The sequence below is a fragment of the Kaistella haifensis DSM 19056 genome, from assembly GCF_000735695.2.
GTDB classification, from domain to species: Bacteria; Bacteroidota; Bacteroidia; order Flavobacteriales; family Weeksellaceae; genus Kaistella; species Kaistella haifensis.
On record NZ_JASZ02000011.1, the window covers coordinates 1 to 57671 of the forward strand.

Sequence of the window (57671 nt, forward strand, 5' to 3'; positions counted from 1 at the left end):
ATTATAAAGATGTTTCAGAAGCAAACAGCCCACCATAAAACGAATCGGATGGCTCGGATTGCCCACTTTAGAGTACAACGGCGAAAATTCGTTCTCGAAATAATTCCAATCTATTTTATCTGAAAGCAAAACGAGTTCGTGTTTATCATCAATAAAATCAACCAACATCGGGCGGAATAATTCTGGCAGTTTTTCTGGATTTTTTCCTAACATATTTGCAAGGTTTTAAAGCTCTAATATACAAATTCTTGCAATAAAAAACAAGCTATTTTAAACCCAAAATACTAATAATCAGTAAATTATAAGTGGTTTAAGGAGAGACTATATAGAAAAGGGTTGTTGGTTTTCCAGCAGCCCTTTTTTTTAAAATATTGTTGATAATATTTAAATTTTCAAAGTAATATATTGGGATTATCTTCCATATTTATAATCAAGATAAAATTGAGTTAAAATTTATTTATTTGATATTCAGCATTAAAATATCATTTTGAGAAAATACTTTGTAGATAATTTTGGTATGTCAAAAATATTATATTTCTTTGCCTTGTTCTAATGCTTTCAGCAGCTGAAGAATAAATTTTTTTTCATCATTTGTATTTATCCACCGGAGTCATCTGGTGGATTTTTTCTTTTCTGAATTTCAGCTCAGCTAGAGCCGGTAAATGATCCGATGGATTCAGGAGATTTTCACGTCTGTTATTAATGTTGAGAATGGTTTCATTAATGATTTAAATGAGCATTAAACTTTAAAAAATGCTTTATCCTTCGATTATATTTCTCTGGCGCGGAAAAATAGAGCAATTCAATAAGTTTCCGTACTTTTGCCCCTCGAAAATACTCATTTCTAATTGCTTAAAATATATGTTGTCAGTTCAAGGCTTAGGTCTTCATCACTCAGGGAATTATCTTTTTCAAAACGTCAATTTCACCATTAAAAAAGATGATAAAATTGGTCTCGTTGGTAAAAACGGAGCTGGAAAATCTACTTTGCTGAAAATGCTTACCGGAGAAATCAATTTCTACGAAGGAAACATCGTTCCTGAAGGAAATATCACCATCGGATTTCTAAAACAAGACTTAGATTTCGTGAAAGGACGTACCGTTTGGGATGAAACTTTGCAGGCTTTTGAGCAAATTAATGCCATGAAAAACGAACTCGATGAGGTGAATCATCAATTGGTGACCAGAACCGATTACGAGAGCGATTTTTACGAAAATTTGATCCACAGAATGACCGAACTGAATGATCTTTTGATGCATCATGACGCTTATAATTTGGAAGGTGATGTAGAAAAAGTATTGCTCGGCCTTGGTTTTAAAGCTGATGATTTCAATAAAATTACCGACGAGTTTTCAGGAGGTTGGCGTATGAGAATTGAATTGGCTAAACTACTTCTTCAGAAAAACGATTTGATGCTTCTGGATGAGCCAACCAACCACCTCGATATGGAATCCATCATTTGGTTGGAAGAATTTCTGAAGGATTACCCCGGCGCAATCGTTTTGGTGAGTCACGATAAGCAATTTATGACCTCGGTTTGTAACCGAACTTTCGACATTAATAATAAAAAAGTCGACGATTATAAAGCCAATTATACCAAATATTTGGAACTGAGCAAAGAACGTAAAGAAAAATTAACACAAGCTAAGAAAAACCAAGATGCCGAAATCAAACAGATGGAGGATAACATCAATCGGTTCCGGGCAAGCGCTACGAAAGCTTCTTTTGCGCAGTCTTTAATTAAAAAACTCGATAAAATTGAGCGAATAGAAATCGACAATGAAGATGTTTCGAAGTTCAATATTCGTTTTGTGCAGTCTATTGTTCCGGGGAAAGTAATTTTCGAGGCCAAAAATCTTGGAAAATCTTATGGAAATAAGCAGGTTTTCGATAAAGTTGATTTCTTTGTAGAACGTGGAGATAGAATCGCGTTGTTGGGACAAAACGGACAGGGAAAAACCACATTGGCAAAAATCCTTGCCGGCGAAATTAAAGATTATTCCGGCCAGTGGGAATTAGGACATAACGTGAATATTGGCTATTTTGCCCAAAACCAGGAAGAAGTTCTAACGCCGAACAAAACAGTTTTGGAAGAAGCTGAAGATGCGGCAACTGAAGAGACGCGCCCGCGAGTAAGAGATTTGCTCGGAAGTTTCCTTTTCCAAGGCGAGGATGTTCAGAAAAAAACCAAAGTGCTTTCCGGAGGGGAAAGAAACCGTTTGGCTTTGTGTAAACTCTTGCTGCGTCCGTTCAACACCTTGATTATGGATGAGCCGACGAACCACCTAGATATTCAATCCAAGGAAATCATTAAACTGGCTTTGCAGAAATTCGAAGGAACGCTGATTGTGATTTCCCACGACAGGGAATTTTTACAAGGTTTAACCGATAAAATATTCGAATTCCGCGATGGAAGAATGAAGGAATTCCTCGGCGATGTGAATGAATATTTGGAATTCAGACAAAAGGAAAGCATCCGCGAGGTTTCCGCTGAAAAATCGAAATTGCAGGAAATGCGAAATGAGCCAGTTGTAGAAAAAATCGTAGAAAAACCGGTTGAAAAGAAACCTGTCATCGTTTCCAAAGATCAAAAAAATATACAGAATAAAATTAAGAAAATCGAAGAGAAAATCTCGGAACTGGAAGTGAAAATCGAAGAAATGGAAGCTGGTTTTGCCAAAGAAAATCCTTCTGAAGAAACTTTAGAAATATACAAAGCAAAAAAAGAAGAACTAGATTTGGCATTGCAGGAATGGGAATTCCTCGGAACTCAGCTGGATTAAGAATATTTAAAATTCAAAATATAAAGTCACCGAAAAAACTCGGTGATTTTTTTTGTTTCAAGAAGATGATAAAACTTCGGTTCGGCAACTTCCTCTTCCGGCTAAAAATCGCTATATTTGGGACTTAATCAAATTGCTATGACACACAAACCGGTAGAAGGTTTTTCTAAGCTATCAAAACAAGGAAAAATTGATTGGATTGTCAACGAATATTTAGAAGGAGACCAATCTTACGAACACGTACTCAAACAATACTGGAACGAAAATCCGGAACTACAGAAACTCCATGATGAGTTTTCCGAGAACACCATTTCCAATTTCTATATGCCTTACGGAATTGCTCCGAATTTCCTTATCGATGGAAAATTGCTCGCGTTGCCAATGGCGGTAGAAGAAAGTTCGGTGGTAGCAGCAGCATCGAAATCTGCGAAATTCTGGATCGACAAAGGCGGTTTTAAAACGACCATTATCAACACTAAAAAACTGGGTCACACCCATTTTATTTTAGAGGTGGAACCTCATAAAGTGCTTCATTTTTTTAACTTTAAATTAAAGAAAAAGCTTTTTGAAGCTACCGAGGAAATTACCAAAAACATGCGCAATCGCGGCGGCGGAATTCTCAATATCCGATTGATCGACAAAACGGCCGATATGGAAAATTATTTCCAACTGAAGGCTAGTTTCGATACGGTGGATTCCATGGGTGCCAATTTCATCAATTCTTGTTTGGAGCAGTTCGGAAAGACTTTAAAAGAGGAAGTTTCGAAAGAAGAAACCTTTACACAGGAAGAAAAAGATTCTTTGCAAATTGTGATGAATATTTTGTCAAACTTCACTCCAGATTGTATTGTGAGAGCTGAAGTTTCTTGTAAAATTGAAGACTTGAACGATGACAGCGGAATTACCAATGAAGAATTTGCAACTAAATTCAAACGCGCCGTAACCATTGCTGAAATTGAACCATTCCGCGCAACGACCCATAACAAAGGAATTATGAACGGGGTTGATGCAGTGGTGATCGCGACCGGAAACGATTTCCGGGCGACCGAAGCTTGTGCGCATGCGTACGCAGCAAAGGACGGAAAATACAGCAGTTTGACGCATTGTACCATCGATAACGGGATTTTTAGGTTTTGGATTGATCTACCGATTTCAGTTGGTGTTGTAGGTGGTTTGACGAATCTTCATCCGCTGGTTAAATTTTCTTTGGCGCTTTTAGGAAAGCCTTCCGCTCAGGAGCTCATGAGTATTTTGGCGGTATCCGGATTGGCTCAGAATTTTGCTGCACTTCGATCTTTGGTGACTACAGGAATCCAAAAAGGACATATGAAAATGCATCTTCTGAATATCCTGAATCAATTGGGCGCAACGGAGGAAGAGAAAAATCATTTTGTGACCTATTTTAAAGACAAAACCGTGTCGCATCACGAAGTAATCAATGAATTTAATCATTTAAGAAATAAATAATACAGAGATGTTTCAACTATTTTTAGGGCTTTTGCTATTAATTTTCGGTATATTTCTGAAACTTACTAAAGAGCAAGGATTTGCCAAATCAAAGCGGTTTTGGTGGATGTTTGTTTTAATTGGTATCTTGTGCATGGTGGCACAAATCTTTATCATGAATCAAAAAGGAGAATTATAATATGAAGACATTTACATTAGTTGTCGGCGCGGTTTACGGACTGCTTTCCGTGATTTTAGGAGCGTTTGGAGCGCATGCTTTCAAGAAAATTTTATCGGTAGAAAGACTCGAAAGTTTCGAAACCGGCGTGAGATATCAAATGTATTCCGCGTTGTTTTTACTCATTGTGGGGTATATTTTAAAATTTGAAACGCCTGCGGAAAAGTGGATTTCTATTTTAATGATCGTTGGAACCTTCTTGTTTTCGGTCAGCATTTATTTCTTAAGTTTCAGCGAAGTTTGGAATGCCAATTTGAAATTTCTCGGTCCAATAACGCCACTTGGCGGACTTTTGATGATTATTTCTTGGGCAATGTTGATTTTTTATTTTTTAAAACATAAAATTTAAAATCACTTCCGAAAATGTTCTTTTTCATCGCGGGAAATACCAAAAAATTAGTAGGACAGGAAACTCGGAAAATCAATAAAAACGGGTTGATGGTGAATGCTGAGATTAAAATTTTCAAAAGCTACATTACCTTGTTTTTTATTCCGCTGATTCCGATTGGCAAATCGTACAGCATTTATATTCCGCATTCCGATGAGTATTATGAGAGCAATTATTTCTCGAAAATGCCGGATGAGTATTTGGAAATCTGCAAAGAAGCAGCAAGAAATTATTAAAAAATGATGGGTTCTGGCATCAGTCTTCCAACTTTTTCTTAAATTTGTCAATCTTTTAAAAAAATAAAAATCTAATTAAAATATTATGAATCTTCACGAGTATCAATCCAAAGAGATTTTAGCAAAATACGGCGTAAATATCCAGCGCGGTTTTGTAGCAAACAATGTGGATGAAGCAGTAGATGCGGCAAAAAAATTAAAAGAATTAACCGGTGCAGAGGGTTGGGTAGTAAAAGCTCAGGTTCACGCAGGTGGACGTGGTAAAGGTGGAGGTGTAAAGTTTTCCCCAAACTTGGAGAAATTGAAGGAAAATGCACAAAACATCATTGGAATGCAGTTGGTAACGCCACAAACTTCCGCTGAGGGTAAAAAAGTAAACTTCGTTTTGGTTGCAGAAGATGTGTACTATCCGGGACCATCTGAAACCAAAGAATTTTATGTTTCTATTCTTTTGGACAGAGCTTTAGGGAAAAATACTGTGGTATATTCTACCGAAGGAGGCATGGATATTGAGCACGTTGCTGAAGTAACTCCGCATTTAATTCATAAAGAAGTAATCGATCCGGCTTTCGGATTGCAAGGTTTCCAAGCGAGAAAAATCGCTTTCAATCTTGGCTTATCAGGAAATGCTTTCAAAGAATTCACCAAATTCATCACCAATCTTTACAATGCTTACGTAGGAATTGATGCTTCACTTTTCGAAATCAACCCGGTTTTGAAAACCTCTGATGATAAAATTATCGCTGTAGATGCAAAAGTTTCTTTAGATGACAACGCACTGTTCCGTCACAAAGATCTAGCAGAATTAAGAGATACCCGCGAAGAAGATCCTACCGATGTAGAAGCTGGTGAAGCTGGTCTTAACTTCGTAAAACTGGATGGTGACGTAGCTTGTATGGTAAATGGAGCTGGTTTGGCAATGGCAACCATGGATATCATTAAATTATCCGGCGGTAACCCTGCAAACTTCCTTGACGTAGGTGGAACTGCTGATGCGGAAAGAGTTCAGAAAGCTTTCGGAATCATTCTTAAAGATCCAAACGTAAAAGCAATTCTGATCAACATTTTCGGTGGTATCGTACGTTGCGACAGAGTAGCGCAAGGTGTGGTAGATGCTTACAAAGCAATGGGAAGTCTTCCTGTTCCTTTGATCGTTCGTCTTCAGGGAACCAACGCTGTTGAAGCTAAGCAATTGATCGATAATTCAGGTCTTCCAGTGCATTCAGCAATTACTTTGGAAGAAGCTGCCAACAAAGTAAAAGAAGTTTTAGGAAACTAAAATTTTCAAATAAATAAGAAATCCGCTCAATTAATTTTGAACGGATTTTTTTGTTTTTAGGAGCCGGGAACCTGCTTTCCGCTATATCTTTTTTGCCATTGCGAACTAGGTGAACAAACCTGTCGGAAAATTCGGAAACGCAATGTCAAAAAAGGATGCCGCTTCAATCAGGGCTAGGGATTTGCGTAAAAAATTTCAGTCGTAATGAAACCTACATTTTGCGATTAGAATTTCATTTTCCCCATATTTATAAATTAAGCGATGTTCATCATCAATCCTGCGTGACCAAAATCCTGAATATTTATGCTTCAGTGGTTCTGGTTTGCCAATTCCTTCAAATGGGCTTCTTGAAATATCTTTTAATAAATCATTGATGCGTTTTAGTTTCTTTTTATCTGTTTTCTGCCAATAGAGATAATCTTCCCACGATTCATCAACAAAGGTATATCTCATATCATTCTTCTATTAAATTCTTAGAAAATGATTTTCCATTTTTCAGTTTTTCAATAGCAGAATCTAAACGCTGTTCGTTGGTTCTCGAAGACAATTCGTAATTGGTAGCCATAAGGGAATTATATTCTTCTAGAGACATTACAACAATTCCTGAATCTTTCCCACGATTAATAATTAGGGTTTCAAAATTTTTGGCCACCTTATCCAGATATGATTTTATGTCTTTCCTGAAATCTGAAACATTCGTAATAAGCATAATTTGTATTTTATTTTGTACAAATATACGTACAAATATCAAAATGAAACTATTTTTGTTGCGAATTCCCTTCTGTTTTTATTCAGCAGCAGTCCCGCTGTCAATCTGCGTCTGTGTTGCCAGCTGAATTCCGTTGTCATCAAGTTTTTTCTTGATTCTTAAAAGCGCCTCGCTCCGTACATGAGAAATTTTTTCGCCAGCTTTCATTTGGAATCTCGCTTCCAGATAAAAAATCCCGAAACTTTGTTTCAGAAAAATTACTTCTGCAGAATCTGTATTATCGGCAAAATCGAAAGTTTGGATTTCATCCAAGATCACCTTTTTGGCTTTTTCTAAATCCTCAGTATTAGGAATTTCTAAATCAATGAATACTTTTCTTTGCGACGACGCTGAAAAATTCATGAATGGCGCACTGAAAATAAGCTGATTTGGGATATATACCTTCTTACCTTCATCAGTGATAACTTTAGTGGTCAGAAAACCAATGTCTTCAACTGTTCCGGAAATTCCCTTGATGGAAACATAATCACCCACAGCAAATGCTTTATCGAAACTGATCAGCATCCCCGAAAACATTGATGAAACCAAATCTTTCAGCGCAACCCCGGCGATGACCCCCGCAACTCCCAAACTTCCTAGGAATTTCATTACAAAACCACCCAAGCCCATAATTTCAAAAGCGATAAATGCGCCCATTAAAATAATGAGGAATTTGAAAACCCCGATCAGCGTGACGATTGAGTTGTTTTTGCTTTTCGGGAAAAGCCGGTGAAAAATCTTTACTGAAACTTTACTCAGATAAGAGCTCATCATCAGAATCAGAACAAAGACAATAATTCCTACAGCGATATTGGGTGTGGTTTCAGCGAATTTGGTGTACCAGCGTTCCAGAACGCGGTAAACGATATCAACGTATTTAATTTTAGTTACATCTACTTCCATAATTCAAATATATCTATTTTAAAAGGTTTTGACCAAACAAATTTCAGTCCAGATAATTGATAACGGAAAAACTTGAAAATTCATTATCTTTGTCCTCCACAAGAAGAACGGCCTGTTGATTCCGGGAAACCGGGGTAGGAAAGTCCGGACACCATAGAGCAGCAAAGCGGGTAACACCCGTCGGTCGCAAGATCAGGACCAGTGCAACAGAAAGTATGTATATTAATTTATAGTGAAACCAGGTAAACTCTTTGCGGTGCAATGTTAAGTATATCGGATTTTTTCAGCAATGAAAATAGGAGTTGCTCGCTCCAAAAACCGAGGGGTAAACAGCTAAAGCTTTGCAGTAATGTAAAGCGCAGATAAATAATAGGCATTTTCGCTATGGCGAATTTACAGAATCCGGCTTACAGTTTTTCTTGTGGTTTTTATTTAAAGCAATCAGTACTTAATCATGAATTATCATAAATAGATTACTCAAATACTCAAATGCTCAAACACTCAAAAACTCATTCGCTTTCCAACTGTTTTCTCGCACTTTCCAATGCTTTCTGGTCTTCTGCTGAAAGTTTAGGGAATTTCAAATCCATGCCTTCCAGCGCATCGATAATAATCTGAATTGCTGCAACTCTAGCAAACCATTTATCATCACCGGGAATTACAAACCACGGAGAATGATCTTTCGAAGTTTCGTTGATGGACTTTTCGTAAGCGTTCATGTATTCGTCCCACAGTGCGCGCTCGGACAAATCTCCCATGGAAAACTTCCAGTTTTTCTCCTGCTCATCGATGCGGTTCAGAAATCTTTTTTTCTGTTCTTTTTTAGAAATATTCAGGAAGATTTTAATAATGGTGGTTCCGTTATTGGCCAGATGTTTTTCGAAATTACGGATGCTTTCGTAGCGGTTTTCCCAGAATTCATCATCGAATTCTTCTACCGAATCCCAAACTTTTTCGTTGAGGTTGTATTCCGGATGTACTTTGCAAACCAAAACACTTTCGTAATGACTTCTGTTGAAAATTCCGATTTTTCCTTTCTCCGGAAGTGCGATATAATGTCGCCACAAAAAATCATGAGAATATTCCTTAGAACTTGGCGATTTAAAACTGTGTACTTCGCAGCCTTGCGGATTTACTCCTCCGAAAACGTGTTCAATTAAGGAGTCTTTTCCGGCTGCATCCATCGCTTGAAGTACGACTAATAAAGATTTTCCGGAATCTGCATACAATCTTTCCTGCAGCTCTCTGAGCTTTATTTTTTCGTCCAGAAGCATTTTTTTGCCTGCTTCCTTATCTAAATCGCCTTTGTATTTGGTTTCTAAATCTTTAATTGAAATTTTCCCTTTAATAATAAAGTTATCGCTGAAATCTAAATCCATATTTGTTATTTTCATTAAAAATAAAAAAATCACTCCAATTATGAAGTGATTTTAGAATATTTATTTTTCTGCAATTACATTGCTGCAGGTTTTTTTACTGCTTTTTTAGGAAGAGTTTTAGCAGGAGCAACAGTGTCTTTCATGTTAGTTCTTGCAGGAGTTTCGCTGTTTTCTACAGTTCCTTTAATGTTGATTACTGATCTGCTGTTTTCAGGATCATTAGAATATACTTCAATTATTCTGGTGAAAGGGCCAACAATTTTAGTATCATAACCCACTTTGATTTGTGCAGTTTTTCCAGGCATAATAGGATCTTGGCTCCACTCCGGAGTAGTACATCCGCAAGATGCTTGAACTTTAGAAATAATCAAAGGTTTGTCGCCGATGTTTTTTACCACAAACATTCTGTGTCCATCGGAACCGTGTTTCACTGTACCGTAATCGAAGGTTGTTTTATCGAAAGAAATCGTTTGTGCAGAGGCCAATGCGAAAGATGCAGTTAGAAATAAACCTGCTAATACTTTTTTCATATTTTTTAAATATTATTTTAGCTTTTTGATAAAATTATCAGGACAAAGTTAAAAATTATTTCTGTTGGCAAATAATTTTTTTTATTTACCTATTTTTGCAACGATTTAGATAAGTTAAGATTTATGCAGATTTCAGAAAAATACAATCCCAAGGATACAGAAAATAAATGGTACAGCTATTGGCTCGAAAATAATTATTTCCATTCCGAGCCCAACGAAAAACCACCGTATACCATTGTGATTCCTCCACCAAACGTTACGGGGATTCTCCACATGGGGCATATGCTGAACAATACCATTCAGGATGTTTTGGTAAGAAGAGCGAGAATGCAAGGATTTAATGCTTGTTGGGTTCCTGGTACCGATCACGCTTCTATCGCGACCGAAGCTAAAGTAGTAGCTAAACTGAAATCTGAAGGCATCAACAAATCCGATATTACCCGAGAAGAGTTTCTGAAACACGCATGGGACTGGACAGATAAATACGGCGGAACCATTTTGGAACAATTGAAAAAACTCGGTTGCTCATGTGATTGGGATAGAACCCGCTTCACGATGGAGCCGAAACTGTCTCAGCAAGTGATCAAATCATTTGTAGATCTTTACAACAAAGGCTTAATCTACAGAGGTTACCGCATGGTGAATTGGGATCCGGAAGCGAAAACCAATATTTCCGATGAAGAGGTTATCTTTAAAGAACAAAACGGAAAATTATATTATCTTAAATATAAAATCGAAGGAAGCGAAGAGTTTCTTTCGGTAGCAACAACACGCCCTGAAACCATTTTCGGCGATACTGCTATTTGTGTTAATCCTAATGACGAAAGATACGCACATTTAAAAGGGAAAAAAGTCATCATCCCGATTGTAAATCGTGTAATTCCTATTATTGAAGATGATTATGTAGATATCGAATTCGGAACCGGTGCGCTCAAAATTACTCCGGCTCATGATACCAATGATTACGAGATCGGGCAAAGACATGGACTTCCGATGATTGATTCTTTGGACGATGATGCCAACTTAAACGAACACGGACAACACTATGCCGGGAAAAACAGATTCGAAGTTCGAAAACTTATTGCTAAAGAATTAGAGGAAAAAAATCTTTTGTTAAAAGCGGAAGATTATGTGAATAAAGTAGGAACTTCCGAAAGAACCGGCGCTGTAATCGAACCCAAAGTTTCGGTGCAATGGTTCTTGAAGATGAGTGAATTAGGCAAGCCTGCTTTGGATGTGGTGATGAATGACGAAATCAAATTTCACCCTGAAAAATTCAAAAACACCTATAAACATTGGATGGAAAACATCCGCGATTGGAATATTTCCCGACAATTATGGTGGGGACAACAAATTCCTGCCTACTTCTATGGAGATGGTGAAAACGATTTTGTAGTTGCCGAAACCATTGAAGAAGCTTTAGTTTTAGCAAAACAAAAATCCAACAACCTAGAGCTTACTGTTGAGAATTTGAAGCAGGATGAAGACGCGCTCGATACTTGGTTTTCATCATGGTTATGGCCGATTTCGGTGTTCGACGGAATGTTGGATCCTGAAAATAAAGACATCAATTATTATTACCCAACCTCTGATTTGGTGACCGGTCCGGATATTATTTTCTTTTGGGTGGCGAGAATGATTATGGCTGGTCTGGAATATCGCAAAGAAGTTCCTTTCAAAAACGTTTATTTTACAGGGATTGTACGCGATAAACAACGAAGAAAAATGTCGAAATCGCTCGGAAACTCTCCTGATCCGATTGAATTGATTGAAAAATATGGTGCCGACGGTGTTCGTGTAGGAATTTTGTTGAGTTCAGCTGCCGGAAACGATTTGCTTTTCGATGAAGAATTGATGTTGCAAGGAAGAAATTTCGCTACCAAAATCTGGAACGCTTACCGACTTGTTCAAGGTTGGAATAAGGATGAAAACATCAAAGCCAATGACGCAGATCGACAAGCGATTGATTGGTTTGGTCACCAAATGGATAAAACCATTGCCGAAGTTGCCGATCAGTTCGAGAAATTCCGAATTTCAGATGCGTTGCATTTATTGTACAAGCTGATTTGGGACGATTTCTGTTCATGGTACCTCGAAGCCATCAAACCTGGTTATGGAGAGCCGGTTTCTAAGGAAGTTTATGATCAAACAATCCTTTATTTTGAGGAATTGATGAAGTTGATTCACCCGTTCATGCCGTTTTTATCGGAAGAATTGTGGCAGAATATCGCCGAAAGAACTCCTGAAAACGCTTTGGTGATCGCACAACAAAGAAAACCGGAAACATTCAATCAGGATTTAATTAAAAATTTCGATTCAGCGAAAGAACTGATTTCCGGAATTAGAAATTACCGCCAAAGCAAAGGAATTTCACCAAGAGAAAGTGTGGAAGTTTTCACCAATGCAACCGCATTCGAGAATGAAAATTTAATTAAAAAATTAGCCAATGTTGCCGAAGTAAATTTAGGACAAAAAACCGATAAGCCAAGTTTCACATTTTTAGTTGGATCCATTGAAATTTCAATTCCGCTAAGCGAAAATCTCGATTTGGCAGAAGAAAAAGCGAAAACCGAAGAGGAAATTAACTACCTGAAAGGTTTCTTGGTTTCTGTGGAAAAGAAACTTTCCAACGAAAAATTCGTGGCCAACGCAAAACCTGAAGTTGTAGAAGCTGAAAGAAAAAAACAAAAAGATGCGCAAGATAAAATCGCACTTTTGGAAGCCAAACTAAGCACGCTGTAATAACCCATCATATCTGCTAATACGATGAAGCATATCGAAAATATCTCCAAACTTTTCAGCAAAAATTTTGTTGAAAATCCTTTAATCGAAACTTTCGATGTTGGGAAAATTCATCTTCCTACTGGTCATTTGGTTGCATGCGATCCATTGATTACTAATGATATGAAGGCTTTCAAAATCGTATTTCCGCAAGGTGAATTCCCGGTTTTGGTACACAAGGAAAGAGAGAGCAACTGCATTGCGTATGTGGAAATTATCTTCAGTGATACCCCCATTTCTGAGTGGAAAATGGCAACCACAGAAGGTCAAAACATCGAAGAATTAAAAGGAGAAGAAATTTTCGGCTATCCTGTAGAAAGTGGAATGGGATGTTTCATGGACAGCGAAACCCAAGAATCACTGAATCGCTTGGAGAATCGGCTTTTTCACAGAAAAGGAAGTGAGTTTATGGGAATTTATGAAGAGTTTTTCCACGAACATTTTTTCGACGAAAACGGAGCGATCGATCAGTTTGCTTTTCTAAAACCGGATGACGAGAAGCCGGGAAATATTTTTGCTTTCGAAACAGGTTATGGTGAAGGATTTTATGCAAGTTATATTGGTTTTGGTACCGACAATCAGCCGGTGAAGATTATTACAGAATTTATCGAAATTGGGAGTTAATTTAAGTTAAATAATTTCCGGATTTGTAATTAAAAGAATAAATTTGTTCAGCAGTCAAAAGGCGCGATCTATCGCGTCTTTGCTATTTAATGCATTTAAATAATTTACAATTTTATGAAGATCACGTCAGAACAACCCAGAATTATTGTTGTAGGCAGTTCCTCCATCGATTTGGTACTCAATACCGAACATCTTCCTAAGCCAAACGAAACGGTGATGGCTCAAAAATCGGAAAGTTTTTTTGGAGGTAAAGGAGCCAATCAAGCTGTTGCTACAGCAAGACTCGGTGCAAGCGTGTATTTTATAGGATGCGTAGGAATGGATCCTTTTGGCCAACAGATTTTAAGAAACCTCGTCGATGAAGGCGTTAATGTAGGTTATGTAGCCGAAACCGAGCATGCACAAACCGGGACGGCGTATGTGACGACTTCTGAAGGAATTAATTCTATTGTGGTGGTGCCGGCTTCCAATTCACTTCTGAAACCTAAAAATATTTCCGAAGCCGAAAAGTTTTTCACCACAGCAGATTTGGTTTTGGTACAGCTTGAAATACCAATGGAAACCGTGGAATTTACTATTCAATTTGCTAAGAAGCATGATAGTAAAGTAGGAATTTATGCATCTCCGGCCAAGAAATTATCTCAGGAAGTTATCGAAAATGCAGATTTTATTGTTGCAAAAAGCAATGAATTATCCATTGTTTTCGGAGAAGATCAACGGGAAAAAATCTTGAGAAAATATCCTAACAAGCTTTTTGTGCGGGATGATAGCAATTCAACGACCTATTTTAATGGTTCCGAGATGAAGTATTACCGAAATGATCACGATTCGATGCTTCACAAAATGGGAATGGGCGATGCGTTCACTTCCGGGTTTGCAGTAGCGCTTTGTCACCAGAATTCCATCGACCATTGCGTGCGATTCGGGAATGAAGTTTCCTTGAAAGTGGCTAAAAACAGAGGTTCGCAAAGTGGTTTGCCTTATCTGAAAGATATGCTCGGTCAATAAAATCCTATGTTTACCATGATGAAAATTCTTTTTTATCAACGATAATTTAAATACTTTTAAAAAATTAGAATCACTTTCTTATAAGTGATTTTTTTTGAGCAATGAAAGAATTATTTCTAAAAAATCCGGACGGTTATAACCTTTCAGTAAAGATTTTCGAGCCCGAAAACGCAATTGGGAAATTGCTGATCATCAATTCTGCCACCGGGGTGAAACAACAGGTTTATTTTTCGTTCGCGAAATACATGAGCCAGAATGGGTTTACGGTAATCACTTATGACTACAGCGGAATCGGAGAATCCAAACCCATGAAAATGAAGAATTTTGAAAGTTCGATGCGGACTTGGGGAACTCGCGATTTCAAAACGCTGACGGAATTCATCAAAAAGGAATATCCTCACGAAGAGAAATTTTGCCTCGGTCATTCCGTTGGCGCACTGATTTTGGGAATGAATGCGGATTCTGCGATTTTCAGAAAATTTGTTTTTGTGGCTACTCAGGATGCGTATTTGGGGAATTTAAAACTCAATATTGCCGTTACCGCATTTTTCGGATTCGGAATTGCCTTGCCGATTATCACAACTTTGCTCGGATATTTCCCAGCACATTGGTTTGGTTTGGGCGAAACTTTGCCGAAAGGAGTCGCATATGATTGGCGAACTTTAATTCTCCATCCAAAATCTACTTCGAGGTTGTACGAGAAAAATGAAGTTGATTTTTCTAAAAATTTAACGCAGAAAACATTAATTCTTCATGCGGAAGATGATCCCTGGGTTACCCAAAAAGGCATGGAAAATTTGCTGAAAAATGTATATCCTAATTTGCTGAAAACCTTTAAAGAAATAAAAATTTCCGAATCTGATCAAAAAGAAATCGGTCACATTAATTTCTTCAGAAGCTTCAATAAGAAATTATGGAAAATCGTTCTCGATGACTTACAGGAAAAGGTTTGAAACATAACAATTTTTGTGAAAAAGTGATGCGCGAAAAAAAATCATTACTTTTACGGTAAAGAAAAAAATTAATGAAAATCTATACCAAAACCGGCGACAAAGGCGAAACCGCACTTTATGGAGGAATCCGAGTTTCAAAAGCTTCCGCGAGGGTTGAATCCTACGGAAATATCGATGAACTGAACTCTTTCATCGGGTTTGCGAAAAGTGAAATCAGTGACGAAAAAGTATTGGCACAACTGAAAAAAATACAGTTTGATTTATTTACCGTAGGTTCAGAATCGGCGACCCCGACCGACAAACTTATGTTGGCCAACGGAAAATCCAGACTTTCACTGATGATCTCCGAAACCGAAATTGAAGAACTCGAAAACTGGATGGACGAATTTGAAAAAGAACTGGAGCCACTTCAGTATTTCATCCTTCCAGGTGGCGGCAAATCGGCTACAGCGCTACATCTTTGCAGAACAGTTTGCCGAAGAGCCGAGCGCAGTTTGGTTTTTCTGAATGAAACCGAAGAAGTTCGTCCGGAACTCATCAAATACCTCAACCGTTTGTCGGATTATTTGTTCGTTTTGGCTCGATATATTTCAAAAATCAATGGCGAAACCGAAGAATATTGGAATCCCAACGAAAGATAATTCTCGATGGAAAAAGCACTTCTATTTATCAATGGAGTTCCGCCAGAAAAACTCCCCGTAACGGAAAAATATTCCTTAATTGCCTGTAGTGATGGTGCTTTTAATTATTTAAAAGAAAAGAATTTCCCACTTGAAAAATTAGATTTTATTTCGGGAGATTTCGATTCGCATAACGGAAGTGATGACGATATTTATGAACAGAAATTTATTTTTACACCGGATCAGGATAAAACCGATTTCGAGAAGTCGTTAGAGATTATTGGCCAGAAAGGGTTCAGCAGAATTGATGTGTACGGAGGAAGTGGTGGAGAGATGGATCATTTTTTGGGGAATTTAACCGTGGCTTTGCGTTTTAAAAACCAAATGGAAATTACTTTTTACGATGAATTTTCGAGCTATTTTTTTGCACCGAATCATTTAGTTTTAGAAAATGTGAAAGGAAAAATGATTTCTTTATTTCCTTTTCCTTTGGCGGAATCAGTTTCCACACAAGGTCTGAACTGGTCTTTAAATAAAGAAGATTTAGCGATCACCGGAAGAATTGGAACCCGAAATTTCGCTTCGGAAGATCAAGTAATCATTAATTTCGAAAAGGGAGAGTTAGTGGTTTTTGTTGGCAATTAGAGATACTTAATAGTTTGTACAAAGTTTTTAGCTTCCGGTGTTTTTTATCGGAATATTTTTTTTGTGATAAAATTAAAATAGAAAACCAACTTTTTTCACCAAATTTGCAATCTCAACCCGTAAATACGAATCTTTTAAAATGAAAATTAAATATTCAGAATTGATAGACCAAACCTTGTATTTCCCGACTGAAGAATTCAATGTTTCGGAAAATACCCTGCAGTTTCACGATATTCCTTTGATGGAGGTCGTCGAAAAGTTTGGAACTCCTTTGAAATTTAATTATCTCCCGAAAATTTCTACCAATATTCAAAGAGCAAAAGCGTGGTTTAAGGAAGCGATCGAGAAAAACGATTATAAAAAAGGCTATCGCTATTGCTATTGTACCAAATCTAGCCACTTCGCATTTGTTTTGGAAGAAGCATTGAAAAATGATATTTCACTCGAAACTTCGTCTGCGTATGACATGGATATTGTGAAATCACTTTTTGATAAAGGAAAATTTGACAAGAATGTGGAGGTGATTTGCAACGGCTTCAAAACCGATGATTATTTGGCTAAAATTTCCGATTTAATCAATAGCGGTTTCGAAAACATCACACCAATTCTGGATAATTATCGTGAACTCGATAAACTGACCGAAAGTATTGATACTACCTTCAATATCGGAATACGAATCGCTTCCGAGGAAGAACCGAAATTCGAATTTTATACTTCCAGATTGGGAATTGGTTATAAAGATATTATCCCTTATTACTCACAAAAAATAGCTGAACACCCGAATGCGAGACTCAAAATGCTACATTTTTTCATCAATACCGGAATTAAAGACACCGCGTATTACTGGAATGAATTGTACAAATGTCTTCGTGTTTATGCGCGTTTGAAGAAGATTGCTCCGGAAGTTGATTCACTAAACATCGGCGGCGGTTTTCCAATCAAAACATCTTTGAATTTCGACTACGATTACCAGTATATGGTGAACGAAATTGTTTCGCAAATCAAGAAATTCTGTGAGGAAGAAGGCGTAGAAGAACCTAATATCTATACCGAATTCGGTAGTTTCACCGTTGGGGAAAGTGGTGGACATTTATATAAAATTATTTCCCAAAAACGCCAGAACGACAGAGAAAAATGGAACATGATTGATTCTTCTTTCATGACGACTTTGCCGGATACTTGGGCGATTTCCAGACACTTCATCATGCTTCCTTTGAACCGTTGGGAAGATACTTACGAGAGGGTGTTTTTAGGAGGATTGACCTGTGATTCCGACGATTATTACAATTCCGAGCAGCATACCAATGCGATTTATTTGCCGGTTTTCAGCGATACAAAACCGCTTTATATCGGGTTTTTCCATACCGGAGCGTATCAGGAAACTATTGGCGGTTACGGCGGTGTTCACCACTGTCTTATGCCGCAGCCAAAGCATATTCTCATTGATAAAGATGAGGACGGAAATTTCACTTACGAAGTTTTCCGGGAAGAACAACAACCGGAAGATGTATTGAAACTTTTAGGATATTAAAAATTTAAGGAGCAACACAGGTTTGCTCCTTTTTTATGTTCGGTCCCGCTTTCCGTTGCAATCTTTTTTGCGGCGGCGGAGCCGCCGCAAAAAAGGATTTTCACTACAATCGGGGCTAGAAGATCCAGTGGAAATTCTTACCACCGACGAAAATGCCGGATGGCGCGAGCGAAGCGAGCGCCACCTTTAAACTTAAAAATATTTCCCGATGTTTTCAAATTCAATATCCGAAAAGTCCGAAACCAACAAACTTGCCTTTTCATAAACCTGGTTGCTCGAATGAGCGCTTTGATACGCCACACAGAAAATTCCGGCAGCCGATGCCGCTTCAATTCCGTTGGTGGAATCTTCAATCACCATGCAATATTCTTTGGGTTCAGCAGCGAGTTCGGAAGCCAGAAGAAAAATCTCCGGATGAGGTTTGGATTCCTGAAGATCAGCGCCGCTTATCTTTCCGATAAAATATTTTTCAAGATCGAATTTTTCGAACACCCAGTTGATCGTATTCATGTGAGCGGAAGATGCCAAAACGAGTTTGATGCCGTTTTCATAATAATGTACAATCAAATCTTTTACGCCGGGAATTAAATCGAAATCCGGATCGGTATCGAAATAATATTTAAAATAATTTCTCTTGATGGCAGCAAGGTCTTCGTGAGTTTCTTCCAAATTGAATTTTTCAACCAGCGTGGTACAAACTTTTTTCGTGGAGGCACCTGTGAAACTGGTATAAAGTTCTTCGGAAACGTCGATCCCGAAATCATCGAACATTTTATAATAGGCTTTTCGGTGCAGCGGTTCCGTGTCCACAATTACACCGTCCATATCGAATAAAACAGCTTTTAGTGGCATATCATTAATAATTTACTATAATTGATGGATTGATACTCAATAGATTTTGTTTAAATTCTTCCCAATTTTTTGGAGAAATTACAATGCTTTTATTTCCATAAAAAATTTCTACTCTCCCAAAAAGAGAAGGCGCCGGTGAAGCTATTGCATTCCATGTTTTTTCAATTTTTTTAATCTGGCGGATATCAATATTTGTGCTTCCGAAAAAACCATTATTTATTTTCAAAATATGATTATCAATGGAATAACGGCTTCCAAAAATACAAATGGTAACAAAAATAAAATAGAGAGCCATTATAATTAATGCCACCGGCTTAGGTTCGGAATAGTATTGATACACCATGAAAAAGAATGCTCCATATACCACCAAAAGGATTTCTAAGCCATATTTTACGGGAATCATCTTCATCTTTTTATTTTTTGGTGGCATAAAGTTAAGAATTTCGAGGGTAATAACGAATGGAAATTTTGGTTTTAGTCATTCCTGAAAATAACTATCTTTGAACATCCAAAATTTTAAATTAAAAATCTATCATTTCTATGAAAACATACGCCGGAATTCCCGAAGAAAATGCCAAGCTCGAAAACTCAAAAGTAATGCTCGTTACCGTTCCTTACGACGGAACTTCAACCTGGGGAAAAGGAGCCGACAAAGGTCCGGAACTTTTTCTTGACGCTTCAGAAAATATGGAATTGTACGACATTGAAACAGGAACAGAACCTTATTTGGAAGGTGTTTATTTAGCCGGAGAAATATCTGAAAATTCTTCGCCTGAAGCCATGACAGAAGCAGTTTACCAAAAAACCAAAGAATTGCTGAACCAGGAAGGGAAACTTTTCACGCTTTTTGGTGGCGAACATTCGGTTTCGATTGGTTCTATCCGTGCGGTAGGCGAAAAATATGAAAATTTAACCGTTTTGCAATTGGATGCGCATACGGATCTTCGTCCAGATTTCCATGGTTCCACTTCCAATCATGCTTGTGCAGTTTTTGAAGCGAGTCAGAAACATAATTTGGTACAAGTCGGAATTCGTTCTGGAGATATAGAGGAAATGCAATATGTACAAGATGGAAATTGTTTTTGGGCACATGAAATCGCAGTTAATCCAACTTGGATCGATGATGTTTTAGAAAGAGTTTCAGGAAATGTGTACATTACCATCGATTTGGATGCTTTCGATCCATCGATTGCTCCTTCCACAGGAACTCCGGAACCGGGCGGTTTGCAATGGTATCCAACGTTGGAGTTGCTTAAAAAAGTTTTCGAAAAATGCAATGTAGTTGCGTTTGATATCGTTGAGTTAATGGATTCTCCAATGCCGAAACCAACTGCTTTCCTTGCCGCAAAATTATATTATAAAATGTTGGCGTATTATCATCTTTCAAAGTAGTAAAAAGAGCTAGGAATTCAGTTAATCTAAAAATTGCAAGTCTTAATGCGTTCTATTTGTAACATGAAAAGTAACAAAAGATTCTGAAAATTCATTTCGAGTCGTTGTCACAACAAATAAAAATCTCCTTCAATAATTTTTTGAAGGAGATTTTTTATGTTAGTAAAGAGAATTTATTTAATGACATCAGCTTCTATAGAACTATCGCCGAAGATTTTGATGAATGCTTTTGTATAATCTTCTTTTGTTGCAAGGTTCGGATTTGCCAAAAATTTCTGAGGATTCACCGTAAAAAGCGGAAACCACGTGCTGGAAATTTGAATTTGAATTCGATGTCCTTTTTTGAAGGTATGCAAAACATCTTGTAGCTGGAAATTAACAGCGGTTTTTTCGTTCGCCATCAGTGGTTCTGGTTTTTCTTTCGAATTTCTGAATCTTGCGGGCATAATTTCGCTTCTTACCATTTGGTGGTAGTTGCCGTAGATGACCCCATCTTTCTTTTCTTTCGGAACAAAATCTTCCGGATAAACGTCAATTAGTTTTACCGCAAAATCTGCATCAGTAGAAGTGGAAGCAATATTAAGTTTTGCCATGATTTCACCACCGAAAGTAAGATCTTCCGTCAGTGGTTCTGTTGTGAAAGTCAAAACATCCGGTCTTCCCACCGCAAAACGCTGGTCTTCGCTCATGTAATTTCTGGGAGTAAATCCATTGAAATCTCTCAAATTGTCCGAACTCAAAACAGGATTATTGGGATCACTGTAATATTCTGTCGCTGTTGATGATGGCGAATTTTTTAAAGTTCCGTCAGCAAGATAAAAATTGACTTTCTTAGCTTCTTTTGGTGGATAAAATGCGAATTCTTTCCATTCTTTTTTGCCGGTGTCGTACATCATCGCTTCCGGCAATCCCGCGTCTGTTTTGGAATTTTCTTTTAAATAATGATGAAAGAATTTTGTTTCTAAATTTTTTTGATAATAAGTTGCAATGCTATCGCCGAAGTAAATTTCGTTGTGAAAATGTTTTCCTGTTTCTCTCGACCAAGCGCCATGAGAAAATGGTCCCATCACGATGGTGTTTTTGGCTTTCGGACTGGTTTTTTCAATTGTTTTGTAAATATTTAATGGTCCGAATAAATCTTCAGCGTCGTACCAACCGCCAACGGTCATTACCGCATGGTTTACGTTTTTTAAGTGAGGAAGAAGACTTCTTTTTTGCCAGTATTCATCATAGTTTGGATGGTTCATAATCTCCGTCATGAAGAAATTATTCTTGTAATATTTTTCGTAGCCGTCCTTTAAAGTTCCGAGTTCACGGTAGAATTTCAGCCCGTCTTCCGAACTAGGTTTTATGAAAGAATCCATATACCAACCTTCTTTTTCAGCTTTGGTTTTTTGTACGCCGAAAACAGGAAAGGTGCGGAAATAGCCGAGCATAAATTTACCGTTGTGAAGAAAATCATCATTCCAAAAATCGGAAATCGGTGCTTGAGGCGAAGATGCTACCAATGCGGGGTGATCAGCCAAAATCCCTGCAGCGGTATAAAATCCGGGATAGGAAGTTCCGTATTGTCCTACTTTGCCATTATTGTTGGTGATGTTTTTTAGTAACCATTCAATCGTGTCGTAGGTGTCAGTGCTTTCATCGATATCCTTCTTGGTTTTTCTTTCAACCTGCGGCGTCATGTTGGTAAAAGTTCCATCGCTCATGTATCTTCCACGGACATCCTGATAAACGAATATATATTTTTCGTTCATCAAATATTTGTTCGGGCCTAAAGAACTTTTGTATTCAGTTTCGCCGTAGGGAGCAACGCTGTAGCACGTTCGCTGCATGAGGAAAGGATATTTTTTAGCTTTAGAAATGTCTTTCGGAAGATAGATGGAGGTAAAGAGTTTCACACCATCACGCATTGGAATATACACTTCTTTTTTGATGAAATTTTCTTTCACAAAATCGTTGTTCGGCGCTTTCTGAGCAATCGTGAATACCCAAAAAAACAGGAGGATGAAAGGAAGGTTTTTTTTCATTAATTTTAAATTTAAACGAATATATACAAAAAATCAAGAAATTTGGGTTTTAAAAATTGAAGGAATGGATTTATTTGGAAATCTTGCCGATGCGAACGAAAACTTACTGCCGAAAGATGGTACGGTGAATTATTATGGAAAAATTTTGGAGAAGGAAGAAGCTGATGCATTTTATCTTCAACTTTTGGAGAATATTGAATGGAAAAATGACGAAGCGGTAATTTTTGGGAAGAAAATTCTAACCAAAAGAAAAGTAGCTTGGTACGGCGACGATAATTACGAATACACCTATTCCAATTCCACCAAAAAAGCCATTCCGTGGACTCCCGAATTGCTAAAATTGAAAGCTTTAGCGGAAGAAAAAACCGGTGAGAAATTCAATTCCTGCTTGCTGAATCTTTATCATAGCGGAGACGAAGGCATGGCGTATCACAGTGATGGCGAAAAAGATTTGAAAAGAAACGGAGCGATTGCTTCGCTGAGTTTCGGGGCGGAAAGGAAATTTTCTTTCAAACATAAATTCACCAAAGAAAAGGTAGATCTCTTGCTCGAGCATGGAAGTTTGCTGGTGATGAAAGACCAAACCCAAAGTTTTTGGCTGCACAGACTACCACCAACCAAAAAAGTTTTTACGCCAAGAATTAATCTAACTTTCCGGACGATTGTAAAAGAGGAAAACATTGAAAATCAGTAATTATAAAGCTTTTTTAATGGTTAAACACTTCTGCTTTTCATTACAAAAGTGAAAAAATTAAGAAAAATTTATCATAATTTAATGTTTCGGCATCCTTTTTATTGTTTAAATTTGGTAGTATAATATTTTATAACATTAAATAAATTCAACTATGAAAAAAACATTAGCAATGGCAGCTTTGGCGCTTGCCGTGTCATTCGGTTCGATTTCTTGTAAAAAGAAAGTTACCGACGCTGAACTACAAACCCAAGCTACTACGGTAGTGTCTTCTAACCCAACTGCTTCTGTGGAAGTGAAAGACGGAACAGCTCACTTGAGCGGAACTTTCAAAGATCAAGCTTCTAAAGACGCGATGATTGCTTCCTTGAAGGCAATTCCGGGAGTGAAAGATGTTATGGATATGTCCACCATCGAAGCGCCGGTTGTGGTAGAAACTGTTTCTGCAGTGGATCCTGCTGTTCAGCAAAAAGTGACTGATGCGGTGAAGGATTTCCCTTCCGTAAAAGTAGAAGTGGTAAACGGAGAGCTTACCCTTACCGGAAATGTTTCTCCGGAGCAAGCAAGAAAGATCAAAATGTCGGTAGACGCTTTGAAAGTTGGAAAAGTAAATTACAATTACACTGTTAAATAATTAATTATGAGTGCATTACAAGATAAATACGCAGGAGTAATCTCCGCAGCTCAATCGGCAGGAGTTTCTAATCTTCAGGTAACTGAGCAAGATGGAATCCTTTATGTTTCAGGAAACGCAGGTTCTACAGCAGCGAAAGATGCAGTTTGGAACGCTCTTGGAGCAATCGATTCTACTTATTCAGCTTCCGATATCAATGTGGATGTTCAAGTAGTTGGTTTGGCTGCAGGTGCGGCATTAACCGTAGCTACTGAAGATTCTAATCTTAACATCAGACAGGAACCTTCTACTGATGCTGCAGTCGTAGGAAAAGCAGCAAAAGGAGAATCCGTGACTTTGGTAGAACAAACTTCTGACGATTGGTGGAAAATTAAAACTGCTGACGGAGAAGAAGGTTATGCCTATGCAAGATATTTGCGAGCTTAATTCAACATCCTTTCAAATAATAACCTCCGAAATATTCGGGGGTTTTTTTATGCTTTTAAGTGAAACATTCGACTGAATAAATATTTCCGTGAAAATTCTAATCGCCTTTTGTGGTTTTTCATTTTTTTTAATAAGAATTAATCGTGGTTTTAGTGAGATTTAAGATTATGAAAATCAGTGTGATAATCCATAATTTGTTGTTCTTTACCAATAAATCTGCCGAAATTATAGCCAGATTTACCTCTTCATGCACAAAAAACAAAAAAACATATATTTGTAAATCTTTGAAAAAATTAATTGGAAACCGTATTGTTTCACACGGTTTCATTTATAAATACAATATAAAAACTATGAAAGGTCAAAACAAACTCTTCTTTGCCATCATTATTGCGCTTATTTTAGGGGTCATTATGGGCGGCATTGTTCACACCCAATATCCTGAAGATGTGGAAGGATTTTCCAAAAATATCAAACTACTGGGAACGATATTTATCCGGTTGGTTCAGATGATTATCGCCCCGTTGGTTTTCACTACTTTGGTGGTTGGAATTGCGAAAATGAGTGATATAAAAATGATCGGAAGGGTAGGAACCAAGGCGATGCTGTGGTTTATTACCGCGTCACTGGTTTCGCTTTTTATCGGATTGGTTTTGGTGAACTGGTTAGAACCGGGGCACGTTACCAAACTTCCGATACAAGATGTTTCTTCAGCAGATGAACTCCTAAAATCAAGCAAAGGTTTCTCGATGGACGATTTTGTAAAACACGTTATTCCAAAGAGTTTGTTTGAAGCATTTGCCACCAACGAAGTGTTACAAATTGTAGTATTTTCGATAATGTTTGGAGTCGCTTTAGCCAATATGGATGAAGAGTATGTGAAACCCATCATCAAAGCATTCGACATTTGCGCGCACGCAATTCTGAAAATGGTAGGTTACATCATGTGGTTTGCACCGTTCGGCGTTTTAGGAGCTATTGCGGCTGTGGTGGCGACTAATGGTTTCGAAATTTTTAGAGTTTATGCCATTTACCTCCGCGATTTCTTTTTTGCATTGGCAGTTTTATGGTTGATTTTACTTTTAGTAGGTTATTTTATCTTAGGAAATCGACTTTTTGAATTGTTAAGGAGAATCAAAGAACCTTTATTGATTGCGTTTTCCACTACAAGTTCGGAGGCTGTATTCCCGAAACTGGTTGAAGAGCTCGAAAGATTCGGCTGCAACAATAGAATTGTTTCTTTCATTTTGCCTTTAGGATATTCCTTCAATCTCGACGGAAGTATGATGTACATGACCTTCGCTTCTATCTTTATCGCTCAGATTTATGGTATTGAAATGACTGTAGGGCAACAAATCACCATGCTTCTGGTATTGATGCTTACTTCCAAAGGAATTGCGGGAGTTCCAAGAGCCAGTTTGGTGATTATCGTGGCCACTTGTACCATGTTTGGCATTCCGCCGGAAGGTATTGCACTAATTTTACCGATTGACCATTTCTGTGATATGGGAAGAAGTATGACCAATGTCCTTGGAAATGCCTTGGCTACCTCATCTGTTTCCAAATGGGAAGGACAGCTCGAAGATCATGGTGGCAATTTATAAAAAAAATGGTCTAAGCTGCTGAATGCTGTTGAAGTTTAAATGATATGAAAAATAAGATAAGTACTGCAATTACATTAGGGTTTGCGCTTTTTGCCATGTTTTTTGGTGCAGGAAATTTAATTCTCCCACCTTTTATCGGACTGAAAACCGGAGATCAATGGTTCACCGCAATTGCCGGATTTTTTACCACAGGCATTGTTTCTCCATTTTTAGGAGTACTCACAGTGGTTCTTTTCGGAACATCATTTACCGATCTTGGTCGAAAGGTAAATCCTGCGGTGGTTACTGTTTTGGCATTGCTGATCATGCTTTGCATTGGTCCGTTGGTGGCGATTCCGAGAACGGGAGCTACAACTTATGAAATCGGCATCAAACCCCTTTTTCCGGAGTTTAACAATATTCTTTTTTCTTTAATTTTCTTCGGAATCGTGTTGGCTTTATCGATAACCCAATCCAAAATCGTTGATATCATTGGGAATTTTCTCACGCCTTTTCTTATTCTCAGTTTGGGGATTTTGGTGACAGTCGGTTTGTTGAATCCTACGGCAGCTACAGAAAATACAGGAGTTACCGCCCAAGAATCTTTTATTTTTGCGTTTCATGAAGGGTATCAGACTTTAGATGTTCTGGCGTCGGTTATTTTTGCCGGAATTATTATTTCTGCAGCGATTGACAAAGGATATACCAACGCGAGAGACCGTTTTAAAATTACCATTGCGGCCGGACTTATTTCGATGGCAGCTTTGCTTTTTATTTATGGTGGTTTAATTTATCTAGGGGCGCATTCCGGTTACGGATTCTCCGAAAAGGTTTCGCGTACACAATTGCTTCTGAATATTTCACAAAATTTAATGGGCAAAAACGGAACCTTGGTAATCTCTGTTGCGGTAGCGATGGCATGTTTGACGACCGCAATTGCGCTTACCTCCGCGATGGGAAGTTTTCTTCAGGAATTAACGAAAGGAAAATTGGGCTACAAAGCCGGAGTGATCCTTACCTGCTTGGTTTCTGGCTATTTTTCGGTTAAAAGCGTTGATGAAATTATCGAATATGCGGTGGTAATCCTTGGCTTCGTATATCCAATTACTTTCGCGCTGATTCTTACCGTTTTATTGTTCGGGAAAATCATCTTTTCCAGAACGCCTTATGTCGCTGCGGTTGCTACGGCAGGATTCGTTGCTTTGCTTTCTGTTCTTGAGAATTTTGGTGTTTTAGTAGAACCAATTCAAGCTTTAAAAAGTTGGTTACCTCTTTCGGAACATCAGTTAGAATGGCTTTTACCATCATTTGCGGCTTTCTTTATCGCTGCAGCGTTCAACAGTGGACGAAAATCCCATCAGGAAGCGAAAGTTGTTGATTAATGAATTGAATTATATCAATAAAAAATTCCTGCTTTTTTGATGGGCTGGAATTTTTTTTTATGCTTTTAGGTGATCTTACGCGCTGAAACTTTTGGGATTTTCAATTAAAAATCCATGAACGATAGCTGCCGCCGCACCTCCTAAAACCGGAGCGACCAAAAATAACCAAAGCTGAGAAAGGACTTCGCCACCAGCAAAAACTGCCGGTCCGATGCTTCTTGTCGGATTCACTAAAACGAGCGTTCAATTTAATCGTAACAACATGAATGAGGACAAAGGACAAACCAATCGCCAATCCTGCAAAACCGCCATTGATATTTTTGGTGAAACTTACATTCATGTTTAAATTTTTAGGTGATTGTTATTAAAAGAATTCTCAATGTTTTATATTTTAATTGAATTTAAATGTAAAATTGTCAATATTTTCATCATAAAAGTGGATTTTTGTTTAAAAATTAACAAAATGATTTTTATCAATTAAGATTTTTAAATAATAAAGGAATGATAGAAAAATCTAATAGAAGAGAAAGGGTGCATCAATCGTCAACCAACAATTATCATTACTTTTACTTATTCTAAATAATTAAAATATCGTAAATTTGTAATCTAATTTATTACATACAATAATGTTGACGAAAGATAAAGTTCAGGCATTTCTGAAAGAAATAGAAGTAGATGATTTGGTGCACAATTTCCAGGTGATGGGAAACGATGTGTATATTGATATGACCGCGCATTCTCCGGCAATGCACGAGAAAAAGAAACTCGAAGCAGCAATGAAGCAGGCATTCGCCTCTGAATTTGGAGAAGATGTAGTGCTGAAACTGAAAATTGCTTCTCCGGAACCTTCCGAAGTACAGCAAAATTTAATCAAAGGAAAACAAATTCCGGGAATCCAGAATATTATCGCAGTAGCTTCCGGTAAGGGTGGCGTTGGTAAATCTACCGTAGCAGCGAATCTTGCGGTAACATTGTCCAAAATGGGCTTTAAAGTTGGAATTTTGGATGCCGATATCTACGGACCATCTGTTCCAACCATGTTTGATACTGAAGGAGCAAAACCAATTTCGGTGGAAGTGGACGGAAGAAACCTGATGAAACCGATTGAAAATTACGGCGTGAAAATGCTTTCTATCGGATATTTCTCAGGAGCCAATCAAGCGGTGGTGTGGAGAGGACCAATGGCCAGCAAAGCATTAAACCAAATGATCCGTGATGCGGATTGGGGCGAACTTGATTTTCTTTTAATTGATTTACCACCGGGAACTGGCGATATTCATTTGTCCATCATTCAGGAAGTTCCTGTAACCGGCGCGGTGATTGTAAGTACTCCGCAGCATATTGCGCTTGCCGATGTAAGAAAAGGAATCGCAATGTTCCAAATGGAAAGCATCAACATTCCTGTTTTAGGATTGATTGAAAATATGGCGTATTTCACTCCGGAAGAATTGCCGGATAACAAATATTACATCTTCGGAAACCAAGGCGCACAATACCTTGCAGATGATTTAGGAATTCCGGTATTGGGCGAAATTCCATTAATCCAAAGCATCAGAGAAGCGGGAGATGTGGGAAGACCGGCATCATTGCAGGAGGGTTCTAAGATTGCTGAAATCTATACCAAAACCGCCCAAAACATGATTGAAAGTCTGGTGGAAAGAAACAAAAACCTTCCGCCAACTGAAGCTGTTAAAATCACAACCATGGCAGGTTGTTCACCTAAAAAATAAAAATAAAGAAGGATCATGCTCAACATGGAAATCACACAGGAACAAATCGTAACAAAAGTACTCGATGCTCTGGAAAGCATCCGACCGTTTCTCAATAAAGATGGTGGCGATATCGAATTGGTTGATATCAAAGACCACAAGGTTTATGTGAAACTGCAGGGAAACTGCAACGGATGTCCGATGAGTTTTTCAACCATGAAATTAGGCGTTGAAAACACCATCAAGCAATTTGCCCCCGAAATTACAGAGGTGATCAGTGTGGAATAATATCTAAATTCCTTCATGCTATAATAAATTAACGGGCAAAAGCCCGTTTTTTTAGTTCAATGTTTTTCCACCGAAGGGGTAAAGTGAGCAATTTCTCACGCCCATCCATCCTGATATGCATAAAATAAATGCTTCTTTCAGAAAGGGTTTAAAATTAAATTAATATTTTAGCAGATTAAACTGTAAAACGTATGATTGCCATTATCGACGGCGGATCCACGAAATGTGACTGGGTCATTCTGGAAAATTCCGGAAATTTGAAACTCAGAACTACCACTTTGGGGTTCAATCCAAACATCATCAATCCTGATTTCATCATGCAGGAAATCGATAATAATCAGGAACTCTTCTCTCTCAAAAGCCACATCGAAAAGGTGTTTTTTTATGGATCCGGCTGCGGAACTCCCGATAATAGCAAAAAAGTGGCTGATGAATTTCTCAAAACTTTTCCTGCCGGCGATATTTCGGTAAAAGAAGATATGACCGCAGCGGCGTACGCCGCCTACAACGGAACTCCGGCCATCATCTGTATCCTCGGAACCGGATCCAATTCCTGCTATTTCGACGGAAATAAAATCCGGACCGATTTGCCGTCTTTGGGATTCCTTATCGGTGACGAAGGCAGTGGAAGCGCCTTGGGAAAACAGCTGCTACGAAGATTCTTTATGAAAAAATTACCTAAAGATCTCGAAGCGGATTTCATTGAAACCTATCATTTAACCATCGAAGAGGCCATCCGGAGCATGTACCACAACCCAAGAGCGAATGCGTATTTGGGCGAGTTCAATAAATTTGTAGCAGAAAGAAAGAAGCATCCGTATTTTCAGAACATGGTGTTCGACGAGATGAAGAATTTCCTTGATTATCAGGTATTGCCTTATCCGGAAGCGGGCGAAGTAGAAATCAATTTCATTGGCTATATCGCTTATATTTATGAAGATATTTTAAGAGCCGCCGCCGCAGAACTCAACCTTAAAATAGGTAAAGTAGTACAGAAACCCATCGAAAGTTTGGTAGAATACCATAAGAAATACCTCCTCAATTTAGAATAAATCGTGCTCGAAGTGGCCCGATCAACCAAACACTTGCACTTTGCAAAAAACCGTAATTATTATGTCAAGCAAAAACAACCGAGACGAAAAAAACTTCAACCAGGCAGCACTCGACTACCACAAAAGCGAGCCGAAGGGAAAAATTGAAGTCATCCCTTCCAAACCCCATTCTTCACAGAGAGATTTGTCTCTGGCGTATTCCCCGGGAGTGGCGATACCGTGTCTTGAAATCGAAAAAAACCCGAAAACTGTTTACGATTATACCGGAAAAGGAAACTTGGTAGCGGTAATTTCCAATGGTACTGCGGTACTGGGATTAGGTGACATCGGTGCGGAAGCATCGAAACCCGTGATGGAAGGTAAAGGGCTTTTATTTAAAATATTTGCGGATATCAACGTATTCGATATAGAAATCGACGAAAAAGATCCCGATAAATTTATTCAGATTGTGAAAGGAATTGCGCCGACATTCGGGGGCATTAACCTAGAAGATATCAAAGCGCCTGAAGCTTTTTACATCGAGCAAAAACTCAAAGAAGAACTCAATATTCCTTTGATGCACGATGATCAGCACGGAACTGCTATTATTTCTGCAGCAGCTTTAATCAATGCTTTGGAAATTGCCAACAAGAAAATTGATGAGGTGAAAATCGTGGTGAATGGCGCCGGTGCGGCCGCGATTGCCTGTACCAAACTTTATGTAGAACTGGGATTGAAGAAAGAAAACATCCTCATGTGCGATTCCAAAGGTGTCATCAACCACAAAAGAGAGAATTTAACCCCGGAAAAACTCGATTTCATTGCGCAAACCGATACTGAAACTTTGGAAGATGCCTTAAAAGGTGCAGACGTGTTCATCGGATTGTCCAAAGGAAATGTGATGACTCCGGAAATGCTGCTTTCAATGGCCGAGAATCCTATTGTGTTTGGATTGGCAAATCCTGATCCGGAAATCGAATACAACCTCGCCATGGAAACCCGAAAAGACACCATCATGGCGACCGGACGAAGCGACTATCCTAACCAGGTGAACAATGTTTTGGGATTCCCATACATTTTCCGTGGTGCGCTTGATGTGCAGGCAACGGGAATTAACGAAGCCATGAAACTCGCTGCTGTTCATGCAATTGCAAACCTTGCCAAAGAACCTGTTCCGGAAGCGGTGATTTTAGCTTATAATTTAAAGAATTTAAGTTTTGGAAGAGAATATTTTATCCCTAAACCTTTCGATAACCGATTGATAACCAAGGTTTCTATGGCGGTAGCAAAAGCTGCAATGGAAAGTGGAATTGCCGGAAAACCTATTGAGAATTTCGAAGATTACGAAAATGCATTGCTCGACAGGATGGGCCGCGACGAAAAACTCATCCGAATGATGCAGAACCGCGCTAGATCGAACCCGAAAAGAGTTACCCTCGGAAATGCCGAAGAATACAATGTTTTGAAAGCTGCGCAAATTCTTTATGAGGAAGGAATTGCGCAACCGATTTTGCTCGGAGATAAAAAATACATCCAGGAACAAATGAAAAAATTCGGCATCGAAATCGATGTTCAGATTGTTGATCCTGCTGATGATGACCAGGAAGAAAACAGAAAAATCTACCGCGAATCTTTGTGGAAACTTCGTCAGCGAAAAGGAATGAACGAGTACAAAGCCAAGAGATTTGTTCGCCAAAGAGATTATTTTGGTCCATTAATGCTGAAAAACGGCGACACTGATGCACTGATCGTAGGATTCTCGAAAAACTATTCCTCTACTTTGAGACCGGTTCTTGAAGTGATTGAGAAAGAAAAAGGCGTGGACAAAGTATCATCGATGATGATGATTCTTACCGAGAAAAAACCGATTTTCTTCGCAGATGCTTCTATCATTCAGAACCCGACTTCTGAAGATTTGGTGAATATTGCTAAAATGTCGGAAATGGTGGTGAAATCTTTTGCCATAGAGCCGAGAATTGCGATGCTTTCCTTTGAAAACTTCGCAGCGATTTCCGAAACTTCCAAGAAAGTAGCGAAAGCGGTTTCTATTCTTCATGAAAAATATCCGAAAATGATTGTCGATGGTGAAATACAACCCGATTTTGCGATGGATGCGGATCTCCTTTCCGACTATCCATTCTCTAAACTCGGTACCACTCCGGCAAATGTATTTGTATTCCCGAACCTTGAAAGTGCCAATCTTTCCTACAAAATCATCCGAGGTATGAAGGTTGCACAAGTAGTAGGACCAATTTTAATGGGACTGAAACAACCGGTTCACGTGCTTCAGATGCGCGCAAGTGTGGACGAAATCGTGAACCTTGCTACCATCGCCGTGCTGGATGCCCAAAAAAGAGAGGCTGCCAATAAGTAATTGTTCACAACGATCATATTAAACAACTGCATTTCCTGGATTTGCAGTTGTTTTTTTATAACTTGTTGTTAAAGCAAATCCACCGGTACTTCTCTAATAAAAAATGAAATGGCTAAATGTGATGGATTGGAGTGATTATTTTTCATGAAAAATTTTGAGTAAATGGTTGTTTTTCAATAATATTGTAAAGCATAGCACATCATGGAAAAATTTGCGGAAAATACATCATTTAGGTTACCGGATCAATTTCAATATTGTATGCTGTCGCAATGTCCGATCAATTCTTCCTGTTTGCGTTATCAGGCATTTTTAACTGCGCCAGACGATATGCAATATTTTTCTGTTTTGAATCCGGCTTATCTCCTCAAGCAGGATCTTACCGATTGTAATCAGTATTATTCCCAAACTTTAAAGGTTTTTGTTGCCGGATTGAATGGTATAATGGAGGAATTGCCGCTTCGCAAAGTTCAGGCAATTAGAACAGGGATGATCAACCTATTCGGAAGAAGCACTTATTACAGATTCATGCGCAAAGATAAATGGCTGAATCCTGACGAACAACAAAAAGTACACGAACTCTTCGAGAACCTTGGTATGCTCGATGAATTGGTGTACGACGATGAAAGAAAAGGATTCTAACCTTTTCGTTTTCGATATCGATAATCCCAAAAAAAAACGTACTGAAGCGACAAAAATTTCATGCCGGTGGAACGCCAGTTTCAAACGCATGCAACTGCTGTTTCATAGGTATGGAACAACTGTCCCAATTTTTAGCCCAAAATCAACTGTACAGTGGAACAGAGGAGTGGTTAAGGAAAAGATGTTTTTTCTCTGTGGGAGTGGGTTTTTTTTGCTATTTATTGGTCTCATGAAATATTTAGACAAAAAAATGCCCCGAAGATAGTCGAGGCGCTAAATGTTTTCACAACGGAATAATCCTTATTGTGAATTGCTTTTAAAATTATTGTATCAAATATATAAAAAAATTCTAATCCAATCGTATTTTTTATAATTATTTCTAAATAAATTTATTAATTTAGGAAACTATTATAATACAAATATGAAGAGAATTTTAGGATTAGACTTGGGAGTATCATCTGTTGGATGGGCACTAATAGAAGTTGATGAATTTACATTTAAACCTATTCGCATAATCGGAATGGGGTCTCGTATAATTCCACTTTCTACTGATGATCGAACACAATTTGAAAAAGGACAATCAATTACTAAAAATCAGGATAGGACAAAATCTAGGACTCAAAGAAAAGGTTATGACAGAAAGCAGCTTAAGAAAAGTGATAATTTTAAATATAGCCTAAAAAAAGAATTAGAAAAATTCAATATATATCCTGATAAAGAATTATTTAATCTTCCAATGCTGGATTTATGGAAATTGCGTAGTGATGCAACTTCCGAACCTATCGATGCTAAACAATTAGGGAGGATTCTATATATGCTCAATCAAAAAAGAGGGTATAAATCTGCGAGAAGTGAGGCTAATGCTGATAAAAAAGATACGGAGTATGTAGCAGAAGTTAAGAGTAGGTATGCACGGCTTAAAGATGCTAATGAAACTATTGGACAGCATTTTTATAAAGAACTTTCAACTGCATTTTCAAATAATTCTTATTACAGAGTTAAGGAACAAGTTTACCCAAGAGAAGCTTATATCGAAGAATTTGAGACAATTATTAATACTCAAAAAGAATATCATTCATTTTTGACAGACGAAGTAATTGACAGATTAAAAAATGAAATTATATATTACCAAAGAAAATTAAAATCTCAGAAAGGATTAGTAAGCGTATGTGAATTTGAAGGTTTTGATAAGGTAACAAAAAATAAAACAACTAATAAAGAAAAAGTAGTTTTTGTAGGACCGAAAGTCGCTCCTAAATCTTCTCCTATTTTCCAATTATGTAAAATCTGGGAAACGGTAAATAATATATCTCTAAAAGTTAAAAATCCCGAAGGCACTAAATATAAATGGGGAGACAGATTCCCAACAATAGAAGAAAAAAAACAGATTGCAGACTATCTTGCAGTAAATGCACATCTTTCTTTTAATGAATTAATCAAAATTCTCGATCTTAAAAAAGATGATGTTTATGCTAATAAACAAATCTTAAAAGGAATACAGGGGAATATTACTTATCAAGAAATCTATAAAATAATAGGAGAAAACGATCTGTTAAGATTTAATACGTCAGTAATTGAATCTAATGAAGAAGCTATTTTAGTCGATAAAAAAACAGGCGAAATTTTAAAGCAACGTAATAGATTGGTTATTGCATCATCTTTCGAAAAAGAACCTTTATATCAATTATGGCATACCATATATTCAATAAAGGATTTGGATGAATGTAAAAGTGCTTTAATGAGTAGGTTTTCTTTTGATGAAGAAATTGCGGATAAACTTTCCAGAATAGATTTTAATAAACAAGCCTTTGGTAATAAATCAACCAAAGCAATTCGTAAAATACTTCCTTACCTAATGGATGGATTTGATTATTCACAGTCTTGTAGTTTGGCTGGTTATAATCATTCTAACAGTTTAACTAAACAAGAGAACTTGGAAAGAGAGATTAAACCTAGGCTAGAATTATTATCTAAGAATAGCCTTCGCCAACCAATCGTTGAGAAAATCATCAATCAGATGATTAATGTTGTTAATGCAATTATTGATGCTCACGGAAAACCTCACGAAATAAGATTAGAACTTGCCAGAGAGCTAAAACAAAGTAAAGATGAGCGTGATGCTGCCGATAAATCTAATATCAATAATAAAAAACAAAATGATTTAATAGGTTCTCGATTAGAAGCCATGGGCTTACCTGCAACAAAAAAGTATATTCAAAAATATAAATTCATATTTCCTACAAAAGATAAAAAGTGGAAAGAAGCAGACGTTGTAAATCAATGTATTTATTGTGGGGAAACTTTCAATTTAACTGAAGCTTTAAGGGGAGATAATTTTGATATCGATCATATTGTGCCAAAGGCATTATTGTTTGATGATTCTCAAACCAATAAAGTCTTGGTTCATCGTCATTGTAACTCTAATAAATTAGATAAAACAGCTTATGATTACATCGCCCAAAAAGGCGAGGTTAAACTAAATGAATACCTTCAGAGAGTTGATGATTGGTTTGCAAGGGGAGTATTGTCTTATGGAAAGATGCAACGTCTGAAAGTTTCTTTTATTGAATATCAAGAACGTAAAAAATTGAAAAAGGAAACAGAAGCAGATAAGAAACTTTGGGAAAGCTTCATCGATAGACAATTAAGAGAATCTCAATATATCGCGAGTAAATCAAAACAAATTCTAGAAGGGATTTGTCACAATGTAACTGTTACAGAAGGTACAGTAACTGCGAGATTAAGAAAAGTTTGGGGATGGGATGATGTTTTGATGAATCTTCAGATGCCGAAATATCGAGAACTAGGACAAACTGAAATGAAAGAATGGACTAGCGAACATGGAAAAAGAAAACATAAAAAAGAAGAGATTATCAATTGGACTAAACGAGATGATCATAGACATCATGCTGTAGATGCGTTGGTTATTGCTTGTACCCAGCAAGGATATATCCAAAGAATAAATACATTAAATGCAAGTGATGTTAGAAATGAAATGCTGAAAGAAGTTGAAGATGCAAAAACTCAATATAGCGAAAAGCTGACACTTCTTGATAAATATTTTATTACTAAAAAACCATTTACGACTTCCGAAGTAGAAAAAGAAGCAGATAAAATTTTGATATCATTTAAAGCAGGTAAGAAAGTTGCTACTACATCAAAGTTTAAAGCAAAAGGAATTAATAAAGATAAAGGTGTAATTGTACCAAGAGGAGCTTTGCATGAAGATTCTGTTTATGGTAAAATTAAAGTTGAGGATTTAAACAAACCTATTAAATATTTATTCGAAAACCCTGAGAAAATTGTTCATCAAAAGATAAAGAAATTAATCAAGGAAAGATTAATTCAAAACGACAATGATGTAAAAAAAGCTTTGTCTACAATTAAGAAAGATCCAATTTTTTTAGATGAAAGCAAAGAAGTAGTTTTAGAAAAAGCTTCCTGCTATAAAGATGTAACGGTTAAGAAATATGATTTACTGTCACTTTCTTCAAAACAGATAGACGATATTGTAGATGAAAAAGTTAAAGAGTTAGTAAAAGAGCGACTAAAACAGTTTGGTAACAAAGAAAAAGAGGCTTTTAAAGATGTTTTATGGTTTAATGAGAAAAAGCAGATTCCTATTAAGACTGTTAGATTGTTTGCTCGTCCGGATGCTAATTCATTACAGCCAATTAAAAAAGACGAAAATGGAAAAGATATTGGCTTTGTTGTACAGGGAAACAATCATCATATTGCAATTTATAGAAACAATGAAGGTAAACAAATTCAACATTCGTGCACATTTTGGAACGCTGTGGAAAGAAAGAGAAACAAATTGCCGGTTATAATTAAAGATACTACAGATTTATGGAATAATATTTCTGAACAAAAGCTGTCTCAATCATTTTTATGTTTGTTACCTGAAGATGGTTTAACCTTAGAATTCAGTATGCAACAAAATGAAATGTTTATTCTTGGTTTAACTAACGATGAATTTAATGATGCTATTAGGAATAATGATAAATCAACTTTAAGTAAACATTTGTATTTAGTTTGGAGTATTTCAAATAATGACTATTGGTTTAGACATCATTTAGAAACTAAAAATTCGGAATTGAAAAGTATTCCAACAGCGAAAGATTCAAAAAGATATTTTAGATTTAAAAGTGTGGGTGCTCTAATAGGAATGAATCCAATTAAGGTTAGGTTGAATCATTTGGGTGAAATTATAAAATTAGGCGAGTTTTAAAATGATCACCCGCTCCATCTACATCGGCAATCCCGCTTATCTCAAGTTGAAAGATGAGCAGATGAAAATACTTTGCCCTGAGACCAAGGTAGAAAAAGGAAGTATTCCTGTCGAAGATTTAGGATTGCTGATGTTGGATCATTTTCAGATTACAATTTCGCATAATCTAATACAGAAGATGATGGGAAACAATGTAGTGATAGTAAGTTGCGACGCACATCATTTGCACCATGGGATTATGTTGCCTTTGTATGGTCATACGGAGCATTCGGATAGGGTGAAAGATCAATTGGAAGCCAGCGAGCCTTTGAAAAAGCAATTGTGGAAACAGACTGTAGAATGTAAGATTGAAAATCAAAAAGAAGTATTGTTGAGGTTAGGCAATTATTACGAACCAATGATTGAATATCAGAGAAATGTAAAATCCGGCGACATTACGAATATGGAAGGCATTGCGGCGCAGCATTATTGGAAATATCTCATCAGTCTTGATTTTCTGAGACAACGGTTTGGAGATTCACCCAATCAGTTTTTTAATTTTGGATACGCTGTCTTAAGAAGCATTGTAGCAAGAGCCATTGTAGAAACAGGATTGTTGCCAGTGCTAGGTATTTTTCATAAAAACAAATACAATCCTTACTGTCTTGCCGATGATTTAATGGAACCTTATCGTCCGTTTGTTGATTTACTCGTTATGCAGTGGCTGAAAATTCATCCGGATACCGAAGAACTGACGAAAGAATTTAAAGCACATATTCTCCAGATTGCAACCAAAGATGTGTGTATTGATGATAAAACAAGACCGTTGCTGGTTGCTGTAAAAATGACCACGTCATCGCTTTACAAATGTTACACGGGAGAAAAACGACAGGTTTCTTATCCTGAATTTTTATAATGAGAAGAAATACATCTAAAAAAATATGAATGCCGAAAGGTTTAATGCCTACCGAATTATGTGGGTTTTAGTTTTATACGATTTACCGACCGAAACCAAAGCCAATATGAAAGCCGCTAATCTTTTCAGAAAAAGACTGCTGGATGATGGTTTTGCATTGTTTCAGTTTTCCATGTATATGAGGCATTGCCCAAGTAGAGAAAATGCAGAAGTTCATATCAAGAGGGTGAAATCCATCCTGCCCAAGGCGGGAAAAGTAGCTATTATGTGCATTACCGATAAACAATTTGGCGATATTGAAATCTTTTTTGCCCGAAACAAAGAAGAACCTCCACCAACTTATCAGCAATTAGAGCTTTTTTAGCATCTGTAATTAAAAGACTCCATCAGTATAGAAAAAGAGCTGCGTTTAAACCAAAACAGAACGATAGAAAGCGGAATTTTAAATGCTGGAAAAACCTCAAAAACCTCCTGTGCTAGGAGGTTTTTCAATTTGAGGTTGCGTCGTGTCACGAAGATAATAATTTTTGAAATCCGCAGGATTCGGCGAAATGGATTGGGAAAGTTATGGCTGAGCCAAAGCAATCACGAAATAAAAAAGGATAAATCTATAGAATTCTAAAATGGAAATTTAAAGCTTTTGAAATTCTGAAAACCCCGTTAAAAACCTCCATATCAGGAGGTTTTTCAGTTTGAGGTTGTGTCGTGTCACGAAGATAATAATTTTTGAAATCCTAAGGATTCGGCGAAAAACGCAGGACAAAGCCAGGCTGAGCCAAAGCAATTCACAAGCCATCAAGAAAGACGACAAAAATAATTTCAGCTGTGATCAATCACGAAGATATCAAGCTCAACCTCGATGAAATTATCAGGATTAATGCCATGAAAGATTATATCATCATTTATACCGTCACCAGAAAACTCATCGTACACCAAACCATGAAATCAATCATGGAGAAAATAAATTTAGAGAATTTCATTAGGGTTCATAACTCGCACATCATCTCGCTGAATCACCTGCAAAGTGTAGGCAAAAACAGCATAGTGGTCGCCAACGAACGAATTCCTGTGAGCGAAAAATACAAAGCTTTTTTAACGGAGTTTATTGATCGTTTTAAGTAAAAGCCGATTTTATTTTTTGATTATGGTGAGGTCTTTTGATCCGAATTTTCTTTCAAGCCAAGCTTTCAACTTTGCTTCATCTATGGATTTTTCGGCTTGGTAAAGGATAATATTTCCTTTCTTAAGGGAATCATTTTTGGAATAATCGGTAACGGTGCCAAATGAAATTGCGTCGATATCTGGAAAAATGATTTTAATTTCTTCGTCCAACGATTTATTTCCGATCTGGTAAGTGTCGATCTCACCCAGTAAATTCTGAATTTGGATGTCTTTATCTGAAACCTGATTGCTGGATTTATTAATTTCCGATAAAATTTCCTTTTTCAAATCGGAATTGTTTGCTTTAATAATCAGTTCCGTGTCGGAAAGTCCATAAGCGTTGAGCTCTTTGTTTAATTTTTTTATTTCTAAACTATCAAATTTTTTCGAAAGAAAAGCCAACTCCATTTGTTTGGGATTGGTTTTATAGTTGATGTTTTTGTAAATCACAGTATAGCCGTTCTTCGTAAATTGATCTTGGATGAATTTTTCAGCATTTTGGATAAATTTTTTTTCTTGTAATAAGCTGTAAGCCAAATAGGAACTCGGAATAATCATCAGTAACATTAATACCGAAATAATCACCCGCACTTTTTTATCAAAACCCGTGTTTTCAGTTTTCACGGCGGGATATTTAAGATATTTAATCACCAAAAAAGTAGAAATCCCGATAAAAAAACAATTAATGCTGTAAAGATAGAGCGCGCCTGCTACAAATTTCATGTTGAAATGGGCAATTCCAAATCCTGCGGTACACAGAGGTGGCATCAGTGCGGTAGCGATAGCCACTCCCGGGATAGGATTTCCTTTTTCAATTCTTGTGATGGAAACCGCACCTACAATACCACCAAAAAATGCGATTAGAACATCGTAAATAGTGGGCGAGGTACGGGATAAAATTTCAGACTGCGCATCTTTGAACGGACTTAGAAAAAAATATAAACTCGATACAATGAGTCCAACCAAGGTAGCAATCAGTAGATTTTTCACGGATCTTTTCAGAAAATTAAAATCATACGTTGCAAGCGCAAAACCGGAACCTACGATAGGCCCCATCAGTGGTGAAATTAGCATCGCCCCAATAATCACCGCGGTAGAATTCATATTAAGACCAATAGAAGCAATTAAAATAGCACAAGCCAAAATCCACAGGTTTGCCCCTCGAAATGAGATATTTGCCACAATATCTTCCCTTACTTTTTCCTTGTCCTCTGCTCCTTTGTTTAAGCTAAACAGGTTATAAAATACACTCATGAATTTATTCTTTGCGACTAAGATAAAAATAACCACGATAAAAACAATGTAATGACAGATAAAACTCGCGGTTATATGCTTTGTTTTCTTTTATAAAGCCCAGCATCCAATTCAATGCTTATTATTTTAAAAGAACGGATTTTGAAGATGAATAATAATGCTACGCAGGAATTGTAGTGCACTTAAAATTGAGTGGCTTAGCAAAAGGGAATTTGCTATATGCAATTTGCCATAAAATTTATGCAGATTATGGATTAGTAGTTAAAAAATATTCACAAACATCATCATCGGCTGGCATCGAAAAGCTCTAAAAAAAAGTTATTTTTTGCTTACAAACAAATGATCAAAGATTAAATTTTAAAAAACCTATATTTGGGTTTTTCAAAAATAACTCATGATTTATTCTTTAAAAGGAAACATTCAGGAACTCAATCCAACCTCCGTAATCATCGACGTACAAGGCGTTGGTTACTATGTGGGTATCAGTCTTCAAACCTCCGAAAAACTTCATTTAGGGCAACCTGCTTTCCTCAATATCCAACAAATTATCCGTGAAGATGCGCATTTGCTCTTCGGTTTTAACACTATTTTGGAAAAAGAAATGTTTAATCTGTTAATAAGTGTTAACGGAGTAGGTCCGGTTTCTGCCATCATAATGCTCTCTTCTTTGAGCCTTGAGGAGATTGCTTCGGCCATCCTTTCGAACAACAGTGCGTTGCTGCAAAAGGTGAAAGGAATTGGTACGAAAACCGCCGAGAGAATCATTGTTGATTTACGGGATAAAGTCCAAAAATTCAAGAACTCTGAGGAAAATATTTCCGCGGCAGTGAATAATAAAGTGAAGGAAGAAGCGTTATCTGCATTAGAGGTTTTGGGAATTGCCAAAAAGATGAGCGAGAAAATTGCAGACCGAGTCCTTAAGCAAAATCCGGAGCTTACCGTAGAAGATTTAGTGAAGCAAATTTTAAAAAATATTTAACATTTGGAGAAGATTAGTTTTTTTTGTCGTCAATTTTTATATTTATTCGTGTTTTGTTGCACATTCGCTACAGTGAATGCGCAGGAAAAACCATCAGACAGCGCTTCGGTGAGGCAAGATTTTTCGCTTCCCAATCCCATGCGGTACGAAGCTTTTTACGATGTAACCAGCGGTATGTATTTTTTGTACCCGAAAGTGGGGAACATGGTAGTGGGCAATCCTGTTTCCATGACTTCTGCGGAGTATCATCAATATATGCTGAGTAATCAGTTGAGTGAATATTACAAAGAAAAATCCTCAACCCACGATTTAGGATCTCGAAAAGATCAAACAGATGCCCTGAAAAAAGGACTTTTACCCAGTGTAAACATTAAAAATAAACTCTTTGAATCACTTTTTGGAGGGAATAAAATTGAAATTATTCCGCAAGGTTTCGCCTCTTTCGACATTGGTGGATTGTACCAAAAAATCGATAATCCGCTGATTTTACCACAAAACAGAACCAGTTTTGCGATTGATATTCAACAGAGAATTCAATTGGGATTATTGGGTAAAGTAGGTGAAAATCTGCAACTTAAAGCCAACTATGATACCCAAAGTGGTTTCGCTTTCGAAAATAGAATGAATTTGGTTTGGCAAGCAAAAGGAACGTGGAAAGACCTGCAAACCAAAGGGTTAAATGATAAAACAACCGGCGGAGAAGATAAAATAATCAAAAAAGTAGAATTTGGTAACGTAAATATGCCGCTTTCTACCAGTTTAATTCGCGGTTCAGAATCGCTTTTTGGTTTAAAAACGGAGTTCCAGTTGGGGAAAACTACCGGAACTTTGGTCTTCTCGCAACAGCAAGGTGAATCCCGAACCATCGTGGCACAAGGCGGTGGCGTGATGAACACCTTCAAACTCAACGCGATTGATTATGAAGACAATCAGCACTACTATCTCGGTCATTACTTCCTGAATTCTTACGACAATGCGTTGCTCAATTATCCGCAAATCAATTCCAGAGTGAGTATTACCAGGATTGAAGCGTGGGTGCTCGATCAGGGTTCCGGGAATCTTCAGGATCAGAAAGGAATCCTCGGAATCCGAGATTTGGGAGAAGGTATTTCCGGCTTTCCGGACAACTCGCATAATAATTTATATCAAGGGATTGCGAACCTTGGCGCGGGAATTCGGGATGTGAATACCGCTTACAACACCATCAACGGACAATCTTTTCCGAACGCCAACGGATCTATTGAAAATTATACCGATGGAGAGCAGTTTATCTTCAATAGAAAAGCCAGAAAACTTACCCAAAGCGAATTTACCTATCATCCTCAGTTGGGATATATTTCCTTAAATCAAAGACTCAACGATAACCAACTTTTGGCGGTGTCGTACACCTACACCTTGAACGGCGACAGAAAGGTGTATAAAGTAGGGGAGTTCTCCGAAGAAAGCCCGGTATTGATTACCAAATTATTGAAATCGAATATCAAAACCACTACCACAACGCCGATGTGGGATTTGATGATGAAGAATATTTATTCATTAACCTCCAATCAAATCAATTCGGAAAACTTTTTATTGAATGTATATTTAAGAGATGCCCAAAACGGAAAGGTGAATTATCTTCCTGGAACGGCGGTTCAAGATACTAACCTCCTTAAATTGTTCAACTGGGATCGTTTGAATATGAACAACGATTTACAGCAAAACGGCGCTACCACGGGAGATGGAATTTTCGATTTCGTTAACGGCATTACCATCGATCCTGAAAATGGGAAAATCATCTTCACCAAAGCGAAACCATTTGGAGCTTATCTTCAAAATGTTTTGGGAAGCAGTGATCCGAAATTTGTATTCAATGATTTGTATGATAAATTCAAAAATGTAGCCTCCGAAAACCGTCTGGCTTTGGCGTACACCTTGGAAGGTCGCTTCAAAGGCTCTCAAGGAACAGGGATTTCTCTTGGCGCAATCAACGTTCCTCAAGGTTCGGTGAAAGTAACGGCCAATGGAGTACAACTTCAGGAAGGTATTGACTTTACCGTAGATTATATGCTAGGTACCGTAAACATCATTAACGAAGCGGTGAAACAATCCGGGCAAGCCATCAATATTTCTCTTGAAAATCAATTGACTTTCAATACCCAAAGAAAAAGATTCCTTGGATTGAATTTGGAAAGGAAATTCAATGAACATTTGACCATCGGAGGAACAGTGGTAAATTATTCTGAAACGCCATTAACCCAGAAAGTAAATTACGGCCAAGAAGCGGTGAACAACACCATGGCTGGTTTCAATATTTTGTATAATAATGAGCTGCCATTCCTCACCAGATTAACCGATAAAATTCCGTTGGTAAATACAGAAGCGCCATCCAATTTGAGTTTTATGGCGGAAGGTGCCTATCTGATTCCGGGACAGAATAAAGGAATTGGCGATCAATCTTATATCGACGATTTCGAGCAAACTACTTCCAAAATTTCTTTGAAAGAACCCGCAATGTGGAGTCTTGCTTCTAAACCTGAACACAATCCGGAACCAGTATTCTCGAATGCTAATTCCAATGATGATTTGTCTCACGGCAATGGAAGAGGTTTGCTGACTTGGTACAATATCGATCCGAGATTCTACGGAATTGGAGGAAAAGCACCAAGCGGAATTAATGCTGAAGCGGTATCCAACCACGCTTCGCGAAGAGTACAAACCCAGGAGCTTTACAATTCCAGAGATTTTGTAGCGGGCGAACAACTCTATACCAATACTTTGGATATTACTTATTTCCCTACAGAAAGAGGTCCTTATAATGTGAATCCGAACAATGAAACCACCCAAGAAAGATGGGCAGGTTTGATGAGACCAGTCACCGTATCCAATTTCGTGAATTCGAATATCGAATATGTGGAGTTTTGGATGATGGATCCTTATGCTGATGGTAAAAATTTAGGAACCAATCCGAAATTATTGTTGCAGTTAGGTAATGTTTCCGAAGATGTGTTGAAAGACGGAAAATTACAGTACGAAAACGGGTTGCCAACTCCAAATGTTCCGGCAAATACCACCACGACCAATTGGGGAACTCAGCCGAACCAATTCCCAATTTTGTATGCTTTTTCTACGGAAAATGAAGAAAGAGCCGCACAAGACTTAGGGTATGACGGCCTTGATGCGCAAGGTGAAAGTGCCAAATTCGGAACTAATTTTATCAATCCGGTGACCAATACGCCCGATCCCGCATCCGATGATTTTGTGTTTTACCTCTCAGATCAGTTCCAAGATCCACAAGCTTCATCACTTCTAGAACGTTACAAATATTTTCGTGGTCCGGAAGCCAATTCCCAAAGCAATTCATTGGAAGTGGCCACCCAAACTCCGGATGCGGAAGATGTAAACAGAGATTACAACCTCGACCAAAGTGAAAACTATAACCAGTACAACATTAGCCTTGATAAAGCAAGCCTTGCGCTTGGTCAGAATTTCATCGTGGATGAAAAAGAGGTGGACGCAAAATTCCAAAACGGACAAACCGGCACCAACAAATGGTATCTTTTCCGTGTTCCGGTTTCTCAGTTTGTTACTGATGCCGGAGATCACGATCCTGCGGTTCTTAACAATGTTCGTTTTGCAAGAATTTTATTAACAGGTTTTGATCAAACTTCAACCCTGCGTTTCGGAACCCTGGATTTGGTACGAAGTGACTGGAGAAAATATACCAAAGATATCGCGACTAACATTAATGATACCGAAGGAGTGAATCCTGTAGATGATTCCGAAACCAACCGAATGGATGTTGGAAGCGTTAATTTAGAAGAAAACGGATTGAACCAGCCGCCGTATGTATTGCCTCCGGGAATCGATCGACAAGTTCTTAGCGGAAACGCCGGTGCGCAGAGACAGAACGAAGCTTCTCTTTACCTGAAAACTTCGCCAATCGCACCGAAAACTTCAAGAGCGGTGTTCAAAAATGTGGCGTTGGATATGCGCAGATACAAGAAATTGGAACTTTTTGTTCATGCTGAAGATGTAAGAGCAGGAGCAATCAGCAATGGTTTGGATCCAAACGCGAAATTCTTTATCCGATTTGGTAGCGACGCCACCGATAACTACTATGAGTACGAAACTTCTTTAACTTATACTCCGAAAAATGCGACTTCACCATTGGAAATCTGGCCTACAGATAACACTGTGAATTTGGAAGTGCAAAACTTCATCGATGCTAAATTGAGAAGAGACGAAAATGGTTCCGTGGTCATCGATCAAAGAACCGAAGATTTCGAATATGGCGCATTGGATCCTAACAAAAAAATCTTCATCAAAGGAAGACCGAGTTTAGGAAACGTAACTACCATTATGTTGGGGGTTAGAAACAAAGATCAAAGCAGCTCGAAAGATTTAGTTCTTTGGGTGAACGAAATCCGTCTTTCTGAAATCGAAAACAAAGGAGGCTACGCCGGAAATGCTAGCGTAAATTTCAACCTCGGAGATTTTGCCACCGTGAATGCGAATGGTTCTTATTCGACCATCGGATTTGGTGGAATTACCCAAAAACCTTCGGAAAGAGCGCAGTCAACGCTTTCTGCTTTCAACGTAAACACCACGGTGAATGTGGATAAATTCCTTCCGGAAAAGGTGGGAATGAAGATTCCGGTGAATTATTCTTACACGCAGACCATCGAGGATCCAAAATACAATCCTTTGGATAATGATGTTACTTTCGAGCAAGCGCCGAACCGCCAAGAGTTGAAGAAAGTAGCAAGAACTTACACCCAACAAAGAAGTATTGGGGTAGTAAATATGCGTAAAGATCGAATGAATCCGGACAAAAAACCGAAATTCTACGATGTGGAAAACCTTTCAGTGACTGCGGTTTATAACGACGATTACTACAGAGATGTTTACACCAAGAAAAACTACCGCCAATATCTAAAAGGGTATATCGACTATAATTATTCGTTCAAACCATGGGTTTTGAGACCTTTCAATAAAATAGTGAGCGATACTGCAAAATCTTATAAATATTTAAGATTCATCAAGGAAATTAATTTCAATATCGTTCCGACGAGATTCTCTTTCAGAACCGAAATCGATAGAAACTACAACGAATTAGAGTTTAGAAATATTGAAGCAATACTCAACGGAAATTCAGGAGACAATTTCGATGTCATCAAAAACCGTAACTTCTATTTCGGTTGGCAATATGGTTTGGGCTTTAACTTTACCAAATCACTGAAGTTGGAAATCAACTCTGCGATGAGAACGTTGAATGATAATTTGAACGTCAACGATATGACCAATAAATCGATTTTCGAAAACCCACTGCGGGCAGGAAGACCGGTTTTATATAACCATCGTGTGCAGCTGAACTACAAATTCCCGTTCCAATATCTTCCTTACCTCGATTTCATCAATGCGGAACTCGGCTACGGATTTACTTATAATTGGAATGCGAGAAGTACCGTGATGACCAGCTTCGTGAATCCGGAAACCAACGTTGCGGAAAGTTTGGGAAGTATCGGACAGAATACCAACAATATCGTGGCGACTTCTACGGTGGACATTCCGAAGTTTTTCAGCAAGTTTAAGTATTTCCAGAAAATCAATACCACGATGCAAAAGCGTAAAAAGGAAGTGGATTCCCTCAACAACGCTTATACCCAATTGTGGCAAAAGCCAAATTCCAAGAAAACTTTCAAAAGTTATCAATTTAAAAACAAGTTGAATCCTTTGCAAAGTATCGCTTATGCGCTAACTTCGATTAAACAACTCGATGTTTCGTATAACGAAAACAATGGAACCGTACTTCCGGGATTGCTTTCTGCACCGAATTGGTACGGATATGGGCAAACTTTGGGCGGACCAACTTATGGATTCCTTTTGGGTTCTCAGGCGGATATTAGAAGAACCGTTATCGAAAACGGTTGGCTTTCGAATTCTACTTATATGAATGATGCTTATACCCAAATGAAGAATCAAAATTTCTTGGCGAATGTTCAGATCATGCCGATCAACGATTTCCGGATCGATTTGAATGTCTTGAGAAATTACAACAGCAATTTTGTGCAAGGAGGTTATAATGTAGATGCGGATTCCAACGGAGCCAACGGATTCCAGTTCTCATTCGGTACCGAAATGATTACGTATTCCAAAACAGCTTGGACTTTCCGCACTGCTTTTGTTGACGGAAAAACCATCTACGATAATATGTATGAAAATGCGAAGCAAATCTATCTTCGTTCCGGCGGATTGTACGATGAAGCGGAATTCGCAAGCGGAAAAGGATTGGGCGATGCGTATGTGTTAATCCCGGCATTCCAAGCGGCGGTTGAAGGAAAAACCATCGATGGAAGACTTTCGGATCCTAAGAAAACCGGCGTTCCGTTGCCGAATTGGAGGGTGACCTATTCCGGATTGAAAAACATTCCGATTATCAATAGCCAATTCTCGAAGTTTGATATTTTGCATTCTTACAGTTCAACTTTCACTTCCACAGGAATTCAATCGAGTGTAGATTATTACAATATGCAAAACAATCAGGATGCGCCGCAAACCGATACTTACGGAAATGCTTTCAACCCGTACACCTTCTCGCAAGTAGGTTATGTGGAAGCTTTTGCTCCGTTGATTGGTGCTGATGTCACGATGAGAAACAACATGCAATTCCGGGCGCAATATAACCGCGACAGAATGTTCATGCTCGGTTTGGTGAATCATACTTTGACCGAAGATGTTGGTAAAGAATACATCATCGGATTTGGGTACATCATCAAGGATTTGAAACTGAAAATGAATTTCAAAGGAAAAGCAAGAACCATCAAAAGTGATCTTAATATTCGTGGTGATTTCTCCCTTAGAGACAGCCAAACCAGAATTACGAATATCTTACAAAATGATTCGCAAGTCACCGGTGGACAGAAGATGATGAGCATTAAACTTTCCGCAGATTATAATATGTCGCAGAATTTCAGTTTAAGATTCTTCTACGATCAATTATTGACCAAATATAAAATTTCTACTGCGTTTCCGCTTTCTACCATTCGTGCGGGACTCACCGCAACCTTTACCTTCGCTGGAAGTGGGGGCGGATTTTAAAGATGATTATCAAACTCAGAATTTCGGTTCTGAGTTTTTTTTTGAGTTAAAGATGCGCTCAACACTTAATTCTTTATCATTTTAAAAAATTAAATCCCTAATTTTGCTTTTTCATTAAAGAGATATGAATCAAGATATTGATAACGACGACGATTTGTTCACCGGAAAAGACCATACTCCGCTCCGATCTGACGCTTTCGAGAAAACACCTCAGGAAAAAATAGAAATCATTCAGCACCATTTTCATCAGATTATGGAAACTTTAGGGATGGATATGAATGATGATTCCCTGAAAGATTCTCCAAAAAGAGTCGCCAAAATGTATGTCAACGAAATTTTCGGCGGACTACTTCCGGAAAACAAACCGGGAATTTCTACGTTTTCCAATAAATATAAATACCGCCAAATGTTGGTGGAAAAAGACATCACCGTTTATTCTTTCTGCGAGCATCATTTCCTGCCAATCATCGGGAAAGCGCATGTGGCCTATATTTCCAATGGCGAAGTGATTGGACTTTCCAAGATCAACCGATTGGTCGATTATTACGCGAAACGTCCGCAAGTTCAGGAAAGATTGACGATGCAGATTGTAGATGCGCTGAAACAAGCATTGGGAACTAAAGATGTTGCCTGTATCATTGATGCGAAACACTTGTGTGTGAATTGTCGCGGCATCAAAGATACCGCAAGCTCAACCATCACCGCAGAATTGAGTGGCATTTTTAGAACAAATCCTATTACCAGACAAGAATTCTTGCATTACGTAGGAAGCCACGCTAAATTCGACTAAGCCACAAGAATTCAATTAAAAAAATAAGAACTAAGATTCTATTTTTTAATTCTTCAATTCTTCAATTTTTTAATCTTTTTAATTTAAAATAATGGAACTCAAATTATACAACTCGCTTTCCGGCGAAAAGGAAATCTTCAAACCCATTCACGAAAAAAATGTCGGGATGTATGTTTGTGGACCTACCGTTTACAGCAATGTACACCTCGGAAACGTGCGAACCTTCATGTCTTTCGATTTTATTTATCGTACGCTCGTGCATTTGGGATATAAAGTTCGGTACGTAAGAAACATTACCGATGCGGGTCACCTCACCGATGATGGAGATGTGGATAATGATCGTTTCGTGAAGCAATCGCGCCTCGAAAAACTAGAGCCAATGGAGATTGTACAGAAATATACCGTCGATTTTCATAAGGTTTTGGATACCTTCAACCTGCTTCCACCGACCATAGAACCTACTGCGACCGGACATATTTTGGAGCAAATAGAACTTACCCAAAAATTACTCAATAAAGGGTTTGCCTATGAAAGCAATGGCTCTGTCTATTTCGATGTCTTGGAATACAACAATAAAGGCCTGAACTACGGGGAACTTTCCCGAAGAAATATAGAAGAACTTTTTGCAAATACCCGCGATCTTGACGGGCAAAATGAAAAGAAAAATCCACAAGATTTTGCCCTTTGGAAAGCAGCTTCTCCGGCTCACATCATGCGTTGGAACTCGCCTTGGGGTGAAGGTTTTCCAGGATGGCATCTTGAGTGTACCGCAATGAGCACCAAGTATTTAGGTGAAAAATTCGATATCCACGGTGGTGGAATGGATTTGAAATTTCCTCACCACGAGTGTGAAGTGGCTCAAGGTAAGGCGTGCAACGGAACTGAGCCTGTAAACTACTGGTTGCATGCGAATATGCTCACCATGAACGGACAAAGAATGAGCAAATCAACTGGAAATTATATTCTCCCAATGGAGCTGGTTTCTGGAAACAACGATTTTTTTGAAAAACCTTTCCACCCAACAATTGTAAGATTCAATTTTTTACAAGCGCATTACCGAAGCGTTCTCGATATTTCGAATGAAGCAATGGTGGCAAGTGAAAAAGGATTTCAGCGTTTGATGGAAGCCATGAAGATTTTAAGCCAAATTTCAGTATCTGCTGATCAGGAATCTTCTTTTAATCTTAATGAATGGAAAGAGAAATGTTATGCGGCTTTAACTGATGATTTCAATTCTCCGATTTTGATTTCACATCTTTTTGAAGCAGTGAATTTTATCTTTAAATTAAAAGATGGAAAAGAGCAGATTTCCACATCGGATTTGGAACTTTTAAAATCGCAAATGGATAGTTTTGTGTATGAAGTTTTAGGGCTTCAGAACATCGAGGAAAACAATAACGAAAAGCTCGACCAAACGCTGCAAGTATTGATCGAACTAAGAAATCAAGCGAGAAAATCGAAGAATTTCGAACTTTCAGACCAGATTCGAGATCGTCTATTGGCAGAAGGAATTGAATTGAAAGATGGTCGAGACGGAACGACGTATTCTTTGAACTAAAATTTAATATCATATTTTTTAAACCTTTTCAGCGATTTGTTGGAAAGGTTTTTTTGTGTCTAATGAATTCGAGTTTGTAAGTATTTGTAAATCAATAAATAAGCTATTGAAATAATTTTCAATTTTAACGATTTTATTGGTTTTAAAAACATAGAAATTTCATAAATTGCAACTCAAATTGAAGCCCTTTTTATGAAACTTTATTTTAATATTAATTTCAGAACGAACCTGGGCGAAAAAATTCAGGTTCTGATCATGGAAGAAGGAAGCCAAGATAAAATTCATCTTTTGCAATATGTAGATAACGGAAACTGGTTTGCTGAGGTCGATTATTTCTCGAAATCCATCTGCTACAAATATCAAATGGTGAATGAATATGGAGATATTCTTCAAGACGAATTTTCGCTTCACCACCTGAATTTTCCGCACCAATATACCGAATTTGCGATTTATGATGCATGGAATTCCAAGAATTTCCCTGAAAATTATTTGAATAATAAAATTCTTAAAAATAAATTAAGTGGTTTCAAAGCGCAGAAAGCTGCAGTATTGAAGAAACACACGCATTTGTTCCGTCTGGAAGCTCCGATTTATCAAAAAAACTGGACAGTAGTTTTGCTCGGAAATTGCGACGCTTTGGGTAACTGGGAATATCCGAATGCGGTTCCAATGCTTCAAACTGATTTCGGAATTTGGGAAGTAGCGGTGGAATTGCCTGCAGATCAGCTCATTCAGTATAAATACGCCCTTCTTGATACCGAAAAAGGAGAGGTTTTCGACATTGAATATGGCGCCAACAGATGGGCGGTTCCAAATCCGGAGAAAAATACATTGCAAATCAAAGCGGATCATTATTTCCGTTTCAAAGGTTTCGAAATGTACCACGCAGCGGGTGTTGCGGTTCCTGTTTTCGCGCTGAGATCGGAAAATGGTTTTGGAGTAGGAGAGTTTTCAGATTTGAAAATGCTTGCCGATTGGGCCAAAGAAACCCAGCTTTCCATTCTGCAGATTCTACCGATTAATGATACAACTGCGAATTATTCATGGACGGATTCTTATCCTTACGCGGCGATTTCTGTTTATGCACTTCATCCGCAATATTTATCGATTTCTCAATTGGAATATTCTTTACCGGGTGATTTAGTTGAAGAATTTAATTCCCAAAAAGATGAACTTAATGCATTAAGTTTTATCGATTATGAACAAATGATTTCCGGAAAATGGAAATTCGTGAAAGCTGTTTTCGAAGCGCATCAGAACGAAATTTTAAAAGACAGAAATTTCAAAAAGTTCATTAAGGATAATGAAGAATGGCTTGTGCCATATTCCGCATTCTGCGTGCTTCGAGATAAATACAATACGCCTAATTTCAATGATTGGAAAACCCATAAAAAATACATTGCCGGGAAAATTGCTCCTTTTTTCTCCTCGAAAAGCAAAGATTTTGAAGCCTCAATGTTACATGCATGGATTCAGTATCAACTTCATTTGCAATTGAAAGAAGCGATTGATTATACGCACGGTTTAGGAATTTCTGTGAAAGGGGATTTGCCAATTGGCATTTACCGTTATTCTGTGGAAGCATGGACCGAGCCAGAACTTTTCGGAATGGATTTTCAAGCCGGTGCACCGCCTGATCAGTTCACCGATTTGGGACAAAACTGGGAATTCCCGACTTACAATTGGGAAGCGATGAAAGAAGATGGTTACCGCTGGTGGAAAAATCGTTTCAAAGCTTTGGAGCAGTATTTCGATGCGATGCGAATCGATCATATTTTAGGATTCTTCAGAATCTGGAGAATGCCGATGAATGCGACACAAGGAATTTTGGGATATTTCTATCCTGCAGTTCCGGTGAGAACTGAAGAGTTTTACCATCGCCATATTCCGTTTGATGAATACAGATATTGCAAGCCTTTTATTAATGATCAAATCCTTTGGGATTTCTTCGGTGACGAGAGAGATGCAATTCAATATCAATTTATGAACAACCATTTCAATGGGACTTATTCATTTAAAGAAGAATTCGATTCCCAAAGAAAACTGGTAGATTATTTCAAAGAAAATCCTCATCCGTGGGCAGAAAATCAACTGATTTCGTTGGCTGCAAATGTGCTCTTCCTGAAAGAAGAAACGGAAAACGGCGAAACCGTGTATCACCCGAGATTCAATATTGATAAAACTTCTTCTTTCCAATATTTAGCAGATTGGGAACAACGTGCAATTTATGATTTGTATGTCGATTATTTCTTCAAACGACAGGATGGACTTTGGTATCAAAAAGCGATGGAGAAACTCCCGATGATTCTCAACGCAACGGATATGCTAATTTGTGGAGAAGATTTAGGATTGGTGCCGGATTCAGTACCGGTGGTGATGGATCAACTCGCAATCATCGCATTGAAAGTTCAACGAATGCCATCAGATGATATCCCATGGTACAATCCGAAAGATGCAGGCTATATGAACGTGGTCACGGCAAGTTCGCACGATAGTTCTACGCTTCGCCAATGGTGGCACGAGGATAGAAATCTAACTCAGCAATATTATAATCAGCAATTGGGACAACAGGGAGGAGCGCCGGAGCAGCTGGAGCCTCACCTCGCTGAAATAATTATGAAACAGCATTTGTATAACGATGCGATGCTTGCGATTTTCCCGATTCAGGAGTTTTTCGCCACTGATAATGAGTTGGCAAATCCAAATATTGATGAAGAAAGAATCAACAATCCGGCGGTATTCCCGCATTATTGGAGATATCGAATGCATTTGAACCTGGAAAGTTTGATGACGAAGGAAGATTTCAACCGCAAAATAGCCGGTTGGGTAACCGATTCGAACAGAGCGTGATGATTTTTGAAATTTTTTATGAAATTAATGAATGTTTTATTTAAAAATTATTAAAAAAAGAAGCTGATTGAATAAAATTTATATTCACTGATAATCAGTGATTTATAATGTTTTCAAAGGAAGTTGAAACAGCGGTTTTAACTTCCTTTTTGTTTTATAATCAAAGAAATAGAAATCTTATGTACGGCCTTTGTAGAAAGGGTTTCGAGAGATTGATGATTTAAAAATTGGCACGTTTTTCTAATGTTCTTCATCGAACATTTAAAATAAGTTTAAATAAAATGAAAAAAATACTTTTTGGACTTTCGGTGTTTTTTGCAACATTGATCTCCGCACAAAATTATCCGGATTATTATCCGACCAATAGTAATGATGGTTACTATGGTGATTATGATGATGAATACTATTTCCCAGATGATTATTACTACCAATATCCATCGGATTATTATACCAATGCTTTATACCAAAGTTATTATAATGATTATCAGAGAAGTATTTATGATGTAAATTGGAACCGATTTTTTTCTACTTACCGGCTTTCACCATGGCAGATGCAGCAAATAATGATGTTGAATGATCGTTTTGCAAATTACTCCGCATGGAGCTCCTACTACCGTTATAATCCAGATCGATGGTATTACGACAGATTTTATGAATTGGAAAGAATTTTAGGCCCAAGAGTTTTCGTGATTTTCCAGAATAATTATTACAATGGTTTCAATCCTGTAAATTATTGGCAAAACTATAGAAGAGAACATTATGTGAATTATGTTTATATCGTTCCGAATTACCGACATATCAATATCAACCGATATAAAGTAGATCGAGTAGTATATCATCAAAATAATCCGAGGAGCAATTTCGGTTTTAAAGATTCGCCAAGAACTGGTAACGGTAACTGGAATTCGACTCCAAGAAATAACAATAATGTGAGAAACGAAGGTTCTCTGCAAAATAACAATAGAAATGATGGGTTGCGTGAAGGAAGATCTCTTGGAAATACACCAAGAACGCAAAACAACGGTAACAAAAATGGAATGAGAACCGATTCTAACAGCCAATCTAATTCAGGTGGTTTTAGAAACAATGGCTCGGAACTGAGAAATACCACGCCAGAAAGAAAAGTAGAAAGCAATAATAAAGGTTTCAGAAACCAAACTCCGGCTACCCCGACGCCGAGTAATTCTACCAGAATATCAGGCATGAGGTTTACCTCTCGATAATTTTAGTTTTTTAGTGTTAGTAATGAAAGGAGTGGCTTCGAAAGAAGTCGCTCTTTTCTTTTTTTGGTACGATAATGGAAAGTATTAAAGTGTCAACTTAAAAAAATAAGAAAATGAAAAAGTTAATCACCATACTAAGTTTAGGAATGTTTTCCTTAGGGTTTTCGCAATCAGTGTATTACAACGATTATCAAAGAAGTATCACGGATGTCAATTGGCAAACTGTAGCAGCTAATTTATTATTGAGCAACCAACAAAAAGCGCAGTTATTCGAACTCAATAATCAATAGCCCGATTATAATTCATGGAATAGGGCTTATGCCGATAACCCAGATCAGTGGAGAACTGATAGATACAATTCGATCCAAAGAATTATGGGAACCGAGAAATATACTCAGTTTAAAAACAAATACTACAAAGGTCAAAACCCGGTAGCTGTTTATAATCGAAATAAAAACAATTATAAAAGCATGCAGTCTAAAAAATACAAATCCATTCAGGCCGAGAAAAATACACAAAATGCCAAATCGATGTCTGAATATAATAGAAGAAAAGAGATTGGAGACGGAAGCCACCTTCATGTAAAAGGAAATATCGGAAACAATAAAAAATAAATTTCAAAAAGGAGTTCAGCCAATGAGCTCCTTCTTTATTTTACATTTTTGTTAATTTTAAATTATTGCAAGATCTAGAGAATCAATAAGTTGTATTTTTGATGGGATGAAAATTTTATACGCACTCCAAGGAACCGGAAATGGCCATGTAAGCCGCGCCAGAGAAATTCTTCCCTATCTGAAACAATACGGAGAAGTTGATATCCTTATCAGTGGAACACAAGCCGAAGTGGGACTTCAGTACGAAATTAAGTATCAGTTCAACGGATTTGGATTTGTTTTTGGCAGCAAAGGAGGTGTCGATTTCGGCGAAACTTGGAATCGTTTTCATATGAAACAATTTTATAATGATGTTAAAAATCTTCCGGTCCATCAGTATGATTTGGTGATCAATGATTTCGAGCCGGTTTGTGCATGGAGTTGCAAATTGCGAGGAAAAGCATCCGTGGCGATGAGTCATCAATCGGCTTATCTTTCTCCTAAAACACCACAGCTTCAAGGTTTTCATTGGGGGAAATTGATTATGAATCATTACGCTCCGGCGAAAAATCATGTAGCTTTTCATTTCGAAAAATATGATGATTTCATCAATACGCCGGTGATCCGCAGCGAAATTCGTCAACAAGTTACCCAAAACAAAGGGCATTACACGGTTTATCTTCCTGCATATTCCGATGAATTTATTTTGGAGCAGATCAGGAAAATTCCTCACATTCAATGGCATATTTTTTCGAAACATTCATCCCAACATTATCAAAAATTCAATGCTGAGGTTTTTCCGATTGATAATGCGCTTTTTCAGCAATCATTGGCAACGTGTGAAGGCTTCCTCACCGGTGGCGGTTTCGAAGGTCCTGCTGAAGCGCTTTTTATGAAGAAAAAAGTATTGGCAGTTCCGATGCATCATCAGTATGAACAGCAGTGCAATGCTTTATCCTTAGAAAAAATGGGAGTTCCTGTAATTTGGAAGGAAGCCGATTTTTCAAAAAAACTGAAAGATTGGGTGAATCTTGAACAAATAATTATGGTAGATTTTCCCGATGAAACCGAGGAAGTTGTAAGAAAAATGATCAAAAAATATCGTTGATTTTTTTTTAACAAAAGTTTATGATGGTAAAAATTTAACATGTATCTCTTATTGGTATCAAAAAACCAAATAACAACATTTAAATATTTACACATGAAAAAGATTGTTTTAAGCGCAGCATTTGCTGTCTTAGGAACCTTCGCAATGGCTCAACAATCGCCTCAAATGCCAAAAAAAGATCCTGCCCAAATGGAGCAGAAGAGAGCAGAGAAATTGCAAAAAATGAAGGATGAACTCAACCTTTCGGATGCGCAAGTAGCACAGATAATATCTTTGCAGGACAAAAAAATAGCTGAAAGAAAAGAAAATGCTCCTAAAATCCAAGCTGAAAGAAAGGCAAAAATGGAGGTGATGAAAGCTAAAAAAGAGCAGTGCAACGCAGAAATGAAACAAATTTTGACTCCTGAACAATACCAAAAATGGCAAACCAAGCAAAAAGAAAGAATGCAGAATATGCATGAAAAACACATGAAGAAAATGCCTGCAAAGGCCGATTCATAATTTTAGTTTTTTTTAAAGAGAGCGGAGAATTTATTTTTCCGTTTTTTTTTGTGCACTCTCTCGGAATTATCTATATTTGATAAAAAGAGAAATTAAATTATGATAAGTACAAAAATAGGGGAGTTGATCAACCAACAAATTACCAAAGAACAATATGCAGCACAATATTATCTTTCGATGTCGGCTTGGTTTTCTGCTCGGGATCTGGATGGTATTGCTAATTATTTCCGAGTTCAGAGTAAAGAAGAACTCATGCACGCAGATAAAATGTTTGATTATCTAAACGATGTAGGCGGAGAAATCGTGATAGGAGAAATTCCACAACCA

Annotated in this window: 48 protein-coding genes, 1 other RNA gene and 1 pseudogene (1 of these 50 running past the window's edge); 39 read left to right on the forward strand and 11 right to left on the reverse strand. The window is 37.7% G+C overall.

Annotated elements, in window-relative coordinates; genetic code table 11:
- Positions 1 to 213, reverse strand: a pseudogene (locus AP75_RS06360) (IS5/IS1182 family transposase); the annotation flags it as partial.
- A 648-nt stretch (positions 214 to 861) separates the two neighbouring features.
- Between AP75_RS06360 and AP75_RS06365 the strand changes: the two are divergent.
- The 5 genes from AP75_RS06365 to sucC all read left to right on the forward strand — a co-directional run bounded on the left by AP75_RS06365 (position 862) and on the right by sucC (position 6371).
- Positions 862 to 2784, forward strand: coding sequence for an ABC-F family ATP-binding cassette domain-containing protein (locus AP75_RS06365; protein WP_088263903.1), 1923 nt, complete (start codon positions 862 to 864; stop codon positions 2782 to 2784).
- 138 nt (positions 2785 to 2922) lie between these two features.
- Entirely contained in the window at positions 2923 to 4251 is a 1329-nt protein-coding gene (locus AP75_RS06370) for a hydroxymethylglutaryl-CoA reductase, degradative (protein ID WP_088263905.1), read from the forward strand.
- Positions 4252 to 4430: 179 nt separating this feature from the next.
- Positions 4431 to 4817, forward strand: coding sequence for a DUF423 domain-containing protein (locus AP75_RS06375; protein ID WP_031501696.1), 387 nt, complete (start codon positions 4431 to 4433; stop codon positions 4815 to 4817).
- A 14-nt stretch (positions 4818 to 4831) separates the two neighbouring features.
- Positions 4832 to 5092 carry a zinc ribbon domain-containing protein gene (locus tag AP75_RS06380; protein ID WP_031501698.1) on the forward strand — a complete coding sequence of 87 codons (261 nt, stop codon included), beginning with the start codon at positions 4832 to 4834 and terminating at the stop codon, positions 5090 to 5092.
- An 85-nt stretch (positions 5093 to 5177) separates the two neighbouring features.
- Positions 5178 to 6371, forward strand: a complete 1194-nt coding sequence (gene sucC, locus AP75_RS06385) for an ADP-forming succinate--CoA ligase subunit beta (protein WP_031501699.1) — start codon at positions 5178 to 5180, stop codon at positions 6369 to 6371.
- Positions 6372 to 6566: 195 nt separating this feature from the next.
- On the opposite strand, the gene AP75_RS06390 is transcribed toward sucC, so the two are convergent.
- The 3 genes from AP75_RS06390 to AP75_RS06400 all read right to left on the reverse strand — a co-directional run bounded on the left by AP75_RS06390 (position 6567) and on the right by AP75_RS06400 (position 8022).
- Positions 6567 to 6824 carry a Txe/YoeB family addiction module toxin gene (locus AP75_RS06390; protein WP_031503357.1) on the reverse strand — a complete coding sequence of 86 codons (258 nt, stop codon included), beginning with the start codon at positions 6822 to 6824 and terminating at the stop codon, positions 6567 to 6569.
- 1 nt (position 6825) lies between these two features.
- On the reverse strand, positions 6826 to 7080 hold the full coding sequence (locus AP75_RS06395) for a type II toxin-antitoxin system Phd/YefM family antitoxin (RefSeq protein WP_031503354.1): 255 nt from the start codon (positions 7078 to 7080) through the stop codon (positions 6826 to 6828).
- A 78-nt stretch (positions 7081 to 7158) separates the two neighbouring features.
- Complete coding sequence (locus tag AP75_RS06400) at positions 7159 to 8022, reverse strand: mechanosensitive ion channel family protein (RefSeq protein WP_088263907.1); 864 nt, start codon at positions 8020 to 8022, stop codon at positions 7159 to 7161.
- Positions 8023 to 8121: 99 nt separating this feature from the next.
- Between AP75_RS06400 and rnpB the strand changes: the two genes are divergently transcribed.
- Positions 8122 to 8448, forward strand: an RNA gene (gene rnpB / locus AP75_RS06405) — RNase P RNA component class A.
- An 83-nt stretch (positions 8449 to 8531) separates the two neighbouring features.
- Here the strand turns inward: rnpB and AP75_RS06410 are convergent.
- Positions 8532 to 9401 (reverse strand): polyphosphate kinase 2 family protein, encoded by an 870-nt coding sequence (locus tag AP75_RS06410; protein WP_088263909.1) that lies wholly within the window; start codon positions 9399 to 9401, stop codon positions 8532 to 8534.
- A 74-nt stretch (positions 9402 to 9475) separates the two neighbouring features.
- A complete protein-coding gene (locus AP75_RS06415; RefSeq protein WP_088263911.1) occupies positions 9476 to 9931 on the reverse strand; it encodes a DUF1573 domain-containing protein in 456 nt (151 codons plus the stop codon).
- 123 nt (positions 9932 to 10054) lie between these two features.
- Between AP75_RS06415 and AP75_RS06420 the strand changes: the two genes are divergently transcribed.
- The 7 genes from AP75_RS06420 (at position 10055) to AP75_RS06450 (ending at position 18093) form a co-directional block, all read left to right on the forward strand.
- Positions 10055 to 12673: a valine--tRNA ligase gene (locus AP75_RS06420; protein WP_088263913.1), complete on the forward strand. Its 2619-nt coding sequence runs from the start codon at positions 10055 to 10057 to the stop codon at positions 12671 to 12673.
- 24 nt (positions 12674 to 12697) lie between these two features.
- Positions 12698 to 13336: a DUF4241 domain-containing protein gene (locus AP75_RS06425; RefSeq protein WP_031503350.1), complete on the forward strand. Its 639-nt coding sequence runs from the start codon at positions 12698 to 12700 to the stop codon at positions 13334 to 13336.
- A gap of 114 nt (positions 13337 to 13450) precedes the next feature.
- The gene (locus AP75_RS06430) at positions 13451 to 14344 is read left to right on the forward strand and encodes a ribokinase (protein WP_088263915.1); all 894 of its coding nucleotides are present in this window, start codon (positions 13451 to 13453) and stop codon (positions 14342 to 14344) included.
- Positions 14345 to 14445: 101 nt separating this feature from the next.
- Positions 14446 to 15297 carry an alpha/beta hydrolase family protein gene (locus AP75_RS06435; RefSeq protein ID WP_088263917.1) on the forward strand — a complete coding sequence of 284 codons (852 nt, stop codon included), beginning with the start codon at positions 14446 to 14448 and terminating at the stop codon, positions 15295 to 15297.
- 71 nt (positions 15298 to 15368) lie between these two features.
- On the forward strand, positions 15369 to 15938 hold the full coding sequence (locus AP75_RS06440) for a cob(I)yrinic acid a,c-diamide adenosyltransferase (RefSeq protein ID WP_031501854.1): 570 nt from the start codon (positions 15369 to 15371) through the stop codon (positions 15936 to 15938).
- Between the two features lie 6 nt (positions 15939 to 15944).
- Complete coding sequence (locus AP75_RS06445) at positions 15945 to 16562, forward strand: thiamine diphosphokinase (protein WP_088263919.1); 618 nt, start codon at positions 15945 to 15947, stop codon at positions 16560 to 16562.
- Between the two features lie 139 nt (positions 16563 to 16701).
- Positions 16702 to 18093 (forward strand): type III PLP-dependent enzyme domain-containing protein, encoded by a 1392-nt coding sequence (locus AP75_RS06450; RefSeq protein ID WP_031501853.1) that lies wholly within the window; start codon positions 16702 to 16704, stop codon positions 18091 to 18093.
- Between the two features lie 192 nt (positions 18094 to 18285).
- On the opposite strand, the gene AP75_RS06455 is transcribed toward AP75_RS06450, so the two are convergent.
- Together AP75_RS06455 and AP75_RS06460 are read right to left on the reverse strand one after the other, a co-directional pair.
- On the reverse strand, positions 18286 to 18945 hold the full coding sequence (locus AP75_RS06455) for an HAD family hydrolase (protein ID WP_031501852.1): 660 nt from the start codon (positions 18943 to 18945) through the stop codon (positions 18286 to 18288).
- Positions 18946 to 18949: 4 nt separating this feature from the next.
- Positions 18950 to 19375, reverse strand: a complete 426-nt coding sequence (locus AP75_RS06460) for a PH domain-containing protein (protein WP_242589774.1) — start codon at positions 19373 to 19375, stop codon at positions 18950 to 18952.
- A gap of 110 nt (positions 19376 to 19485) precedes the next feature.
- Between AP75_RS06460 and speB the strand changes: the two genes are divergently transcribed.
- Positions 19486 to 20337 (forward strand): agmatinase, encoded by an 852-nt coding sequence (speB, locus tag AP75_RS06465; protein ID WP_088263921.1) that lies wholly within the window; start codon positions 19486 to 19488, stop codon positions 20335 to 20337.
- Positions 20338 to 20510: 173 nt separating this feature from the next.
- Here the strand turns inward: speB and AP75_RS06470 are convergent, their stop codons facing one another.
- Entirely contained in the window at positions 20511 to 22367 is a 1857-nt protein-coding gene (locus AP75_RS06470; RefSeq protein WP_031503252.1) for a CocE/NonD family hydrolase, read from the reverse strand.
- Positions 22368 to 22431: 64 nt separating this feature from the next.
- Between AP75_RS06470 and AP75_RS06475 the strand changes: the two genes are divergently transcribed.
- The 5 genes from AP75_RS06475 to brnQ all read left to right on the forward strand — a co-directional run bounded on the left by AP75_RS06475 (position 22432) and on the right by brnQ (position 27080).
- A complete protein-coding gene (locus tag AP75_RS06475; protein ID WP_088264022.1) occupies positions 22432 to 23061 on the forward strand; it encodes an alpha-ketoglutarate-dependent dioxygenase AlkB family protein in 630 nt (209 codons plus the stop codon).
- 151 nt (positions 23062 to 23212) lie between these two features.
- Positions 23213 to 23692 (forward strand): BON domain-containing protein, encoded by a 480-nt coding sequence (locus AP75_RS06480; RefSeq protein ID WP_088263923.1) that lies wholly within the window; start codon positions 23213 to 23215, stop codon positions 23690 to 23692.
- Positions 23693 to 23698: 6 nt separating this feature from the next.
- The gene (locus tag AP75_RS06485; protein ID WP_031503256.1) at positions 23699 to 24118 is read left to right on the forward strand and encodes an SH3 domain-containing protein; all 420 of its coding nucleotides are present in this window, start codon (positions 23699 to 23701) and stop codon (positions 24116 to 24118) included.
- 350 nt (positions 24119 to 24468) lie between these two features.
- Complete coding sequence (locus tag AP75_RS06490; RefSeq protein ID WP_088264024.1) at positions 24469 to 25719, forward strand: dicarboxylate/amino acid:cation symporter; 1251 nt, start codon at positions 24469 to 24471, stop codon at positions 25717 to 25719.
- A gap of 44 nt (positions 25720 to 25763) precedes the next feature.
- Positions 25764 to 27080, forward strand: a complete 1317-nt coding sequence (gene brnQ, locus AP75_RS06495; protein WP_031503258.1) for a branched-chain amino acid transport system II carrier protein — start codon at positions 25764 to 25766, stop codon at positions 27078 to 27080.
- Between the two features lie 75 nt (positions 27081 to 27155).
- On the opposite strand, the gene AP75_RS14650 is transcribed toward brnQ, so the two are convergent.
- Positions 27156 to 27311: an aquaporin gene (locus AP75_RS14650; protein ID WP_242589775.1), complete on the reverse strand. Its 156-nt coding sequence runs from the start codon at positions 27309 to 27311 to the stop codon at positions 27156 to 27158.
- Between the two features lie 395 nt (positions 27312 to 27706).
- Here AP75_RS14650 and AP75_RS06500 point away from each other — a divergent pair, with 395 nt between their 5' ends.
- The 9 genes from AP75_RS06500 (at position 27707) to AP75_RS06545 (ending at position 39369) form a co-directional block, all read left to right on the forward strand.
- Positions 27707 to 28810, forward strand: a complete 1104-nt coding sequence (locus tag AP75_RS06500) for an Mrp/NBP35 family ATP-binding protein (RefSeq protein WP_031503260.1) — start codon at positions 27707 to 27709, stop codon at positions 28808 to 28810.
- 24 nt (positions 28811 to 28834) lie between these two features.
- Positions 28835 to 29077, forward strand: a complete 243-nt coding sequence (locus tag AP75_RS06505; RefSeq protein WP_031503262.1) for a NifU family protein — start codon at positions 28835 to 28837, stop codon at positions 29075 to 29077.
- Positions 29078 to 29268: 191 nt separating this feature from the next.
- Complete coding sequence (locus AP75_RS06510) at positions 29269 to 30129, forward strand: BadF/BadG/BcrA/BcrD ATPase family protein (protein ID WP_088263925.1); 861 nt, start codon at positions 29269 to 29271, stop codon at positions 30127 to 30129.
- Between the two features lie 61 nt (positions 30130 to 30190).
- Positions 30191 to 32482 (forward strand): NADP-dependent malic enzyme, encoded by a 2292-nt coding sequence (locus AP75_RS06515; protein ID WP_088263927.1) that lies wholly within the window; start codon positions 30191 to 30193, stop codon positions 32480 to 32482.
- A 201-nt stretch (positions 32483 to 32683) separates the two neighbouring features.
- Positions 32684 to 33121, forward strand: a complete 438-nt coding sequence (locus tag AP75_RS06520) for a DUF6078 family protein (protein ID WP_031502872.1) — start codon at positions 32684 to 32686, stop codon at positions 33119 to 33121.
- Positions 33122 to 33542: 421 nt separating this feature from the next.
- Positions 33543 to 37352 (forward strand): type II CRISPR RNA-guided endonuclease Cas9, encoded by a 3810-nt coding sequence (gene cas9, locus AP75_RS06530; RefSeq protein ID WP_088263929.1) that lies wholly within the window; start codon positions 33543 to 33545, stop codon positions 37350 to 37352.
- Between the two features lies 1 nt (position 37353).
- Complete coding sequence (cas1, locus tag AP75_RS06535) at positions 37354 to 38247, forward strand: type II CRISPR-associated endonuclease Cas1 (protein ID WP_031502886.1); 894 nt, start codon at positions 37354 to 37356, stop codon at positions 38245 to 38247.
- Positions 38248 to 38272: 25 nt separating this feature from the next.
- Complete coding sequence (gene cas2, locus AP75_RS06540) at positions 38273 to 38611, forward strand: CRISPR-associated endonuclease Cas2 (protein ID WP_031502888.1); 339 nt, start codon at positions 38273 to 38275, stop codon at positions 38609 to 38611.
- A gap of 461 nt (positions 38612 to 39072) precedes the next feature.
- Positions 39073 to 39369, forward strand: coding sequence for a LytR/AlgR family response regulator transcription factor (locus AP75_RS06545; RefSeq protein ID WP_031501551.1), 297 nt, complete (start codon positions 39073 to 39075; stop codon positions 39367 to 39369).
- Between the two features lie 9 nt (positions 39370 to 39378).
- Here AP75_RS06545 and AP75_RS06550 read toward each other — a convergent pair whose 3' ends face one another.
- The gene (locus tag AP75_RS06550; protein WP_088263931.1) at positions 39379 to 40662 is read right to left on the reverse strand and encodes a DUF389 domain-containing protein; all 1284 of its coding nucleotides are present in this window, start codon (positions 40660 to 40662) and stop codon (positions 39379 to 39381) included.
- 394 nt (positions 40663 to 41056) lie between these two features.
- Here AP75_RS06550 and ruvA point away from each other — a divergent pair, with 394 nt between their 5' ends.
- The 11 genes from ruvA to AP75_RS06600 all read left to right on the forward strand — a co-directional run.
- Positions 41057 to 41641, forward strand: coding sequence for a Holliday junction branch migration protein RuvA (ruvA, locus tag AP75_RS06555; RefSeq protein ID WP_031501552.1), 585 nt, complete (start codon positions 41057 to 41059; stop codon positions 41639 to 41641).
- Positions 41642 to 41644: 3 nt separating this feature from the next.
- Positions 41645 to 48721 carry a T9SS outer membrane translocon Sov/SprA gene (gene sov / locus AP75_RS06560; RefSeq protein WP_449404350.1) on the forward strand — a complete coding sequence of 2359 codons (7077 nt, stop codon included), beginning with the start codon at positions 41645 to 41647 and terminating at the stop codon, positions 48719 to 48721.
- Positions 48722 to 48845: 124 nt separating this feature from the next.
- Entirely contained in the window at positions 48846 to 49511 is a 666-nt protein-coding gene (gene folE, locus AP75_RS06565) for a GTP cyclohydrolase I FolE (protein WP_031501553.1), read from the forward strand.
- A 91-nt stretch (positions 49512 to 49602) separates the two neighbouring features.
- Complete coding sequence (gene cysS, locus AP75_RS06570; protein ID WP_031501554.1) at positions 49603 to 51069, forward strand: cysteine--tRNA ligase; 1467 nt, start codon at positions 49603 to 49605, stop codon at positions 51067 to 51069.
- Between the two features lie 192 nt (positions 51070 to 51261).
- Positions 51262 to 53919 carry a 4-alpha-glucanotransferase gene (locus tag AP75_RS06575; RefSeq protein WP_088263933.1) on the forward strand — a complete coding sequence of 886 codons (2658 nt, stop codon included), beginning with the start codon at positions 51262 to 51264 and terminating at the stop codon, positions 53917 to 53919.
- Positions 53920 to 54200: 281 nt separating this feature from the next.
- Positions 54201 to 55142, forward strand: a complete 942-nt coding sequence (locus AP75_RS06580; RefSeq protein ID WP_143755829.1) for a hypothetical protein — start codon at positions 54201 to 54203, stop codon at positions 55140 to 55142.
- Between the two features lie 113 nt (positions 55143 to 55255).
- Positions 55256 to 55432, forward strand: a complete 177-nt coding sequence (locus AP75_RS14250; RefSeq protein ID WP_158212069.1) for a hypothetical protein — start codon at positions 55256 to 55258, stop codon at positions 55430 to 55432.
- Between the two features lie 84 nt (positions 55433 to 55516).
- Complete coding sequence (locus tag AP75_RS06585) at positions 55517 to 55756, forward strand: hypothetical protein (protein ID WP_088263935.1); 240 nt, start codon at positions 55517 to 55519, stop codon at positions 55754 to 55756.
- Between the two features lie 106 nt (positions 55757 to 55862).
- Positions 55863 to 56843: a glycosyltransferase family protein gene (locus AP75_RS06590; protein WP_031501559.1), complete on the forward strand. Its 981-nt coding sequence runs from the start codon at positions 55863 to 55865 to the stop codon at positions 56841 to 56843.
- 93 nt (positions 56844 to 56936) lie between these two features.
- On the forward strand, positions 56937 to 57344 hold the full coding sequence (locus AP75_RS06595; RefSeq protein ID WP_143755831.1) for a hypothetical protein: 408 nt from the start codon (positions 56937 to 56939) through the stop codon (positions 57342 to 57344).
- A gap of 99 nt (positions 57345 to 57443) precedes the next feature.
- Positions 57444 to 57671: the 5' portion of a ferritin gene (locus AP75_RS06600; protein WP_031501561.1), read on the forward strand. 282 nt of this gene lie beyond the right edge of the window; only the first 228 of its 510 coding nucleotides appear in the window; its start codon is at positions 57444 to 57446; the stop codon falls past the right edge of the window.

Excerpts from the sequence above, each read along its gene's own strand:
- AP75_RS06365 (WP_088263903.1), top strand. The coding sequence starts at position 862 with ATGTTGTCAGTTCAAGGCTTAGGTCTTCATCACTCAGGGAATTATCTT.
- AP75_RS06370 (WP_088263905.1), top strand. The coding sequence starts at position 2,923 with ATGACACACAAACCGGTAGAAGGTTTTTCTAAGCTATCAAAACAAGGA.
- AP75_RS06375 (WP_031501696.1), top strand. The coding sequence starts at position 4,431 with ATGAAGACATTTACATTAGTTGTCGGCGCGGTTTACGGACTGCTTTCC.
- AP75_RS06380 (WP_031501698.1), top strand. The coding sequence starts at position 4,832 with ATGTTCTTTTTCATCGCGGGAAATACCAAAAAATTAGTAGGACAGGAA.
- sucC (WP_031501699.1), top strand. The coding sequence starts at position 5,178 with ATGAATCTTCACGAGTATCAATCCAAAGAGATTTTAGCAAAATACGGC.
- AP75_RS06390 (WP_031503357.1), bottom strand. The coding sequence starts at position 6,824 with ATGAGATATACCTTTGTTGATGAATCGTGGGAAGATTATCTCTATTGG.
- AP75_RS06395 (WP_031503354.1), bottom strand. The coding sequence starts at position 7,080 with ATGCTTATTACGAATGTTTCAGATTTCAGGAAAGACATAAAATCATAT.
- AP75_RS06400 (WP_088263907.1), bottom strand. The coding sequence starts at position 8,022 with ATGGAAGTAGATGTAACTAAAATTAAATACGTTGATATCGTTTACCGC.
- AP75_RS06410 (WP_088263909.1), bottom strand. The coding sequence starts at position 9,401 with ATGGATTTAGATTTCAGCGATAACTTTATTATTAAAGGGAAAATTTCA.
- AP75_RS06415 (WP_088263911.1), bottom strand. The coding sequence starts at position 9,931 with ATGAAAAAAGTATTAGCAGGTTTATTTCTAACTGCATCTTTCGCATTG.
- AP75_RS06420 (WP_088263913.1), top strand. The coding sequence starts at position 10,055 with ATGCAGATTTCAGAAAAATACAATCCCAAGGATACAGAAAATAAATGG.
- AP75_RS06425 (WP_031503350.1), top strand. The coding sequence starts at position 12,698 with ATGAAGCATATCGAAAATATCTCCAAACTTTTCAGCAAAAATTTTGTT.
- AP75_RS06430 (WP_088263915.1), top strand. The coding sequence starts at position 13,451 with ATGAAGATCACGTCAGAACAACCCAGAATTATTGTTGTAGGCAGTTCC.
- AP75_RS06435 (WP_088263917.1), top strand. The coding sequence starts at position 14,446 with ATGAAAGAATTATTTCTAAAAAATCCGGACGGTTATAACCTTTCAGTA.
- AP75_RS06440 (WP_031501854.1), top strand. The coding sequence starts at position 15,369 with ATGAAAATCTATACCAAAACCGGCGACAAAGGCGAAACCGCACTTTAT.
- AP75_RS06445 (WP_088263919.1), top strand. The coding sequence starts at position 15,945 with ATGGAAAAAGCACTTCTATTTATCAATGGAGTTCCGCCAGAAAAACTC.
- AP75_RS06450 (WP_031501853.1), top strand. The coding sequence starts at position 16,702 with ATGAAAATTAAATATTCAGAATTGATAGACCAAACCTTGTATTTCCCG.
- AP75_RS06455 (WP_031501852.1), bottom strand. The coding sequence starts at position 18,945 with ATGCCACTAAAAGCTGTTTTATTCGATATGGACGGTGTAATTGTGGAC.
- AP75_RS06460 (WP_242589774.1), bottom strand. The coding sequence starts at position 19,375 with ATGCCACCAAAAAATAAAAAGATGAAGATGATTCCCGTAAAATATGGC.
- speB (WP_088263921.1), top strand. The coding sequence starts at position 19,486 with ATGAAAACATACGCCGGAATTCCCGAAGAAAATGCCAAGCTCGAAAAC.
- AP75_RS06470 (WP_031503252.1), bottom strand. The coding sequence starts at position 22,367 with ATGAAAAAAAACCTTCCTTTCATCCTCCTGTTTTTTTGGGTATTCACG.
- AP75_RS06475 (WP_088264022.1), top strand. The coding sequence starts at position 22,432 with ATGGATTTATTTGGAAATCTTGCCGATGCGAACGAAAACTTACTGCCG.
- AP75_RS06480 (WP_088263923.1), top strand. The coding sequence starts at position 23,213 with ATGAAAAAAACATTAGCAATGGCAGCTTTGGCGCTTGCCGTGTCATTC.
- AP75_RS06485 (WP_031503256.1), top strand. The coding sequence starts at position 23,699 with ATGAGTGCATTACAAGATAAATACGCAGGAGTAATCTCCGCAGCTCAA.
- AP75_RS06490 (WP_088264024.1), top strand. The coding sequence starts at position 24,469 with ATGAAAGGTCAAAACAAACTCTTCTTTGCCATCATTATTGCGCTTATT.
- brnQ (WP_031503258.1), top strand. The coding sequence starts at position 25,764 with ATGAAAAATAAGATAAGTACTGCAATTACATTAGGGTTTGCGCTTTTT.
- AP75_RS06500 (WP_031503260.1), top strand. The coding sequence starts at position 27,707 with ATGTTGACGAAAGATAAAGTTCAGGCATTTCTGAAAGAAATAGAAGTA.
- AP75_RS06505 (WP_031503262.1), top strand. The coding sequence starts at position 28,835 with ATGGAAATCACACAGGAACAAATCGTAACAAAAGTACTCGATGCTCTG.
- AP75_RS06510 (WP_088263925.1), top strand. The coding sequence starts at position 29,269 with ATGATTGCCATTATCGACGGCGGATCCACGAAATGTGACTGGGTCATT.
- AP75_RS06515 (WP_088263927.1), top strand. The coding sequence starts at position 30,191 with ATGTCAAGCAAAAACAACCGAGACGAAAAAAACTTCAACCAGGCAGCA.
- AP75_RS06520 (WP_031502872.1), top strand. The coding sequence starts at position 32,684 with ATGGAAAAATTTGCGGAAAATACATCATTTAGGTTACCGGATCAATTT.
- cas9 (WP_088263929.1), top strand. The coding sequence starts at position 33,543 with ATGAAGAGAATTTTAGGATTAGACTTGGGAGTATCATCTGTTGGATGG.
- cas1 (WP_031502886.1), top strand. The coding sequence starts at position 37,354 with ATGATCACCCGCTCCATCTACATCGGCAATCCCGCTTATCTCAAGTTG.
- cas2 (WP_031502888.1), top strand. The coding sequence starts at position 38,273 with ATGAATGCCGAAAGGTTTAATGCCTACCGAATTATGTGGGTTTTAGTT.
- AP75_RS06550 (WP_088263931.1), bottom strand. The coding sequence starts at position 40,662 with ATGAGTGTATTTTATAACCTGTTTAGCTTAAACAAAGGAGCAGAGGAC.
- ruvA (WP_031501552.1), top strand. The coding sequence starts at position 41,057 with ATGATTTATTCTTTAAAAGGAAACATTCAGGAACTCAATCCAACCTCC.
- folE (WP_031501553.1), top strand. The coding sequence starts at position 48,846 with ATGAATCAAGATATTGATAACGACGACGATTTGTTCACCGGAAAAGAC.
- cysS (WP_031501554.1), top strand. The coding sequence starts at position 49,603 with ATGGAACTCAAATTATACAACTCGCTTTCCGGCGAAAAGGAAATCTTC.
- AP75_RS06575 (WP_088263933.1), top strand. The coding sequence starts at position 51,262 with ATGAAACTTTATTTTAATATTAATTTCAGAACGAACCTGGGCGAAAAA.
- AP75_RS06580 (WP_143755829.1), top strand. The coding sequence starts at position 54,201 with ATGAAAAAAATACTTTTTGGACTTTCGGTGTTTTTTGCAACATTGATC.
- AP75_RS14250 (WP_158212069.1), top strand. The coding sequence starts at position 55,256 with ATGAAAAAGTTAATCACCATACTAAGTTTAGGAATGTTTTCCTTAGGG.
- AP75_RS06585 (WP_088263935.1), top strand. The coding sequence starts at position 55,517 with ATGGGAACCGAGAAATATACTCAGTTTAAAAACAAATACTACAAAGGT.
- AP75_RS06590 (WP_031501559.1), top strand. The coding sequence starts at position 55,863 with ATGAAAATTTTATACGCACTCCAAGGAACCGGAAATGGCCATGTAAGC.
- AP75_RS06595 (WP_143755831.1), top strand. The coding sequence starts at position 56,937 with ATGAAAAAGATTGTTTTAAGCGCAGCATTTGCTGTCTTAGGAACCTTC.